The sequence below is a fragment of the Paenarthrobacter sp. RAF54_2 genome (assembly GCF_052113945.1).
Taxonomy (GTDB): Bacteria; Actinomycetota; Actinomycetes; order Actinomycetales; family Micrococcaceae; genus Arthrobacter.
In genome coordinates, this window is the sequence record NZ_JBFRDV010000031.1 from 1 (window position 1) to 51063 (window position 51063).

Sequence of the window (51063 nt, forward strand, 5' to 3'; positions counted from 1 at the left end):
CCGGTGCGGAAGATGACCCAGCAGTTTTCCGGGAAGGGGCCATGCTCCTGCTGCCACTGCTCGAAGTGTTCGGGCTCCAGCAGGAAGTCGGGGTCCTGGGCGGCTTCGGCGCTCTTGTCAATCACCACGGCCGGCCCCACCAGGCGGTGCGGCTCGATCTGGTCCACGGACTTCCCGTCCCTGCCTGTGATCCAGTGGACGGGAGCATCCAGGTGTGTCCCGGCGTGTTCGCCCACCGTGACGTCGTTCCACGCCCAGGCCGGTCCGGCGTCGTCGAAATTGCTGACGGGAGTCAGCGAAAGCCCAACCGTATTGGCCAGGGGTTGGGGAAGATTCAGAATCGGGGTATCACCGCTGAGCGGGGTGGTGAGGTCGACGACGTCGATGGCGCCGGATGACAAGGCTGCGGTGAGCTCATTTAGAACAGACATTGTTCTCCTGTCGGGTTGATGTGTGGTTCATTTCAGTTTCTGGGCAACTAAATGCCCCGATCCGCCGGATAGCCCGGGGCCGGGGTGGGTGGACGCGCCAATGTGCCACAAACCCCTGACGGGAGTTTTGTGGTTTGCGGCCTGGGGAAAGGGCCGCCAGAGGAGGTTTTGGAAGAGCTCCGCGGATCCACCGTACGGATCGCCGTTGACGGCATTGGGGTTTTCCCCAGCCAGATCGGTCGGTGCCAGGATGTCCCAGGCCAGGACGGACGCCTTGGTGCCCGGCGCGAATTGTTCGAGCCTGGTCAGGACGCGTTCCATATACTGTTCCTTGAGTTCCTGTGTCCAGCCGCCGTCAACGGCGAGCGCCCCTGCGGCATCCGCCACGGGTGAGAAGGGCACTTCCTGTAACTGCAGCCATAGTGTCGCTTTGCCTGCTGGGGCTCTGGAAGGATCCAGCACGCACTGTTGACCGACGACGACGGTAGGTTCGGTAGGCAAGAGTCCCGCCTCGGCTTGGGCGCAAGCAATTGCAGTACTGTCCGAACCGTTACTCAAGTGAACCAGCGGCACGGAATCCAACCGGGGATCGAGCCATTGGACCGGTTTGTCCAGGGCCAGGTGGATCTGCATGGCTCCGCGGCCGTTCTGGTAACGCGCGGCTGCTTCTGCCAACCCGGCTGGTGGCTGACGCAACAGCTTGGAATACAGCGCCTGGGGTGACACATTCGCCAGGACGGTCCGTGCGCTGATCAGTCCGTTGGAGGTTTTCACTCCCGTTGCACCTTTGGAATCGACCAGGATTTCCTCGGCTTCTGTGTCCAGCATGATCCGGACGCCTTTATCCCTCAGGAGGGTCTCAAAAGCAGCGATGAAGTTTGAGGCGCCGCCTTTCACCACAGGGAGACCAAAGCTGTGCATACTCAAGGCCATGACTGGAAGCATGACGCCGCCGGTCGCTTGGTCGGGACCGAGGCCCGCGTGAAGGAGCCAAGGGGACCACAGCTGGTCGGTTTGCCATCCGTTGAAGCGGCTGCGGACGTAGTTGCGGCCACTCATGACTGAATCCCGCACGAAAGCCTCAGTACCCTTGGCTTTTCCCCGCCGCAAAGCGCCGGCGGCGATCGTCAGCACCTCCCTGAAAGAGCGGAGTTCAGCACCGAACGCACCGAAAATGGTCCCTGCGTTGCGGCCGAGGTCCTCCAGCATGGCAAGGTAGGCGCCTTCATCTCCGTTCTCCAGCAAAGCCGAAGCAGTGAGTGCCGGGTCGCGATGGGCCAAGACCACCCTGTGTTGCCCTGTCTTTGGATCGGCTGCCACGCTGGCCGTCACCGCGCCGGAGGAATTGCAGTATTCCAATCCCCTCGCATGCAGCTCGCTTCCCAAAGCCTGGTAAGCGCCCCCGGAAACGAACAGGGGATGCCAGGAAGAGAAGGAATCGTGGATGAACCCGGGGAGTGTGCGTTCCCCTGAATGGATGAAGCCGCCCAGCCTGCCGGCCCGTTCAATGAGACAGACACGCTTTCCGGCCATGGCAAGTTCGGCGGCGGCTACCAGCGAGTTGATTCCCGAACCAATGATGGCAATATCGGTCGAGTCCGTCATGGAGGGCACCGTCATCTCAGAAGTCCGGGTGGTTGGTCGCGGCGTGGTATTTGCCGCTATGGAACAGGAGTGGTTCCCCTCCAGCATTCTCGTACTTCTCCACCTCGCCTACGTAGATGACATGGTCGCCGGCATCGTGTCGTGAGACCGTCCGGCACTGGAACGTGGCAACGGCGCCGTCCAGCAACGGAATTCCGGCGAGTCCCTCGGTGGTTTCCGCGCCGGCGAATTTGTCTGTGGCGGGCGTTGCGAACTGGCGCGAGAGGACGTGCTGGTCACTGGCAAGGATGTTGATGGCGAAGTGCGTGGCGTCCTCAAAGTCCACAAGGCTCGGAGCCCGTTTGCTGGGGCACCACAACACCAGCGGAGGTTCCATGGAAACGGACGTGAAGGAGTTGGCGGTCATGCCCACCTTCCGCCCGTCGACTCCAAGGGTGGTGACCACCGTGACGCCCGTGGCGAATTGTCCGAGGGCGCCCCGGAAGTCCCTCAGATCAAAAGCTGACGAATCTTCGTCCTTGCGTGCCTGCACGAACTCGGCGGTAGCTGCGGGATCGAACCACCATGGGTAGAACGTGCGGGGATCATCGAATCCTCCAGCGATGCTTGCGGCCAGAGCCGGGTGGTCAGCTGCTTCGGCCAGGACGGCCTGTTGGTGTTCCCGCCGGGGTTTGAGCATGTCATTTGTCCACGCCACGGCCCACTGACCCCAGCCCCGCCAGAACTCGTCAAAGGTGCGTTCCATCCACTGCTTGTCGAAAGGCTGCTGCCCCCGCCTGATGATGGAATCCAGATAGTACTTGGCGGCCAGCGTCGCGTTGTTGGACCCCTGACCGGTGAGGGGATCGTTGAGCAGGACGGCATCGCCCAGGCCGAAGGCAAGGTTGCCATTGCCCAGTTCACCGACTGCTGAGCGAACTGTCGGGGTAATCCGCCCAAGGAGCGTCGCGCCCTCATCGGTGAGTGTTGCGTTGGCGAAGTTCTTCGCCTCGTGGGGAAAATGCTCTTCCAGGATTTCCAGTGATCGACTCAGCTGTTCCTCCGGACTTGTTACATCGGTCCACTTATCCATTGGGCCGCCCACGACGCCTTCAAAGACCATCATCTGGCAAGGCCCGGACACCGTGAGTCCGGGAAAGGTGAAGAATTCCCCGACGCCGGGGACTACGGACATGCGAATGCTGTCACTGGGCTCATCTGCCGGCTCGGCGGCGGATGCATCGGTTGAGACGGAGTCGAATGACACCGTATCGAGTGAGACATAATTCAGGGCGAGCACTCTTTGTGGCCGGTCGAACGGCGACTTGGACCTGTCCTTGGGGAAGATCTGGGCGATCTCGCCCTTTCCGGTGCTAACGATCGCCAGCTCGTAGACCCGAGCGAGCTCCTCCAGCATGCGCGGCGTGACTTTCTCTATACGGAAATCGCCGCCGCCAGCCACAAAGGTCTCGATCCAGGCCGCACTCTTGATCCGCTGATCCACGGAGCGGGCGGTCCCCTCAAGGGGCGCCTCCCACTCGATGGCGCCTGAGCCGGATTCGCCTTCCACACGCAATCGGATGGCACTGATCCCCGGCACGACTTCATCGTCATAGAGGTTGGTGAGAGCTGAACTTAGCTGCGCTTCGGCGGCCAGCGCGGTGGGGAACATGCATTGGCTGGACATGACCTTGCCGGTACGGATTTGAGCAGCCGAACGGTCCGAGAACAGGGTGACTTCATACCCCTCCCGCTGCAGGCCCAAGGCCAGTTGGGCGCCGGATTCGCCGGCTCCGATGATTGCGATTTTTCGCATGTCTGGTTTTCCTTCGAGGAACGTTGTTGCCAGGAGTAGTGGAGCGACTGTCAGGTCGCGGGTACGGCGGAGCCCACGCTTGCAAGATATGCAGCGGCCTTATCCGGATCCATGAACCATTCCTGGAAGTCCGGCGGGTTGTTGAATCCGTTGGCGAACCGGTGCGCGATCTCGGCCGACTGACCGGCCGCTCCCAGAAGCGAAAGGACATGCGGGGGCGGCGGAGCCAGCAGCGCGTTCGTCCACTGTGCTACGTGCTGTGCATAGTTCCAATACGTTTCGAAAGTGGCTTGCATGAACGCTGCGTCGAAGGCACCTTCGCCGTGCGCCGCGATGCTCTGCAAGTAGGAAGCCGCGCATTTGCTGGCGTTGTTGGAGCCCTGGCCAGTGATGGGGTCGTTCAGCACCACGACGTCGGCGAGTCCCAGGACCTTCTTGCCGCTGGGAAGCGTGGCGATGGGATGGCGGACAGTGGGCGCGAACCGGCCCTGCAGGAACCCGTTGGGATCGGTCAGCTCGACGTCGGCTGCCCGGCTGGCTTCCCACGGCAAGTACTGCATCAGGATGTTTTTGGACGTCTCCAGGTGTTCCCCGGGAGTCAGGCCTTTCCAGCAATCCATGGGTCCGCCCGGGATGCCCTCAAAAACCATGATTTCGCAAGGACCGGTGGTGGTGAGCGCCGGGAAAGCAAAATACTCGCCCACCCCTGGAATCAAGTTGAAGGAAACGGCCGAGTGTTCTGCCCTGGGCTCCATTCCCGTGACGTACGTCAACGCCAAAGCGCGTTGCGGTGCGTCATAGGCGCTGCGCTGCGCATCCCGCGTGAAGAGCTGCGCAATTTCTCCCTTGCCGGCAGCCACAATCACCAGATCGGAGTTCAGGGAGTACCGCTCGAGTTCATCAACACCGGCGTCCTCGAACACGAGCTCGCCGTCCTGCGCCACGAACTCTTCCATGAACCTCGGGAATTTGACCCGCTGGTCAATGGACTTGGCCGGGTTATCCAGGCGGGAGGCCCAGCTGATGGCCCTCTCACCAGCAACCTCAGGATGGGGGATCGTAAACGATATTCCGTCCACGGTGGGAGCGTCAGGCCAGAAGTCCAGGCCGAGCGCCCTCTCGTGCTCAAGGGCATCGTGGAAGATGCACTGGCTGGAGGAGACTTTTCCCTCATGGATTTCTTCGGCCGTGCGGTTGGAGATCGTGGTGACCGCAAAACCGGCCTTAAGCAAACCGATGCCAAGTTGCAGGCCCGATTGCCCTGCTCCGACGATGGTGATGTGGCGCTGTGTCATAGTGTTGACCTTGTCTTTCTGCTGTCTCTGCATCCGTAAATGATGGGGGAGGATATTTGGCCTGGCCTCGGCGTTGGCTCGGGATGGGTTTGTTCCCAGCCGGGGAGACCAATGTGTACGAGCTTGATGTCATTCATGTGTCGTCACCTCTTTTCGGCGGCGAGTAGTGGGATGGCTTCTTCGGCGCGTTCGGGCCCCAAAGCGGAGTAGCCGCCGTCGACGGCCCAATCAGCTCCTGTGACGAAGCTGGCAGCGTCGCTGGCGAGGAAGGCGACCACGGCTCCGATCTCCTCTGGCCGTCCCACCCGCTTCAGCGCGTGGAACGGGGCTGCCACCGAGTCCGTTTTGTCTATGTCGCCGCCGGACAGGGTGTCCATGATGTTGCTCCACACCCATCCAGGGCTGACCGAATTGACGCGGATGCCGTCGTCGGCGAGATCTACTGCCATGCTCCGGGTCAGCTGGACCAGTGCGGCCTTGCCCGCGGGGTAGAGCCAGCGGCCTGTCTGGGCAACGGAACTCGAAATCGAGGTGAAGTTGACGATGGCTCCGTGCCGGGATGCCTTCAGGTAGGGGCGCGCCGCGTTGCTTGCCATGACGGCGCTCACCACGTTGACGTTCAGTGCCTGAAGCCAATCGTTCCTGTCCGAAGCCGCACCGTCGTCCTTGTAGGTGCAGGCCAGGTTGACGAGGATGTCGATGCCTCCGTGGGATGCTGCCGTATCGTCCATGAGCCGCGCCACCGCTGCGTCATCTGTGATGTCAGTGAGGGAAAAGCTGATGTCACTTCCCAGCGTGTGGAGCTCGGCGCCGCCGTCGGCGTCGATGTCGGCGACCACAACGGTGGCACCGGCATCGCGCAGCGCCTTCGCGACGCCTTGGCCGATCTTGGTGACGCCGCCTGTGACGACTGCGGTCCTGCCCGAGAGTGCTGACATGGCCAAACCTTTCGTAGTGAATCCATGGGGTGGGAAGTCGTGCCTACTTGACGGTGGGCCCGGGCGCGGGCTTCGGATGAGTCCGTTCCCACTCGATTCGGCGGTCATGGACCAGCTTGACGTTCTTCATCTCTGCTCACCCCTTCCGTCGGGTTTCGTTGCTGCGTTTCTATGACGTGCGTCATACTTGTTCTAAGAGCGACTCTATTCACAGGCGAAAAACGGGTCTATCCGCTTGGCGCAGGGCTCATCCGAAAAACGAAAACCGGGGAAGGAACGCGCAATGGTGAGGATCCTTCCCCGTGACGTCCTCAGGGGCCTCCCCACAGTGACCACGACCGACGTGGATGATGCGCACCAGAAAATCGCCGATTTGTTCTGCGGTCACGATCTCGTTCCGCAGACCCGGGGGACGTCCGTGGACATGAAGCTGCGCTCGTTGCACCGGGGTGATGTTGGCATCGAATTCCTGGACTATGGCGCCGACGTCCGGATCAGTCCGGAAGGCCTGGAGAACTTCCATCTGATCCAGATTCCCCTCGCGGGCCACGCCCACATGGAAGTGGGCTCATCCTCCGTGGAGTCCAGCCCCAAAACCGCCACAGTACCGCCGATCGACCGCCCATTCACCATGACGTGGGATCGCGGAACCCCGCATTTGATTGTCTACGTGAGCCGCCTCGCTCTTGCTTCCGTAGCGGCGCAACTCTATGGCGAGGATCCGGGCGGCAAGGACCTGCGCGGCGGCGATCCGGAGAAGAGCGTGAAACTCGGCTACGCGATGGACCTCACCGGCTCTGCCGGCCGGGCATTCCTGAGGTCTGTCGTCGAACTCCACGACGACATGATCAGCCAACAGCAAAGAACAGCCCCAGGCTTCGTCCAGAAGCTTCTCGCGGACACGATGGTTTCCCGGCTGCTCCTGGCAATGAATCCTGTGACGGAGGGTGACCACTCCAGTCCGGCTTCCGAAAGCCGGTTGATACGACAATTCCGGGAACTGCTGGAACGGCATGCCTCTGAGGAGTTGGCGGTTCCGGACATCGCAGAGAATCTGGGCGTGTCCGTACGAACCCTGCAACTGGCGCTTCGCTCCGAAGTGGGGGCAACGCCGTCGGAGTTGTTGAGGAGGGTGCGCCTGGACCGGGCCCGGGAATTGCTTCTTGCTGCTTCCCCCGGACAAGAGACCATTGTGTCGATCGCAGAGCGCTGCGGTTTCTCCCACCAAGGGCGCTTCTCGGCCCTCTACCTTGACACGTTCGGCGAGCTCCCATCGGAGAGCCTTCGCCGCTAGCCTCGCTCCCCGAAGGTGTTCAACCTTCGCCTAGGACGTCGGACGACGACAGGGCCCGTTCGGCAAGTTCGCGCGCCATCTCGTCTCCGACTTCCCTGAGCTTTTCTGCCAGGAGTGCTGCACTCGGGGCCAAGGGCCTATCCGGATGGAGCAATAGCCCGACTTGTTGAGCCAGCCCGTTCAGATGAAGGCTGAGGATCTTTACATCCGGTTCAGCCAAGGCCATGGACTCCGGCATGAGGGCCAGGAACCCGGCCTCCACCACGAGCGTACGTACGGTGGCCGGAGCGCCGGATTCGACCTGTTGCGCAGGAGGGGCAAGTCCAGCATTCCGGAAGTTCTGTTCGAGCTCATCCCGAAGGGGCGTGTTGGCAAGTGGTACCACCCATCGGTAATCTGCCAGGTCCTGCAGGGAGACTTCGGGTATGGCGTGGGCGGGGTGCCACGGAGCGGCGACGATACGGAAGTCCTCGCGATACAGCGGGACAAGCCGCAGCCGGGCGGTACTCGGATGGTCGGTCACCCGGCCTACCAACAGGTCCAGGTCACCGTTACCCAGTTCCTGGATCAGCGTCTCCGGGGGTGCTTCGCGCAGACGGACTTCCACCCGTGGCTTTTCGGCGGTGAGCCGGGCGACAGCGCGCGGCAACAGGAGATTGGCTCCGGTGACATGAGCGCCCACCTTGACAAGGCCCGACGCCGGGTCGGCCAGTTCCTCTACCCGTCGCCGCAGGGTGCTGAGATGGCCGACGATCGCTTTTGCATGCTCAAGGCATGCCTCCCCGGCCAGCGTAGGCACCATCCCACGCGCTGTTCTCTCGAAAAGAGGCGCGCCGATGGCATGCTCGGCTTCCCGTAAAGCCCGGCTCAACGCCGGCTGTGTCAGATAGAGTTCTTCGGCGGCCCGGACAAGGCTGCCTTGCTCCGCGACGGCGAGCACTATGACAAGGTGGCGCAGCTTTACGTGGGTTGTCAGCAGCGCCCGCAGGTCCATGTCTTCATCCTACGGGTCCTACTCCTGTGGGCTGCTGCACCCGACAGCGGGCCGTGATCAATCAGCGGGCAGCAACAGCAGCCGCCCGGCGCGGGGAGGCGATATCCCGGTCCCACTGTGCTGCCTCCCGGCCAGCGGCTTTGAGCACCTGCTTGCGCACTTTGCCGTTCTCGGTCTGGGGCAGTTCATCCACCACCCGCAGGAAGCGGGGTATGGCGAAGGAAGCGAGCCGGGGAACACAGAACTGGCACAACTCGGCAAAATCCACAGGCTCACGGAGGACCAACGCGGCCATGACCTCGTCTTCACCGAGTTCGGAATCCACTGCGTACACGGCAGCCTCCTGGACGGCGGGATGCTGCCGCAGAACCTGCTCAACCTCCACTGAGGAGATGTTTTCCCCGCGGCGCCGGATGACGTCCTTGATGCGGTCAACAAACCGGACCCACCCGTCCTCTTCCAGGACGACCCTGTCCCCGGAATGGAACCAGAGATCCTGCCACGCCTTCGTTGTCGCCTCGGGCATGGCATGATATCCGGTGGCCATTGCATGGGGCTGGTCACTGCGGATGAGCAACTCACCCGGGTGCCCGTTGGGAACGGGCACTCCGTGGGCGTCCACAACGCGGATGGAGAATCCGGGCCGCACCCGGCCGACGTACCCTGGGCGCCACTGATGGGGCGTGGACCCGATCACCGAGTTCGTTTCGGTGGATCCGTAGCCGTCCAGGAGGAGCACTCCGAACCGCTCCTGGAAGGGTTCGACCAGCCGGGCAGGTGTGGCCGGGGAAAGGGCCAGGCGAATGTGGTGGTTCCGATCACCCGCTCCCGGCTCCTTGCCAGCGAGTATTCCGACCATCGCGCCGAGAAGGTATGTAACCGTCGCTCCCGCCGAGGACGCATCTGCCCAGAATCGCGAGGCCGAAAACCGTGGGCCGAGTACGTACTCGCCTCCGCAAGCGACGGCCTGCATGAAGGCATTGAGGGCGTTCGTGTGAAATAGCGGTAGACAGGTGTAGAGCACGTCATCGGGCCTCAGGCCCAGCTGGTCTGACATGTTTTCAGCCCACCAATAGAACTGCCCTTGGGGGCACAGCACACCCTTGGATACCCCGGTGGTGCCGGAGGTGTAAAGGATGGCAGCCGTGTCTGCTGGTTCTGCTTCCACAGGTTCCACCCCGGGAACAGGTTCAGGGAGAGGGCTGACCTCAAAAGCGGGACTGGCCTCAAAAGCGGTGGTGACCCCAAAAGCGGTGGTGGGGTCCGCCGTCGGACCATCAAGTACCCACACCTGCTGTAGGTCCGGTATGGGACCAGCTGCGGCGATATGTGGCAGCAGTTCAGCTTCAGCCACCATCAGTGCCGGCCGGGAGTTGGTCAGGACATGGCGCAACTGTTCGCCCCTGCTCGCCGTATTCACGGGGACAGCGACGGCACCGATCCACGCGCAGCCCAGGATGAAGTCCAGCAGCTCTGTCCTGTTGGATGACATCAGTGCCACTGTTTGACCAGCCTCGATCCCGGCACTGCGCAGCAGCCCGCCAGCGCGGGCAGCGGCATCGGCCATCATTTGGCTGTCCCGACGAATTTCACCACAGCGGAACAGTGGCGCTGCAGGAGCTTTCCGGACCCGTTCAAGGAGCATTTCCGGGATGGTCAGGGGACGGAGGTTTGGGTCTGTTACCTGAGGGTTCATGGCTGATTCTCATTTACGTTTGAGGGGACAGGGATGAAGGCGTGGACGCCGGGGCCGGCGTTTGGGTTGTTGGTGAGCGGCAGGCTTTCACCGGGCACCGTCGTGCCGCCGGTCACRCGGGCAATGACATGAGGCCCGTTCGGGATGGTCAACGTGGCCAGAAGCGTGCCGTCGGTCAGCTGCGTTGTCTGCCGGACGTCTGCGTGCTCGGCCTGAACCGTTGAAAAGTCATCCTGTCCGCAGCGGGGACAGATGAGACGTGCCGGAAAGAGGAGGCTCCCGCATCCAAGGCAGGCTTGGATGGCGGCGCTCATTGGGCTGCCTCCAGCACCGACATCGTGGCGCAGGCCCCGTAACGGTAGAGGACCATCCCGTAACCGCTCACGACTGCGTGGCGTGCCGTGACCTGGCGGGCCCCAGCCCGCCCCATCAGCTGGGCGGCGGCTTCAACCAGTCCGTGCATTCCGCCCGCAGCCCCAGCCTGCCCGGCCGAAAGCTGGCCTCCGGAGGTGTTGATCGGCAACAGGCGCGTGGCAATGCGGTGTTCGATGAAATCGGCCGGGTGGTCCTGATTTGAAAGAATGCCCAGATCCGCCAATTGCGCCACCACCATGGCCGGGTAGTCGTCATAGACGCAGGCGAGTCCTATGTCGCTGGGACCGATCCCGGCCTGCTCCCAGCCGTTGGTTGCGCAGGCTTGCAGGCCCGTTGCCAGGCCGTCGTCGGACTGTTGGTCGGAGTTATACGAGGCCTTTACGGAAAGCACTTTGGCACGGGGAGTTCCCTTGCTCCGATCTGCCACCAGGACAACGGCGTCCGCCCCGGTAACGGGAGGTACGCAGTCGTACCGCCCCAAGGGGGTGGCAACCATCGGGGCGTTAAGGTATTCGTCCATGCTCAGCGATTTGCGGTAGACAGCAGCTGGGTTATCCATGGCCCATTGGCGCTGCGCCACGGCGATGCGGCCGTAATCTTCACGGCAGAGTCCGAGCTGCTCCATCTGGCGGGAAGTGAGCATCGCAAAGAGTGCATTCGGTCCGTTCATCGGCAGGGGCGCCAGATGGTCTTCAGTCGCCTTGTTGTAACTGGCAACAAGACGGGAGAACGCGGCCTGGTCCATGAGGTCGCCTGCGGCCAGAACGATGACGTTTGCGTCGCCTGCTTCAATGGCACGGACGGCATGCTGGAGCATTCCGCCTGCGCTGGCGCCCCCGTTGGTGTCCTGCATTAGCCAGGAGAGTCGAAGGCCCATGCGCCAGGCCAGATCGATGGCGTGATCGGGTGCGAGCGTGAAGCTGGATACCGCAAACCCATCCACGTCGCTCGTTTGGAGGCCAGCATCATGCAAGGCCTTGCTCACAGCCCGGGCAATAATCTGGGACGTCGTTGTCCCTGCTGAAGGGTGCCGGGTGTAGGGGGACTGTCCAGTCCCGATGATGGAGACCGTCATGGCCATCCTTTCTAAAAAACGACAGCAGAGCAGAAGAACTTGGGTGCCTACGAGAGAACTTCTGCCTCGTGGCCGGCCTCTTCCTTCTGGTCGGCTTTGATGCCATGGCGGGAGAAACCCAGTGCTATGAGCGTGACCAAGACCAGGCCAATCACATAAAGGGATACCGGGATGGAGGAACCGTATTGCAGCAGCAAGGCTGTGGCGATCAACGGGGCGAATCCGCCGGCAAAGACCGCTGCGAGCTCGTGGGCGATCGCCATCGCGGAATAACGAACCTCGGCGGAGAACAGTTCGTGGAAGAATGCCGGCTGCGTTCCAATCATTGCGCCGTGGCAGAGGCCATTGCCCAGGAGGAAGGCCAGGATGACGATGGCGGGAGTGTTGGAATCAATCATGGAAAAGAACGGGAAAGCCATGGCGCCCATGCCAACTGCACCAAGGGCGTAGACAGGACGCCGTCCAATCCTGTCTGAGAGATGGCCGAAGAAGATGTAGGTGCCAAACGAGACAAGCATGGATACTGCCACTGCCATCAGCAGCAGGCCCTTGTCCACGCCCACGTGAACTCCATAGGCAATGGAGAAGGAGAGGAAAATGTACGAGCCGCCGTTCTCGGCCACACGAAGTCCCATGGCGACGAGGATTTCGCGGGGGTGGGTTTTGATGGCTGCAAGTACGGGGAGGCGGTGTTGCTTGCTGTGACTGGCGGCGGTGAACTCCTTGCTTTCCGGTAGCCGGAAGCGGATGTAGGCACCTACTGCCAGCAGCACCACGCTCAGGAGGAACGGGACGCGCCAGCCCCACGCCAGGAACTGGGCGTCCGGCATCAACTGGACCACAAAGAAGACCAAGGAGGACAACACAAAACCGAGCGAAATTCCTCCCTGGCTGAAGGCGGAGAGCATGCCCCTGCGGGTAGTGGAGGAGTTCTCGCTGATCAGCAGGACGCCTCCGCCCCATTCACCACCGGCCGCGATGCCCTGGATGACCCTGAGCAGGATCAACAAGGCAGGGGCCCACAGCCCTACTTGCGCATAAGTGGGCAGCAAGCCCATGAGAGCTGTGCTGATTCCCATGATGGATAGCGTCATGACCAATGCGCGCTTGCGCCCCAGCCTGTCTCCGATGTGACCGAAAATGATTCCGCCCAGTGGACGGGCTGCGAACCCGACGGCGAAACCGGCGAAGGCGGCCATGGTACCAACCAGGGGGTCGACGTTGGAGGGGAAAAACAACCGACCAAAGACGACTGCCGATGCAGTGGCGTAGAGGAAGAAGTCATACCACTCCAGCGCATTGCCCACGAGCGAGGCAACAACGTACCGACGTACTCCGGGACGTTGTCCCTGCAAGGTGTGCTGTTGATGGGACATTGTTGCTCCTTAGTGCGAAAAACTCTGCGATCAGGTTGTCCGCTTCATGATCGAAACGGTCAATTGTGATGGGCGTTACAGCTGCTGATTTCAGTTTCCCCCGCGGTCAGGGCAACGTCGAATGCCGGTTTTGCCAGGGGCTATGCCTTTCCGGGTAACCCTTGCGATTTGCACAAAAACGCTGTTCCGGTGCGTATGAATGTGCTGCTAATGTCGCAGCCACAAGTCCTGTTGCGCACCGCCACGGGACCCTCAACGCCCTCATCGACGGCGAACCCATCCCCAAGGAACTCTTATGGATACCAGCAGCAATATTGACGTGCGCCAGGGCAGCGTAGCCCAGGTGCTTGCCGGCCTCGCCACGGGCCGGATTGATGTCATTGACCTGACCACCAGGCTCTCGATCAACACTCCAACTCTCGAACTGCCGGAGCCCTTCGCAAACCTCATTGACTTCAGCCTCGAAGAGGTCTCCGCCTACAACCGCCCCGGACCCTTCTGGAAGCATCACAACATCCACACCGGCGAACACATAGGCACCCATCTGGACGCGCCCGTCCACTGGATCACCGGGCGTGACGGCAAAGACGTCGCCCAGATCGAACCCGCCCGGCTCGTGGGCCCGGCCATCGTCCTTGACGCGACCGAGGAGGCTACTGCGGACCCGGACTTTCTCCTCGACCGTCACCACATCCTCCGATGGGAGGAAACCTACGGAGCACTGCCCGACGGCGGCTGGCTCCTCATTCGAACGGGGTGGGACAAGCGCTCCCAAGACCGACAACGATTCCTGAACAAGGACGAGCACGGCCCACATTCTCCCGGGCTCACGGTCGAATGCGCCCGATGGATTGCCGAGGAGTCTGCATTGTCCGGCATTGGCGTGGAAACCGTTGGTATCGATGCCGGGGCCGCCGGTGGACAGGAACCTCCATTTCCGGCCCATCACTTCCTGCTGGGGAACGACAAGTACGGAATCACCTCATTGCAAAACCTGGACCAACTGCCCCCAACCGGAGCAGCCCTCATCGTTGCGCCCTTGCCAATCGTTGGCGGAACCGGGAGCCCAGCTCGCGTGTTCGCGCTCAAAGAAGGAGAAACACGATGACCGTCACCACCAGCGGCCCGGTACTCAAGGAGGACTCCACCGCACTGGCCCCCGCATCCCGCTCTGACAATGTTGCCGAACGAGTGGGGAACACCCTCGCCCGGCTTGGCATCGGCCACGTCTTCGGAGTGGTGGGCAGCGGAAATTTCGTCGTGACAAACGCACTGCGCCGGGCGGGAGTTCCCTATACCGCAGCACGGCATGAAGGCGGCGCAGCCACCATGGCTGATGCCTACGGAAGGATGTCGGGCAAGGTCGGAGTCGTCACTACGCATCAGGGTTGTGGGTTGACCAATGCGGTAACAGGAATCGGCGAGGCAGCGAAAAGCCGAACCCCGATGATCGTCCTAACCGCGGACACACCTGCATCCGCCGTCAGGTCCAACTTCACCATCGATCAGGATGCACTTGTCCGAAGCGTCGGTGCAGTGGCTGAGCGGATCCACTCGCCGCAAAGCGCAGTAGCAGACACCCTCCGCGCCTACCGGACGGCAGTAAACGAACGCCGCACGGTGGTCCTTTCCCTCCCAACAGACATCCAAAGTGGGGAGGCGCCGGCAGGAATCGGCCTCGTGGAGCCGTTGGAACCCCGCCAGCGGATCAGGCCATCAGCGGCGGCAGTCACCAAACTGGCACAACTCATCCAAGGTGCGAAGAAGCCCGTATTTGTGGCCGGCCGTGGAGGCCGCGAAGCAGGGCCGGAAATCGCGGCGCTCGCCGAAACCGCGGGCGCGCTCGTCGCGACGTCCGCAGTCGCCCACGGCCTCTTCAACGGCGACGCGTTCAACCTGGGTATTTCCGGTGGATTCTCCTCGCCCTTCACCGCGGACACTGTGCGGGAAGCGGACTTGATCATCGGGTGGGGCTGTGCGCTGAACATGTGGACGATGCGCCATGGTTCGCTCATTGGCCCGGCAACAAAAGTGGTGCAAGTGGACCTTGAGGACTCGGCACTGGGGGCAAACCGGCCCATCGATCTGGGCGTACTGGGGGATTGCAGCGAGACAGCCCTTGCTGTGCTCAATGAACTGCGTTCTGCCGGACACCAGGCGGTTGGTCTGCGTACCCCACAGATGGCTGACCGGATAGCTTTGCACGCACGCTGGAACTCGGTGGACACGGAAGACCTGTCCACTGCGGGGACCATCGATCCCCGGGTGCTCAGCCGCGAGCTTGACCGGATCCTGCCCGACAATCGCATTGTTTCCGTTGATTCCGGCAATTTCATGGGGTACCCGAGCGCCTACCTGTCCGTTCCTGATGAGTATGGCTTTTGCTTCACGCAGGCTTTTCAGTCGATTGGGCTGGGGTTGTCCACTGCGATCGGCGCGGCGAAAGCCCAACCGGAACGCGTGCCGGTCCTGGGCACCGGCGATGGTGGCTTCCTCATGGCCATTTCGGAATTGGAGACGCTGGTCCGTGAGCGGATTCCCATGGCGGTGATTGTCTACAACGATTCCGCGTACGGCGCCGAGGTCCATCACTTAGATGCAGATGATGAAGACCTGGAAGTGGTTCGATTCCCCACCACAGATATCGCCTCCATCGCCGCAGGCTACGGTGCTGCCACCGTAACGGTCCGGTGCGTCGCGGATCTGGCGCCCGTGGAGGAGTGGGTTGCGGGTCCTCGGAATATCCCGCTGGTCATTGACGCCCGGATCGCTTCCGATGGTGGCGCGTGGTGGCTGGCCGAGGCCTTTAAGGGCCATTGAGGGCCATTGAGGGCCATTGAGGGCCATTGAGGGCCATTGAGGCTGAACGGCGGAGTCGCTAGTCTGGCTCGCAGTGATGTCGATTCCGGGTCATCCCGATCGGCGTACGGTTGGAGGCGGCATCCGGGTTGCCTCCCATGCGAAGGAGTACATTATGGGAATCCTCTCCGTCGATCTTTTCATCACCCTTGATGGCGTGTATCAAGGCCCGGGTGGACCTGACGAGGACCGTGAGGGCGGCTTCGAATTCGGCGGCTGGCAGGCGGCCTATTCCGATGAGGAAACCGGCCAGGCCATCGTCGCAGGAATCAACCGCATGGATGCGCTGCTCTTGGGGCGCAAGACCTACGACATCTTCGCGGGATACTGGCCCAACCGGGCCGATGACCCGATTGCCGATACGTTCAACGCCCTGCCGAAGTTCGTCGTCTCCCGTTCGCTGACCGACCCTGGATGGGCGGGCACTACGGCGTTGTCCGAGGTGGCGGAAGTGGCTTCCCTGAAGGATCGGTTCGAGGACATCCACGTCATAGGCAGCGGCGAGCTGGTGCGGTCCTTGCTGAAGGCCGACGTCGTTGATCGACTGAACCTCTTCCTCTACCCCATCACGCTTGGAGCCGGAAAGAAGTTGTTCCCCGACGGTGCCGGTGTGCCGGCAGCGTTCCGGTTCGCGCAACCACCGCAGGGGTTCCCGACGGGCGCGGTGGCCCTTGCCTACGAGCGCGCGGGTGTGCCGGTTACTGGCATTGACATCGCAGAAGGGTAGTCAGGATCCTGGACGGCCGGGCCATTCCTTGCCGGCCCAGGGGTCGTAGTCGGCGATGAGCTCCTCCTGGGGCGGGCGCTTTGCTTCGGGAATGTGCTGAAGGTTCACCCGGACCCTGTACCAGAGCGAACTCGAACCGCGCATCCCGTCGATGAGTACATCCGCCGGGTGCAGCTCCGGGACCACGTCAGTATGCCGGGCTTTCCATTCATCGAGGGCTGCCACCGCTTCGGGCTTTGTCTTGGTGCGGGCCACCTCAATGAGTGGCATCGTTGAGACCCGGCGGCCTGACCCGTCGCCGGCGCGCGGTGCCTTCTCTGCGGGACCAAGTTCCTTGGCCAAGGCCAGCAGGCCCTCAAGGGACCCCACGGCATCATCGATCCCAGCATGGGGATCGCCCAGCTCCGCGAAGCGTTCGGGCACTGAGCGGACGGTGAATTGTTCGGGCCTCGTGGACGTGACCTCGGCCCACGTCAGGGGAGTGGAAACCCGGGCGTCGGGCCGGGGCCGGACAGAGTATGCCGAGGCAACAGTCCGGTCCTTTGCATTCTGGTTGAAGTCGACGAAGACGCTCTCGCCGCGTTCTTCCTTCCACCACCGCGCCGTGGCGAGCCCGGGGGCGCGGTTCTCGACCTCCCGGGCAAGGGTCTCTGCGGCGAGCCGCAGCTCGCTGTAAGACCACTCCGGGGCGATTCGCACCAAAATGTGCAGTCCCCGGGACCCGCTCGTCTTGGGCCACCCCACCAACCCGACGTCGTCAAGCACCTCGCGCGCCACATAGGCGACGTCGACGATTTGCGACCAATCCACACCGGGCATGGGATCGAGGTCGATTCGGAGCTCATCGGGATGATCAAGATCCTCGGCACGTACGGGGTGGGGGTTCAGGTCGAGGCAGCCAAGATTCACTACCCACGCCAAACCGGCAGCGTCCCGGATGACAGTTTCTTCTGCTGAGGTCCCCGATGAGTAGTGCAACGTCGCCGTATCAATGAACTCCGGATGGTTTTCGGGAACGCGTTTCTGAAAGAACGGCTCAGCGTCGATGCCCTTGGGGAAGCGCTTGAGCACCATGGGGCGGCCACCGGCGCCCCGCAACGCACCCTCCGCAACTGAAAGGTAGTAGCGGACCAAATCCAGCTTGGTTAGTCCGGGTTCGGGGAAAACCACCTTGTCCGGATTGGAGACGCGAACTTCGGCGTCGCCTATGTCCAGAATCTCTGCCGGAGTCTTCGACGGGTTCATGCCGCCACGCTAGCAACGATCCGCGGTCACAGCCAGACCAAGGGCAAGGGCGACTATATTGACCATGTCAGCCCACCACCACAATCGCGGGAGTCTGCACACTATGGCCAAGGAACTTGCTACCCAGCTCATCGAACAACTCCAGGCTGCCGGCGTGCAGCGGATTTATGGAATCGTCGGAGACAGTCTGAATCCAATAGTGGACGCTGTCCGTCAAACGGGAGGTTCGGCCAAAGGCGGCATCGACTGGATTCATGTCCGCCACGAGGAGGCCGCCGCTTTTGCCGCAGCGGCCGAGGCGCAACTTACTGGGAAGCTTGCTGTCTGTGCCGGCTCTTGTGGCCCTGGCAACCTCCATTTGATCAACGGACTCTACGACGCGAACCGCACTGGGGCGCCGGTCCTTGCCATCGCTTCGCACATCCCCAGCAAGCAGATCGGCAGCGGATTCTTCCAGGAAACCCATCCCGACCGGATCTTCACTGAATGCTCGGTCTATTCGGAACTGATCAGCACCGCCGAGCAGGCGCCCCGCGTGATGCACAGCGCTATCCAGAACGCTGTAGCCCTTGGAGGGGTCGCCGTCGTGACTCTTCCCGCGATATCGCCGGGCTTGAAGCCACCGCGCCGACGCCGTTGCCCGCCATCTTCCGGCCTGCGCGCCTGATCCCGGACCAGTCGAGCGTCCAGGAACTGGCTGACGCCATCAACGACGCCGGTAAGGTCGCCATTTTCGCGGGGGCGGGCGTCGAGGGAGCCCACGACGAACTCATTGCTTTGGCGGAGTTGGTCAATGCTCCGATTGGCCACTCACTGCGCGGCAAGGACTTCGTCCAGTACGACAACCCGTTCGACATCGGTATGACCGGTCTTCTCGGCTACGGTGCGGCGGCGGAGGGCATCGAGGACGCTGATCTGCTGATCCTCCTGGGTACCGATTTTCCCTACGACCAATTCCTGCCGGACACACGGACGGCACAGGTTGACCGCGCGGCGCAGCGGCTGGGGAGGAGGACCGACGTCGACATTGCCGTTCACGGCGACGTCCTGCCTACTCTGACCGCCCTTCTGCCGTTGGTAAATCCGAAGAAGAACCGCCGCTTCCTGGACCAAATGCTGAAGAAACACGACCGCCTGATGAACAAGGCAGTGGGCGCGTACACACGGAAAGTCGAAAAGAAACAGCCCATTCATCCTGAGTATGCTGCTTCCCTGCTGGACCAAGTGGCGGCGGATGACGCCATCTTCACTGCCGATACCGGAATGTGCAACGTCTGGACGGCTCGCTATATCAACCCGCTGGGCACGCGCCGGCTGATCGGTTCCTTCCTTCACGGGTCCATGGCCAACGCCCTTCCGCACGCGATCGGTGCACAGGTGGCCTATCCCGGGCGCCAGGTGGTTTCTGTCTCGGGCGACGGTGGCTTGTCCATGCTGCTTGGTGAGCTCATTACCGTGGCCGCACATCAACTGCCGGTAAACGTAGTCGTCTTCAACAACTCAACCCTGGGCATGGTCAAGCTCGAAATGTTGGTGGACGGGCTGCCCGATTTCGGCGTTGATGTGCCTGACGCCAACTACGCCGCCGTTGCGAAGGCCTTGGGCTTCCATGCTGTCCGGGTGACAGATCCTGCGAATATCGAGGAAGCGTATCGGGAGGCGTTCGCCCACCCGGGTCCTTCGCTGGTGGAGCTCATCACTGATCCGAATGCGCTCTCCATCCCGCCGAAGATTTCCGGGCAACAAGTCATCGGTTTCGCGACGGCCATGTCCAAAGTGGTCTTGAACCGGGGCGCCGGTGAAGCTGTGAGCATGGCCCGGAGCAACCTCCGCAATATTCCTCGGCGCTGAGAGGAGTCTTTGCCGGCAACAGCTTCAAAGCGACGACAGGCAACAATCTCCTGGTTTACGGATGCTCGTCGAGTAGGGCTCCAAGGATGGTGAGGGCTTTGGACAACTGGAGGTCGGACACTGCGCCATACCCGATGACCAATCCGTTCACCGGTGGGCGCTCGGCGTAATATCCGGCCAAAGGGATGACCCGCACGCCGCGTTCCAGCGCCTTCGCAGCCAGGTCCGCTGCGTCAGGCTGTTCGAAGCGGATCACTGCATGCAATCCGCCGTCGAGGCCTGCAAGCTCCACATCTGTCCGCGCGCCTAAGCGCTCAATGAGCAGGGAACGGCGGTGCGAATATTCCCTCCGGGCGCGGGCAATGTGACGGGAGAGTCCACCGCCCTGAAGGTAATAGGCGAGGGCCGACTGCAGGACCCCGGCAACCGGAGTGTCCAACGCTTCACGCATTGCCTTGAGGCGTTGTCCGGCTGCGCCCCGGACCACCAGATATCCGCAGCGCAGCCAAGGACTCAGGTTCTTTGAGAACGTTCCGAGAAGTACGACGTCGGCAGCTGCGGGCAAGGATGCGACGGCCGGCAGGGGCATTCTGCTGTGACGGAATTCGCTGTCGTAATCGTCCTCCAGCACCAGCACGCCATGGCGGTCCGCCCACTTCAGCAGGCCGAGCCGTTCCTGGACTGCCATCCTGCCACCAAGAGGGTACTGGTGGCTGGGGGTGATGAGGACGGCGTCGGGAATGGCGTTGAGTCCTGCGAGTTGGGAGCTCTTCAGGCCGTCTTGGTCCACGGGAAGCAGCTGAAGTTGGGCACCAGCCGCGCTCATCACGCGTCGCGCCGTGGGGTAGCCCGGGTCCTCAACCAGGATGCGCGGATTGTTCGTCTTGCCGCGAAGCATGGCCACTACGAGGTGCAGCGCATCACTGGTGCCGGCCGTAATGATGACGTCCTCCGGGTCTACGGCCAGGCCCCTGGACACCGCCAGGTGACCGGCCACGGCTTCCCGAAGGTCCAGCGTTCCAAGGGCCGGCGGTAGATGCGTGTTTCCTTGCTCCGCTAAGGCCTTTCTCCACGCGTTGCGCCACTCCCTGTCCTGGAACGGCGATCCCGAGGGGCGGCCCGGGGTCAGGTCAATCACCTCGGCGCTGGCAGGGCTGCTGCTCTGCGCTTTCTCTTCAGTGGGACGCTGTTGGATGTCCGGCCGGACCGCTACTTTGGTCCCGCCAGTACCGCTGCTTTCCAGGAACCCTTCCCCGGAGAGTTGCTCGAAGGCCCGCACCACCACACCACGGGAAACCCCTAAGTCCGTGGCCAGCCGGCGGGTGGCGGGGAGCGTGTGCTCAGGCTGCAGGAGTCCGCTGAGGATGGCGGTACGGAGCTGGCTTGCAACCTGGGCGGACAAGGAGGCCGGACGCTTCCTGTCGAGCTCGATGGGTATTTCCGATTCGCTCATTGGACCTCCAGAGTTGTTCTTTCTTGGACCTAGTGTAGGACCAAGACCTTTGGCAGCATGAGACGCGTAGTCACCCATTTGCTGTGTTCGCGCCCGGCCACAGCCACAAGAAAGCAGGACTCCAGTGTTCAACGGCCTCAGCGCATTCCCCCTCACACCCATGAGCGATGAAAGTGTCGATCTGGACGCCGTTGCCCGGCTGGTGGCGCGCGCGGCGCAGTCCGGTGTGGATTCACTCGGTGTTCTTGGCTCGACTGGAAACTACGCTTATCTCTCCCGTGAAGAACGCCGCATGGTCCTTGAAACGTCCGTAGAAGCTGCGGGTGGCGTGCCAGTTTTGGCTGGTGTTGGGGCTTTGCGTACCAGCGACGTCCTCACGCTTGCCGGCGATGCACATACCGCAGGCGCCTCGGCATTGCTCTTGGCCCCGGTGTCCTATCAACGCCTGTCGGAAGCGGAGGTTTTCGGTCTGTTTGAGGACGTTGCGTCGGAGTCAGACCTTCCGATCGTTGTGTATGACAACCCCGGCACAACGGGCTTTACCTTCACCGACGAGCTGCACGCCCGGATCGCCCGTATCCCGGGAATCGCATCCATCAAGATTCCGCCGCCGGCTGCACCCGACATTGCCACCAGGCTCGGCAAGCTCCGCGCAGCTTTGCCCGAGCAAACATTTGTGGGTATCAGCGGAGATTGGATTGCCGCCGAAGCACTGCTTGCTGGCTGCGACCTCTGGTACTCGGTGATCGGCGGGATCCTTCCCCGTCAGGCCCGCGAAATAGTCGATCACGCGTTGGCTGGTCGGCGCGATGATGCGATGGCAGCCTCCGCGGCGCTGGAACCCCTCTGGTCCCTGTTCCGAACCTACGGGAGCCTCCGGGTCACCGCGGCACTGGCCGAAGACCTCGGGCTCATTCCATCCTCAGCCTTGCCCTTGCCGCTGCGTGGCCTGGATCCCGAAGGACGCAACAGAGTTGCCGCTGCCATCCGCCAGTGTGGATTGGAGGGGACATGAGCCTCATCGACGGGCGCAAAACCAGCAGCGCAACTACGGGTGAGCAGACATCGCCGGGTGGGTTGGCCCGCTATGTCGTTGCAGCCACCCTGGCCCGCAGCGCCGATGGGGGTGCGGTTGTCGCTATTGTCCTGCTTGTGACAACCAGCGGGGCACCGGGTTGGCTGGCCGGAATATTGGGCGCCTGCATCACGGCACCGCACCTTTTCGGTCCGTTCGTTGCCAGGACACTCGACACCGCCCGGGACGGCAGGACAGTGATCGCTTGGGCGTGCCTGATGCACGGCGTTACCTTGGCAGCAGCTGTCCTGCTGTACCCGCTGACTCCTCCAATCGTTCCGGCTCTACTGCTCATTGCGTCCGGATTGGTGGGTCCATTACTGACAGGCGGCATCAGCAGCAGGCTCTCTGCGATCGCCGGGAGGAACAGAACCAGCCAGCGGCGCGCACACGGATGGGATGTAGCGACATATGGCATCAGCGGTACCATCGGTCCCTCGTTGGTCGCAGCTGTCTCGGCCTGGGCGAATCCGGCACTGGCGGCATTGATCCTTGCCGGATTAACGTTTGTCGCCGCCGCTCTCGTCAGGCTTTTGCCTTCTTCTCCTCGAGCATCGGTTCCCTCGGAGGTACCGCGCCCGGGCCGCACATTGCTGATGATGCTATCCACCGGACCCTTGCGGCGCACGCTCTACCTGACGGTCAGCATCGCGCTGTCGGTCGCCGCGTTGCCGATCACAGCGGTGGCTTCGACTGCAGAACTCGGAGTCGAGCCAGCTGCTGCAGGAGTCCTGACGGCCGCATATGGTCTCGGCGGACTTCTCGGATCCGCCGGCCTCATGATCCGCCCCCTGCGAAGCGAAGCGGACCACCTCATGTCCTGGCTGGGAGCTGCTGTTGGAATTGCGCTGTGTGGGGCAGCCTTCGCCGGGATGTTTCCGGCAGCGGTAGTGGTCTACTCCTTGGCCGGAGTGCTCAACTCCTGCTTTTTCGCTGCGACACTGGCCGCGCGCAGCGAATATGCACCAGCTGGCGCGCGCGGCCAGGTCTTCGTGTGGATCGGTGCCCTGAAGATCACTGCAGGTTCTGCCGGCACAGCATTGGCAGGGGCCATGGTTGTACCCATGACACACCTGCCCTTGCTTTTGGCGTCCGCACTCATCGCGGTGGCCGTGAGCGCTTCCCTGGTTGACCGGCGTCGTGAGCGTGCCCAAACGGCAGGACCGGCTCCTCTCAGCTGATCTGACGTGGTTGATGCGACAGAGGCCAGTGCTGGAGTGTGCCGGCGTCAATCAGCCGCTGGGCGGATACGACCTCCGGTCCCAGGAGGCACAGGTGCGTGGTGAGGTCCTCGCCGGCGGCAAGGAGATCCTCGGTGGTCACGGGTGCGAGGGCATCAAGAATGAACAACGCCGAGGTTGTATCGTCCCGCAGTTGTGTGCGGCGGCCCTGGCGCCAGTTCCAGCGTCGGCAAGTGACGCCGTCGTCGTCGCACCATACAACTTCCCCTTCATCGGGGTGTTCGACCGTGGGCTCTCCGCTGGAAACCGTGTCGAACGGCTCCTGGCCCGTTGCACGGATCAGCCGTGGCGCCCCACTGTAACTGGAAAGGTCTTCGCCGCCGAGCGGAATCTGGTGCACTACGGATACGGCGTTGTAGAGGTCCGTGAGCCTGTTGACCCTGGGCAGGCCGGCATCAGCCCGTCGAAGCAGTGCCTCAAGGCTGTTGCGGGTGCGGTTGGGCTTTGCTCCGAAGGATTGGTAGGCCTTCCGCCACGCGGCAACATGCGGGAGGTGTTCGACCTTCTGGTCGCTGAGCGCCGTCCGGGCTGCCGTTTCCGCGTGATTTAGCAGGGCATCGCTGGCATCATCGCTGGGACCCGGCACGAGACCATCGACGGCGATCAAGAGGGCCTGGTAGTCCGATTGAAGTTCGAAGACGGCGGGTTCAACGTGGGCTGCGTGGAGAATTTCCTGGAGGGATTCAACGCTAAGCATTATTCGCCTCCCGATGCGCCGATCCCACTCCACGTTCAAAAACAGCGAGTGAGAACCTTGCTGCGTCAGGACCGTTGTTGCCGTAGGAATGGGCTACGTCTCCCGGGAAAGACAGCGAGTCGCCGGTCTCCAGGACGACCGTCTGCTCTGCGGCGACGACGGTAACGGTGCCTTGCAGAACCTGCAGGAGTTCCTTGGTACCAGGCGTATGAGGCTCACTGGCGTGCTGGTCTCCGGGCCCGAGGGTCCAATCCCAAAGTTCCATCACTTCCGGCGGTTCCGTTCCCGCAACGAGTACTCCGCGTCCGCCTGCTGCACTGCTCCACAGCAGGGCACCTTCACCCTTTCGTGTCACCTTGACTCCCTTGGGCTCGGGGGACTGGACCAGGTCCGGCAGACCTACACCGAGCGCGGCGCTGATCCTCAGAAGAGTGCCGACGCTGGGGTTCATGGTTGCTTGTTCCACATTGATGAGCATGCGTCGGCTGACGCCGGCAGCTTCGGCCAGTTGATCCAGGGTCCAGTGACGTGCCTGGCGCTCCTGTTTAACCCGTCCGCCAATAGCTGAGGCGAGCGATGCGATGTTTTCTTCCATCAATGCAGCATAATGCACTTAGAGGGCAGTGGGCAATATCCCTGCCAACCAGTCCAAGAAGCAATACACCAATGGGATATGTTTGTACCGGCCAATTTGCTGGACACGCTTGCCGCGGCGGCATTCCTGCATCGAAGGACGCCCAAACACATGTTCACATCCCTCAGACAGGAGCGTCCGTGCCGAAGAGTCCACGTGACGAGATAGACGCGCAGATTCTGGCCGAGCTGCGGCGCAATGCCCGTATCAGCCTTGCCCAGCTGGGGGAGAAGGTGCTGCTCTCCCGCAACGCGGTGCGGCAACGGATTGAGCGGCTTGAACGGGACGGGTATATCCACGGATACACCATCAAGGAATCGGCCGGAGAAGGTACGCCCACGGTCAATGCCGTGCTTCTGATCCAACGGCATGACAGGATGCGGGGCGGGGACGTGATTGCCGGGCTCAAGGCAATTCCTGAAATCGCAACTTGCGATGTTGTCAGCGGCGAACTGGATATCGTGGTCAGGGTTGAGGCCCCGGACGCCGCACGAATCCAGGAAATCTGGAGGCAGGTCTCAGAGTTTCCTGGAGTCCGCGACATCACCACCGCCTTGTCCCTCTCCACAGTCATCGACAGGCAGGCGCCTCGTTAAGGCAGCGTGCTGAGACGGCGTGAACCATGCTGGGCTTAACTGGTTCCGGCGCTGCGGAACCAAGGTGGTTAGGCAACGCCGGATCGGCACAGCCTGATTGATTGACGGTAACGTCAGACGATCGTCATGAAGTGATCGCTATGACCTTGGGCTGCGTCATTTCCTCGTAGGCGAAGCGGACGCCTTCCCTGCCCATGCTGCCGTATTTCGAACCGCCAAAAGGCATGGCATCTAGCCGGTAGTCCGAAGAATCGTTGATCATCACTCCGCCTGCGTCGATTGCCTTGGCGGTGGCCAGCGCACGGGCCAGGTCCTTGGTGAAAACCCCGGCCTGCAAGGCGTATTCGCTGTCGTTGGCCAGTTCGATGGCTTCCTCGGCGGAGTCGAACGGTTCCACCAGGACCACGGGTGCGAACAATTCTTCGCTCCACGCCGCGCAGTTGCGCGGGACTCCGGTCAGGACAGCAGGCGTCAGGAGCGCGCCATCCAAAATGCCGCCGGTGAGCAGTCGCGCACCGGCCGACACTGCCTCGTCGATCTTACGCTTCGCTTCAGCGGCAGACGCGACGCTGATCATGGGTCCGACGTCGGTCTGCTCGCTGCGGGGATCGCCTGCAGTCAGGGCGGCCGTTTGGGCAACAAAGGCGTGAAGGAAGGCGTCGAAGACTGACCGCTGAACGAGGATCCGCTGGGCGCCGATGCAGTTCTGTCCAGCGGCCCAGAAGGAACCGGAAACACTGGCCTCGACGGCGGCGGGAAGGTCCGCGTCGTCGAACACGATGACGGGCGCGTTGCCGCCAAGTTCCATGGACAGGCGCTTGATGCCGGCGTTGGCGGCGATGGCGCGGCCCGTGGAAAAGCCGCCCGTGAAGGACACCATGCGAACCAGTTTGGAGGAGATGATGGTTTGCGCGATGCTGCGGTCGCCCAGGACAACAGTGACGAACTCCGCCGGCAGGCCTGCCTCGCGCAACAGGTCCACGAGGAGAATGGCCGTCAAGGGTGTCAGCTGGGACGGCTTGAGGATGACGGTGTTCCCCCCGGCAATCGCCGGCCCCAGCTTGTGCGCCACCAGGTTCAGGGCGTCATTGTAAGGGGTGATGGCAGCGATAAGCCCCAACGGCTCACGGGTGAACCATCCCTGGCGGTTTTCCGAGCCAGCGAAGGAGTCGAAGGGAACTACTTCGCCAACGTTACGGCGGGTTTCCGCGGCGGACAGCTTGAGCGTGTTGACTGCACGGGAGACCTCTTTGAGTGCCTGCGTGATGGTCTTCCCGGCCTCGGCGACGATTAGCCCAGCCACTTTCTCCGCCCGTTGCTGGAGCAGGTCAGCAGCGGTATCCAGAATCCGCCCGCGCTCATGGCGGGGCATGGCTGCCGCTGCCGGAGCGGACGCAGCGGCGTGGATGAGTTCGACGCGTACGTCTGCCTCGGTGCACTGGGGAAGGGTTGCCAGGACGGAACCGTCAAATTTGTCGTACACCACCAGGTCACTGGTAGCGACTGCCGTTGTGGAGTGGGCAATGGCTGTTTCAGGCACGGACCGCTCCTTTGGCGAATTCGTCGACGGAGATGATGTCGGAGATGAGGGCATAGGCAGTTTCCACGCGCCCGGCTCCAGGGCCCGATACCGTGACGGCCCCCAGCAAATCCGTACTGAAGGATACGGCGTTGGTGGCACCGGAAATCCCAGCCAGCGGGTGGTCTGCCGGGAGGGCGGTGGGCTGGACAGTAGCAACGATGCTGCCATCGCTCTCGCGGCGGGCTTCGCCGATGAGCTTCCAGCGGAGGCCATTGGCCAGGGCTTGGGCGACGTCATCACCCTTGATGTCCTGAATGCCTGTGGTTTGAACATCATTGGGGTGGATGGTGGCACCGAGCAGCTCATTGGCCAGGATGGCGACCTTCAACCGGACATCCGAGCCGCCGATGTCTGCAGTGGGATCCGCTTCGGCGTATCCACGCTCCTGGGCTTCGGCAATGGCTTCGTCCAGGGCCAGCCCGGCCTCCATCCGACCCAGGACGTAATTGCTGGTTCCGTTCAGGATGCCTTGAACGGAGTTCAATTCGAGGCCGCCCAGCATTTTGTGTGCGAGTCGAATGACGGGCGTGCCGCTCATGACTGAGCCCTCGTATTCGAAACGGACACCATTGTTTGCTGCAAGCTGGCCCAGTTCCCGGCCGTGCAACGCCACAGGACCCTTGTTGGTGGTCACCACATGCTTGCCGGACTCGATGGCCCATTTGACGTGCGAAACTGCCGGTTCGCCGTCGATCGGACTGGTGAAGGTAGCCTCAACGACGATGTCGGCCGGGCTGTTCTTGATGACGTCTTCGTTGCGGGGATCCGGGCTGCCACCTGGCAGTCCCTCGAACGAGGCCCCGCGGGGCATCGCGAGCACGGCCGTAAGGTCGATCCCGTCTCCTTGGACGAGCGAGCCGAAGGCAAGATCGGTGATGGCCACGACGCGAAGCTCGAATCCGAGCGAGGCAAATCGCTGGGGTTCGTCACGGATGAGTTCGGCCAAAGCGCGGTTGACGCCTCCGAAACCGATGAGGGCCAGATTGTAGGTAGTCACGTGATCTCCTTGGTAGGGCGGTGGTGCTGTCCTTTAAGCCTCGGTTCCAGGAGTGTCAGTTCCCTAGAAGCGAATCGCCCGCCAAGGATGACGAAACGCCCAAAAATGCTGACAACCATGTTCAAACGCCCGCGGTACGTCCCCTCTTTGGAAGAGGAGCCGGTACGACGGGTTGCTGTTGGCGGCGTCCGCCGCGCTGGGCCGCGGCACCTGCGACAATGACGAGCAAGAGGCCTGCGAGTTGCAGCATCGATGGCAACTGACGCAGGACGATCGCGCCGAGCAGCACGCCGATGGCTGGTTCCATAGCCAGAAGAGTCCCGAATGCTGTGTGTGTCATGCGGCGGAGGGCAAACATTTCCAGAATGTAGGGCAGAACCGGTATCAGCACTGCCAAGGCCGCGGCAACGGCCACGGTTTCCCACGTGATGTGGCCTATGGCTTGCGGCAGTCCAAACGGTGCCGCGGCTACAGCTGCAATCGGAATGGTCAGGGCGAGGGCCCCGATTCCATTGAAGCGATCACCCACCCGCTGGGTCAAAAGGATGTAGATGGCCCACCCCACTGCGCCCATCGCCGCAAAACCAACTCCCAGCAGGTCCACGTGGCCTGCCCACGGTTCGGTGAGTAGCACGACGCCTGCCAGTGCCGTTGCCGGCAGGATCAAGGAACGGACCCCGCGGCCCCGCAAGGCTGCAACCGTAAGCGGTCCGAGGAATTCAATGGCAACCGCTGTTCCCATGGGAATGCGTTCCATGGCGGCAAGAAACGTCACCGACATTACTGCGGTGGCGACGCCGAGGCCAACAACCACCGGAGCGTCACGAAGTCGCAGGGTCTTCAGGGGTGGACGGGCCAGTGCCAGCAGGATGAGGGCTCCCATACTCAGGCGCAGCCATGCTGTCCCGAGGGGACCCAACGTTGGCATCAACCCCAGTGAGAGGGCGGAGCCGAGCTGGATGGAGAACATTGCTGCGACGGTCAGGAGCCACGGGGGGATTCGGCCTTTGATTGTGGTCATAAGGCATAATACTGCACTTTGAGTGCAGTCTTGTTCTTACCGCTCGACGGCGGCTACCGCACTGATCTCCACCAGCGCCCCGGGAACGCCCAAACGGGACACAAACGCTGCTGTCACTAGGGGCGGCTCGTCGGCGGCGAGGTCTGCCGCGATGGCCCCATACCCTGCCGCGAGGTCGGCACCGTCCACGAAGAGAACCGTCCACTGCACAACATCGCTGAGGGTTGCCCCGGCAGCCGCCAGCGCGGTCTTTGCGTTCGCCAAGGCGCGGGCAGATTGCACTCCAACATCACCTTCGCCGATAAGCGAACCGCCACTGTCGACCGAGTTCTGGCCGCCGACGTAGATGGTGGTGGCGTTTGGAGGCACGATGGCTACGTGGCTGAATGCGGGGCTGGAGACAAGCCCCTCGGGCCTGATGCGCTGGATGGATGACATGACTGTATGCTGCCATCCCCGACCAATTGCCAAAAGAGGTGAGCCCAAGCGCCCGGGCTGGACCGGCTTCATCACACAGTCGCGCGCGTCACTCAGGCACTCGTCATTCCAGTGCTCGTCACTCAGGCGAGGGCCGCCGTCGTTGCTGTTTGGTTGCCGCCCTCTGTACTTTTGCCGCGCGATGCCGCTGGGCAGACCCGCGTGTGGGTTTCGTTGCCCTGCGCACAGTCCTTGGGGCAAGGCCGGCCACCACAATGTCAGCGAGCTTGGCCAGGGCGCTCTCGCGGTTGCGTAACTGCGAGCGCTGCTCGGAGGCTGTAACTGTGATGACTCCGTCGACGAGTCGCTTCTCCAGTCGACGCAGCAGGATCTCCCTTTGGCTTTCTGTCAACGCTTCCGACATGGCTACGTTCCAGAAAAGCTCAGCCCTGCTGTCGGTCGTGTTGACGTGTTGACCGCCCGGTCCTGATGAACGCGAGAACCGCCAGCCGAGTTCCGAGGCCGGAATCGTGAGGGAGGGCGAGATTTCCAGGTCCATGGGACAAGCGTTGCACGTCAGGGGCGGGTCTTCCCAGCCGGGCGGTCCTTCGACGTGACGTGTCAGAGTAGCTTTGCAGGTCAGAGCAGGTTTGCAGTCAGCGTTGAGGCGACAAACCGGCCATACTGCTCTGCGCTCCACCCTCGTTTCAGGACGAGGCTCTCGAACAGTTCGGGGGTGGTGCACGCGAACATGACGTCGGYGGCCTCTTCCGGGGACAAGCCCGGACGAAGCAGGCCGCGGGCAATCAGTTGGCGCGCGTTGTGCAGCATCCGGCGATGGCGGGCGTCGTCGACGTCCTTCAGGAGGTTGGCCATGTCGGCATCCCCTGTTGCGGCGGCGTCGCGGATGAGCAGGATGATCGGCGTCGAAAGTGGACTGACTTCTGCAGTGAACCGGCCGAACTGCTCCATCAGTTCCCGCGGGTCATCTGCCCTTACTTGTGCGAGGTCTGAGCGCTGTTCGGCAGGCGCGCCGCCCTTGCCGAGGAGGCTCTGCTCGTGGAGGGCCCGGACGAGGCCGGCTTTGCCACCGAAGTTCTTGTAGATGGACTCCGTCGACACCCCGGACGCACCGGCAATTTCGGCGATGGTGGTTGCGCCGAAACCGTGCAGGAGAAACAGTTCCCGGGCGCACGCAAGGATAGTGAGCCGGGATGCCTCGGCTGCTTGGCGGCGACGGCTTGCATCGTAGCTGCGTTGAGTCCCGGATGTTCCGCCGGGACTCTTGATTCCGGTTGTCATGACTTCTAGACTCCAATCAATACAGAGAACTGTATTGAATTCAAGATACCAGCCCTGCCCGCCCGTGAGGGGAAAATTGCGGGGCACCAAGGAGTCACCATGGCAACCGTGGAGGGACTTGAGCGCCTTCCGGAAGGACCCGTTCGCCGGATGTTCGCAGCTTCCGGACGCCACGACCTTGACGCTTTGGTCGCCGAATTCGCCGACGACTACGTCAACATCACGCCGATTCATCCCGAACGGAATTTCACCGGCAGCGCCCAGGTCCGCGCCAACTGGACCAGCCTTTTTGCCGGCATCCCCGATCTCACACCGGCAATCGCCGACGCCGCAGAAGGCAAGCACGGAACCATTTGGGTGGAATGGCGCGCCCGGGGCACCAGGCGCGATGCCATGCCGGTGGAACTTACCGGCGTCGCGATCTTTACAGTGCGCCAGGAGCGAATCGCCTCCGTGCGTTTCTATCTCGAACCTGTGGAACGTACTTCAGGTGACATCGACGACGCCGTCCAGGCCACTGCGGGCGCGGGTCTTCAGGCTGGGGCCGTACTTCCGACATCGCAGGGGTCATGATCCTCGTAGTAGGCGGCACAGGCCGCCTGGGTTCACGCCTTACAGGGGAGCTGGTTGGGCGGGGGGCCTCGGTGCGGGTCATGGCCAGGGGCGAATCCCAGCCGTTCCCCGGGAAGACGATCGACGGCGTCGAGCTTGTACGTGGGTCCCTCGCCTCAGGCACGGACTGCGGGCGGGCCGTTGCCGGGTGCAGCCAGGTGGTGTTCGCGGCGTCGGGCTTTGGGCTTAAAAGGGGCGGCAGCCCGCGCAGTGTGGACCGCGACGGCGCACTGCGGCTCATCGATGCCGCATCCCGGGCGGGCGTGGAGCATGTGGTCATGATGTCGATGCATGGGGCAGCTCCGGATGCCCCTCTGGATTTCCTGCGCATGAAATACGCAGCGGAGGAAGCGCTGAAGGCCTCGGGCATGGCGTGGACGGCGATCCGAATGGGAGCGAACCTTGAGCAGTTCCTCGATTCAATGAGCCAGCCCCTTCACACGAAGGGCAGGGTGCTTGTCTTCGGTTCGGGACGGGCACCTGTGACATTTACGTCGACGCCGGACGCTGCTGCCGCTGTTTTGTTGGCGCTTTCGGATCCCTCCTTGCGTGGAAGGACCGTTGAGTGGGGGTCCGAAACGCACCCCTTCAACACGCTCGCGGAAGCTATCCTCGCGCACGCCGGAAAGGGTTCGGTCCAACGGATACCAGTGGCAGCCTTACGGGTGATGGCCGCCGTCGCACCTCCGATTTCGCCGTTTATGGCCCGGATGGCGAGGGCGGCCCTGTGGATGGAATCGGGAGAGGCGTCCTTCAATCCAGCGGTGGAACGTGCCGCCTTCCCTGAAATTCCGGTGATCGGACTGCGTGAGAGTTTGGACCAGATCAGGAGCACGTGAGTCGTGGTGCAAACCGTCTTTCGGGAGGACAATGCTAGGCACACCCGAAATCCCGTAAGGAGCAGCCATGGGCGAGCCAACTACAGAAGCGACATCAGCGCAGTTGACGGTGGACTTGATCATATCCCTGGACGGGTATGCCTCCGCCGAGGGCTGGCCCGGCTGGTGGGGACTGGAATCCCCGGAATACCTTGCCTGGCTCGAGGAGGAAGGGAAGAAGGAGTTCACCACACTTATGGGCGCCAACACCTACCGGGTGATGTCAAGCATGTCGGAGCAGGCCGCGGGCGAAGACTCCGGGTTCTCCGAGGAAGAGGGAGCGGCATTGACCGGCCTGGCGGCCRTGCCAAAGATTATCTTCTCGTCCACTCTTCAGGAACCGCTGGCCTGGCCGAATTCTGAACTGGTGAGCGGTGATGCGGTGGAAGCTGTCAAGGAGCTGAAGCGGACCCGGACCGGCGCCYTGACCACTCTGGGAAGCCTCAGCCTCTGCCGCTCCTTGTTGACGGCCGGACTCGTGGACCGATACAGGATTGTTGTTTTCCCCGTGATCACAGGCCGCACCGGCAGGGAGCGGATTTATGACGGGTATCCTGACGTCTCCCTTGAAATGGTGAACAGCAGGACTTTCGATGGTCAACTACAGCTGCTGGAGTACATACCCACGTTGATCAGCGGTCCGCCTGCCCGGCAGCCGTGAACAACGGCTCCAGCGAATCCGAATAGCTGGACAGTATTTCGGCAAACGTGAGTAGTTGGAATCCTTCAGTGCGGCAGAGGAGTGGCTCGCAGCTGGCTCCTTTCGCGGAAAGCGTCGCAATTCCCCATGGATGCGTTGGCTCGCCGACCGTGATGCCTGCTGCGTCGAACGTGTCACGGAGCACGTAACGCGTGACGGTCCGCCAGGACTGCAGGAACGGTGACCGCAACTGCTCAATGAGTTCTTCGTCGTTGGCGTCGTAGGCCGCCCACAGGTTCATGGACAGCTCGTCCCACTCCTTGGCGTCGCGGACCATGAGGTGGGCCGCCCGGAGGCGGGCAATCGTTTCGTTCAACCTCATGGTCAGTCCCCAAACTTCCTGTCGTTTTTGATCTTCCGCCACCCACCTGCGCGATTGTTGGCGGCAATCTGTCGCAGCATCTCAATCAGGGGCTTCGTAGGTACTTCGTCATCGACGTAAAAGCTGATCATTCGGCCAGTCTTGTTATCGTGCCCGGCTGTAATGATCCCGGCAGGGTCAGGAACAATAGCGCCGTCGTAGAGAAAGAGGTTGACGTGGTTCTTGGCCGCGAGCAACGCGCAGACGTTTCCCTCCAGGACAAAGTACGGCTGAACCCGTCTCTTGATCGTCTCCACGATGTCCGGTTCTGCCTCGTGGATCACGTCCCGCAGTTCCTCACAAACTGCTTTTTGCCAGTCCGGGAGGGCGTCCATGTAACTATCGACTCCGGGATGGCGCGCGTAGTTCCCCATGACGTTATTAGGGCATCACACCCCACGGCTTGTCCAGAGCAGGGGATTGTCCAGCCAGGGCCTTGTTCATACCACGAGGTTGAAGGTGATGAGTAGGCTTGCTCACATGCACGACGTCGAGCGGTTCCGGGTTCTCCTGGAGGAGGAACGCGCCCGGAAGCTTGCGCTGCTGAAGGCGCTGCGCAGCGACATCACGGGAGTCAGCCTTGCCCGCCAGGACTCGAACGTCGACGACGAGCATGATCCTGAAGGCACAACCATCGCCTTCGAGCTCTCACAGGCCTCGGCGCTGCTGGACCAGAGCCGTATCAGCCTGGAGCAGATTGAAGCCGCATTGCAGCGGATTTCGGATGGAACGTACGGTATATGCGCGATTTGTGGTGTCGCCATTCCCGAAGGGCGGCTCGAAGCCAGGCCATGGACGCCCTTTTGCGTCAGTCACGCCTCAGGTAACCGGTAAAACCCGGTAAACAGTAAAACCCAGGCAGATATGAACCCGCCCCAGCGCAATTTACGCCATGTCAGGGCTGATGGGCACGAACTCGATACCCTGCTGGACCTTCTTTTTTGGTCCCCGATCGAAGCCCTTGCCGTCGAGGTTATTTCCTGCCCGGAACGCGGCCAAGGCGTCGTCGAAGATTTCGTTGAGCCGCTGGCCCTGGAAAACCTTCTGGGTGCCGTCGGCAAAGGTGATGGACACGGAGGCGCTGGCGGGAAAATGCCGGCTCATTCGGATGAAGCCTTGGGAATCCTGCCGGAGGGAGATCATTACTTGTCCACGCTTTCAGTATTGGGTTCCACCACAATTCACGGTGAAGTCCCACTCTGTCATTCCGATGGACTTTCCGCCTCATTTACATTCCCTTGACCGGGGGCCACAATAGCGCCCATGTCCATACTCAAGGTGCCATCCGAGTCCGAGGCCACAGGCCTCACCGCCGAAATCTACCAAGCCGATCTGCAGTCGATGGGCTATGTTCCGAGCCACACGAAGGCTATGAGCATCAACCCGGAGGCGTACAAGGCATGGCAGGCGCTGGTTAAGGCAATCGTCTCATCGCTGGGTTTGCGACGATACGAACTTGTGACACTCGCCGCCGCCCAGGCTATCGGTTCCTCCCACTGCCGGTTGGCCCATGGGAAGAAGACGTTGGCCATCATTGATGAGGAGCAACTACTCGCTGTCGCCCGGGACTACAGGGATGCCGGGCTGCCCCCGGAGGAAGTCGCGATGATGGACTACGCGGTCAGGCTCAGCACCGATGCGGCCGCAATGAACGACGACGACACGCAGCACCTTCGCGATGTGGGCTTCAGCGACCGGGAGATCGCCGACATCACTCTCGCTGCCACGGCCAGGAACTACTTCAGCCGCGCACTTCTTGCCCTGGCCGTGGACCTCGATGTACCTCCAGGCGTGACCGCCGAGCTTCAGGACGCCTTGTTGACGCCGCTCCCGGCTCAAGGTGACTGAACGGCTTCGGTGTTCGCACGGTCTGCGGATGCCCCCTGCCTACGGCTGGCCAGCAGGAACGGCACCGAAATGAGCTCAATAATGCCCGCCATGGCCAACGAGGCCGGGTAGCCGTAGAGGTCAGCGCCACGGCCAAGGAGTGGCTGAACCACCACTCCGCCGCTGGATCCCATGAGCGAATCGAAGCTCAGGACCGTGGCCCGCTGCTTCGAGGGGATCATGTCATTGACGTACGCCTGCCGGACTGGAGTTGCTGCGGACCCCACCACGGCCCAGAGTGCCAGCAGCACCAGTGCCAACCAAAAGATCCGGGTGAAGCCGAGGACGACCAGGATCACGAATCCAGCCAGACCGCCAAGGATCAGCACCGAGGTTCGTTTATGGAACAAACGCCGGGCATGGGGCGCAAGCCAGCCGCCCAGGATTTGCGAGCCCGCCACAATTGCGGCGGCTAGACCAGCAATGGAATAGGCCCGCGGGTCGCCATACAGGTCAAGGAGGAATGGTTGCAGGGCGTAGAAGACATAAATCCCGACGCCGGCACTAAAGGGAGCGGCCAGCATGACGTACCGGACGGGCGGGTTTTTCAAGCCGTTCTCGATCGAGGCAGAAAGTACTGCGCGGGTGGCTCGGAGGGGGTGAGTGGACCGCTCAGGTGAGAACCCGACGTCGTGCATTAACCCAAACGCTACGGCGAACATGGCAACCAGAACGAAAACCCGAATGAGGAACGGGACGCCAAGGTTGGTGACTTGGGCGATCACGCCACCTGCCACCGAGCCCAGCAGCATCGCCACGCCCTGCACCATCTGGCCGCGGCCCAGAACGGTTTCAAGGCCGCCTTCATAGCCGGAGAAGCGCAAAGCATCCACCAGCCAGGCCTCCACCGCTCCGGAGAAGAACGTGAAGCCGAGGCCGAGGAGCACTGACACCACCGCCCACATCCAAAACGGTGCGGAAATCTGCCAGAGCACGTAGTACAAGTACGTAGACGCCGCCAACGTGATCGTTCCAAGCAGGAACGACGTGCGGCGGCCCCAGCCATCGGCGACAACGCCTGTGGGTATCTCGAAAAGGACCATTCCGGCTGTGAAGAAAGCGTTGGCCGCGAAGGCTTCAAGGTTGCTCAAGCCTGCGTCAAGGAGGAAAAGCGTGTTGATACCCCAGATGAAGGAAGCAGCCACCGTGTTGCCCAGCGTCAGCGTGAGATAGACACGTTGAATCTTTCTGGCGGCGTCGTTCATGGTGTCGTCGCCAGCGCTGGGAGGGGTGACCACAAGCCCATTCTCGTCCCGTTGCCCTGCGTCCGCCAGAGCCCGTGGGCACAGTTTGCTACCTCAGAGTTTGCTACGTCCCGTGTGTGGTTGGGATGCCTTGGGACGCTGCCCACTCGCTGACGTCCCGGCGCTCAATTGCCGCCGCCATCATCTCCGGAAACAGGTCCGGCGTGCAGGCAAAAGCCGGGACACCAATCCCGGCGAGCGCTGCGGCGTGGCTGGAGTCAAAGGAAGGATGACCACTGTCACTCAAGGCCAGCAGGGCGATCACGGTAGTTCCCGCGCCAACAATCGAAGCGGCACGGCGCAGCATCTCCTCGGCTATCCCACCTTCGTAAAGGTCACTGATCAGCACCAGGATGGTCTCAGCTGGCTTGGTGATCTGATCCTGGCAATAGGCCAGGGCGCGGTTGATGTCGGTACCACCACCGAGCTGCACCCCAAACAGCACATCCACAGGATCATCCAGGTCCTCAGTCAGATCAACGACTTCAGTATCGAAGACCACCAGACGGGTGCTCACGGAACGCAGTGAACTGAGCACCGCACCGAAGACGCTGGAGTACACCACGGATTCCGCCATGGATCCTGACTGATCGATGCACAGGATGATCTCGCGCTGGATCTCCGTGCTGCGCCGGGCATGGCCATGGAGTTGTTCGGGCACAACCGTCCGGTATTCGGGCTGGTAATGCTTGAGGTTGGCCGCAATGGTCCTGTTCCAGTCAATATCCCTGTGCCGTGGCCGCCTGGTCCGGGCGGACCGGTTCAGCGCCCCCGAGACGGCCTGAACCGTTTTGGCCCGCAGGCGGTCTTCAAGCTCCTTGGTCACTTGGCGAACCACAGACCTTGCTGTCTCGCGCGACTGCTCGGGGATAACCCTGCCCAGGCCAACAAGCGTGCTTACCAAGGCGATATCCGCTTGGACCGTTCGCAACATCTCGGGTTCAAGGAGCAATTGCCGCAGCCCCAGACGGTCCATTGCGTCAGCCTGCATCACCTGGACCACGGAAGAGGGGAAATATCCGCGGATATCTCCGAGCCACCGAGCCACGCGTGGACTCGAGGCCCCGAGCCCGCCTCGGCGAGTGGAGCCCTCGCCATACAGCTCCTCAAGGGCTTGGTCACGCCGAGCATCATCGGCCGAGAGTTGGACGCGCTCGCCGTCGGCTTTTGAAATGCCGTCTGCCTCGTTACCGCCCAGCATCAGACGCCAGCGGTCCAGCCGGTTGCGCACCTTGGCGTCCTCGGGGTTGACGTCTGTCATGCGATCTCCTCCCACCCCAGAATGCGGGCCATCGTCCTGATGGCCGGGCCTGCCGCAGCCAGGTTAAAGCTTGTGCCTGCCGTGGTGTCCCGCGAGGCGCCGGAACGGCTCAGCTGCTCACCGATCTCTCGCCGCTCAGGGCGGCTGAAGGCCGAGAATGTCCTGCGCAGGAGCGGCAGCACGTCCTCGAAAACCTCGTCCTGCACGCCATCCACCCACTCATCCACAATCTGAAGGAGGCGGCGATCGTGGATCAACAGTGTGGCATCGCCGGACAGAAGTCCATCCAACCAGGCCGCGGCTTCCGGTGCCGGGGCCGCGACAGACAAGCGGCGGCTCAGGTTGGCCGCAACGTCGTCGGCGTCCACCAGGCCGGCGTCCAGCAGGAGCCGTAGAGCGCGACCTGCCACAGAGCCGTGGATCCGGTCAGAATGGGCCACCGCAGCGAGCGCGGTATGCCAGTCGTCCACGGGCAAGTCCGGTAACAGGGACATTCCGTCCTGGGCTGAATCGATCGCCCGGCGCATGACGGTGGCAGCGTCGTCGTCCAAACCTGCGCAGGCTGTCGGCAGGCCCACGCAGGCGCGCACGACAGTGGCCTCCAGGATCTTTCGGACATCGCTCACGTCCACCCCGCGCACGTTTCCGTACCGGCATGTGCGGGCAAGAGGAGCGACGGTTTCCAGGAGCGGGGGAACGTCCTGCTGGAGCGCTGTTCGTTCAGCAAGAGCGGAGACGACGCCGGCAATTCCGTCCGGGAGGTCCGCGAGCAGGCAGTTTGCCAGCAGTTCGGACAGGACAGGAAGGCCGTCGGCGGCCTGGGCTTCTTCGGTCACAAACGCCGCTGCGGCGGAGGCAACTGTTGTGCCGTACCGGCTGGCTTCCACCAAGGACAGGGCGAGTTCAGGCTTCCAGAGAAGGGTCCACGCCTCCTTGAACGTGCCGGTGGTACGGCCGGTGTCAGTGGGCACGCCCCAGTCCACACCCAGCAGTGCCAGGCGATGGAGCAACACGGAACGCGCCAGTTGGTTGGGTTTGCGGAGGTCCAGGACCATGACCTCTTCCAAGGCGCTGGCTTTCATCCTCAGTTTGCGTTGTGCCGCGGCGAGGTCAGCAGCCAGCGGAAGCGTGGGCACGGAGTCCGGCACGCTGCCGAAATCCCGTCCGACACTTAGTTCGCGATGTACCAATGCCAACGGCAGGGGAGAGCCATCGCAAAGGACGGCCTGCGCAGCGTCGTCCAGTTCGGGTAACCCCGGGCTTGGCCGACCCCGAACGGCAGCGAGGGTCTTTGCCATCCGGCTCGCCTCCACCACGGAGGCCGTCGAGGCGTCGAGGTTTTCCTTGCGCAAAGCCCGGGCAACTCGAACAAGCCACGTCGTAGACACATCCACGCCTGGATCCTGGGCCATCCAGTGCGCGAACAGATGCTGATACCAGCCCGGTGCCGTAACACCTGCCCCGTATCCGCTCCGCAGGCTGAGCCGGTCCGATGTCCACGGGACCCATGTCACGGCCACCCTGGCCTTGGGCAAGCCGGCGAGTACTTTGTTGTCCGCGGAAACGGAGGGGAAGCCGGCGGGCACGAGGGCCGGCGCATGGTAGGCGCCGCAGACCACAGCGATACGATCATGGCCTTCCCGAATGGCTGCCCTCAGGATGCGCCGCATTGCCGCTTCCCGGCGGTGGTTCTCCACGATGTCCGGATGATCGGGGGATCTGTCATCCAGTGCCCGGATTTCGGCAATGGCATCGATCAAGGCCTCGAAGCGCTCCACGGGGTTTGAGTTGCGGTGCTCGACGGCGTCCTCCCACCAGCGCTCGGCATCGCTGTACCCGGCAGCTTCTGCCAGGATGCCGATTGCATCCGGGCGGTACGGCTGATCCGGGGTGGAAATCGACTCAACGGCTTCGGCAGCTACCCTCAGTCCGAATGTATGTGCCGCTGGCAGATCGATGGCCTGCACGGGGGTCCCAGTAGACAGCGCCCAGCGGATGGCTACCCATTCAGGTGAAAAACTGGCCATGGGATAAAAGGAAGCCAACCGCGGCTCGTCCACTGCGTAGATCAGGCCTGCGACCGGAGGAACCATCCCTGGATCGGTGATGAGCGGAATGACTTGATCGAGCTCAGGTGGGCCCTCGACCAGTACCAGATCCGGGCGAAGGGTGGCCAATGCTTCGGCCACCGAGTGCGCCGAGCCGGGTCCGTGGTGCCGGATCCCCAGAATGTGGACCTCAGTCATCGCCTAGGTCGTCGACTCGAGGTCACGGCAGGCCCGGTAGAGGTCCTTCCACTCGGGCCGGTTCCGCACTACGGTCTCCAGATACTCCTGCCAAATCACCCTGTCCTGTACAGGATCCTTGATCACAGCGCCCACCAAGCTCGCCGCAACGTCGTCGGCCCGGACCGTTCCGTCGCCGAAGTGGGCTGCGAGGGACAGCCCGTTGGTCATCACGGAAATGGCCTCCGCCGTGGACAGAGGGGCCGACGGGGATTTGATGGTGGTGCGTTGATCTTGGGTGAGCCCGGAACGCAGTTCGCGCATGACGGTGACTACCCTGCGGATTTCGGAGAGTGCCGCCAAGTCAGCCGGAAGCTCCAGCGCCTCGCCCAGGCTGCGCACGCGTGTTGTCACGATCTCCACCTCCTGATCGATGGTGTCCGGAAGCGGCAGGACAACTGTATTGAACCGCCGGCGGAGTGCCGAGGAGAGCTCGTTGACGCCTTTGTCGCGGTTGTTCGCAGTGGCGATCACGTTGAATCCCTTGCGGGCCTGGACTTCCTCGTTGAGTTCGGGGATGGGCAGCGTCTTCTCGCTGAGAATAGTGATGAGGGAATCCTGGACATCGGAGGGGATGCGCGTTAGTTCTTCCACCCGCACCAAGCTTCCGGCTTCCATTGCACGCATCACGGGACCCGGAACCATGGCCGCCCGGGAGGGACCTTCGGCGAGTAGCCGTGCGTAATTCCACCCGTAGCGCAGTGCTTCTTCGGGGGTTCCCGCTGTTCCCTGGACCACCAGGGTGGACGCGCCCGAAATAGCCGCGGCCAGGTGCTCGCCAAGCCAGGTCTTCGCAGTTCCCGGCACGCCCAGGAGCAGCAGGGCCCGGTCCGTAGCGAGGGAAGCCACAGCGATTTCCACCAGGCGCTCCTGGCCCAGGTATTTCGGCGTGATCACGGCACCATTGGGTAGGGTTCCGCCCAGGATGTACGTGGTGACGGCCCATGGAGAGAGCCGCCAACTGGGTGGCCGGGGCCGGTCGTCAACCGCGGCCAACACACTGAGTTCATCGGCGTACGCATTTTCGGCGTGGGCCCGGAGAACATCGGTTCCGTTTGGGGCATCTGTCATTGGAAGGCCTCCGTGAGGGATTGTCGGAATGCTTGGTATTGAACAGCGTCGCGGAGCACCCGACGCCGGGCAGGGTCCTCGTCTGAACGCTCCAGAAGGCGTCGGCATTGCTCGGCGGCCTCCGGCGGCAGCGCGGTTGGCAGCACCTGCGCCAGCATGGCCGCCATTTGGCCACCGTTCTTGCCGGCAATCAGCCCGAGCAGCGCATCAGCCAACCCCAACCCCCACGGCTGGGGCAGATCCCGTAACAACGGAACCAACGTCAGGGGCTGGTCAATACCATTGCGGATGTATCGTTCCAGCCACTGCTCACGCTCACCAACGGGCAAGCTACCCAACAACCGCACGTCGGTCCGGACGGTCAGCAGCGCGCGGATCCACTCAAGGTCTTTCCGGCTCACAGCAGCTGTGATGAGGCCATCCAGGACCCGGGGCTCGGGTTTCAGGAGTTCCACAGTTGAGGCCGGGCCGCGGCCGGACACGGATGTCCAGACCTCAAGCGGTGCACCCCTGATGATGATGTCCAATCGCGCCAGTCTGTCAGGTTCACCACTGCGTTGGTTGGACGGGATGCCGTCGCGTAAAGCTTGCTCATCCGGGTCTGGCGGAAGGTCGATGTCGATCCGCTTGTTCAACAGCCCCTTCAAATGCAGCAGGGGAAGCAGCCGGGCAGCCATGCGCCCGGCTCGGAGACTGCCAGGGAGTCGGTCCAACAATCCGGTTGCCACCTCGCGCACACCCTTCGCTTTGTCGTCCAAGGCGCGTTCCAACAGCTCTTCGTCGTCGCTGCCCAGGTTCGTGGCCAACAGGGCCAGTTGATTTGAGCGTTCCCGGGCGCTTAGGTCATCCCAGTGCGTCGCCAGCCTCTCACGTGCAGCTGCAGGGTCAGTGCTTCGGAGGCGTTCAAGGTCCGCCCTAGCGTCTTCGCTCCCCAGCTCTGCCCCTTCATCGGCCGGCTTCGGAACCGATGTTCTTGAGAGACTTTGAAGCCACCGGCCGCGGGTTCCGATGGCTGGCTCCAAGCGCCTGAAGACAGCTGCTTTAGTTTGGGCCAACGCGAACAGCGCCGGAAGCAGCCGGTGCGGAACCCGGCGTCGGGAGTGTTCTGCCAGCCGGAGCCAGTCCACGACCAGCTGGTTCCTCAACTCCAGTCCGACGGGCGGCTGGGTAAGCAAGAGTTCCAGCAGCCGGGCCGCTTCTCCGGTGGCCTCCGGCTCGGGATCAGGCGACGCCGCCAGCGGCACAGTGGCGGCGGGCGCCTCGCCGGGAGTGCGCGATGCTCGGGTTACGACGTCGGCCATGGCAGCCTGGTCCAGCACCTCTTCCTCGCGGGACAAGCCTTCGGGAGGGCGCACGCCCAGCCCCGCTGGCGGAGACGGTGGGGAATGCCGCCCGGTGCCTACGAGCGCAGCAGTGCGCAGCTCGTCCAACCACGTCATGGAGTCACCACCGCATCACCGACGACGACGGTCAGCGGACGCACGTGACCATCCTCCAGTTCGCCGAAAACATCCACGGGGTTCCCGCCCGTCAGCGCCAGCAGCGAATCGAGGGGAGCATCCATCAGGGGAAGAGCGTTGCCGTTCTCCTCTACGAGCCAACCATGGACCTCCGGCAGGATGGTGACGCCAGCCAACAGCACGGGCTGGCGGTCGCGCCACGGTGAGCGGGCAACAGCGGCTGACTCCTGCTCGAGGGCTTGGGCGATGGTGCAGCCAGGACCGAGGCTGGTGGCCAGTCCTTGTGATGCAACGGCACTGGTGAACATCGCGCGTTGCGGCGTGGATCCGGGGTAGCGGGTAACTGTGACGTCCAACAGGGCGCCCGCGAGTTGAGGTGTCGCGAGCCCTTGGCCCTGCCCGGCAAAATCCAGGATGACCACCACCGTGCCATCGGGACCCCGCAGCCAGGTCCGCTGCTGTTGGAGCCGGCCGTCGTCGCTTCGATGGGCTCCCAGTACCAGCCATGGGCCCGGCAGCGCTTCGGTGTCCTTGACGTCTGCTGATGCCGTGGCCCAACCCACAGCAGCTTTGACGTCTGCAAACTCCTCGGCAGACAGCGTGTCCCGTGCGGCCCAGGCTTTGGTCAGGGCCCACCACCGGCCCGCATGGAGCAACAGATGGTCTGCCCAGTCGGTCCTGCCGTGGACCTCTGAAGCCATGCTCCGCACTTGTTCGGCAAGGCCCGGCAACTGCGAGTCGACCAGTCGGGCCGCCACGCCGTCCCACCACGAATAGGGCTGGTTGCGGGCTGCGGCAAGCCCGGTCCGGATCAGGTCGGTGAGCCAGCGGGCGAAGTCTGCGATTCCTGCATCCATGAGTGCTTGGCGCTCGGCGAGCCGCTTGGCCTGCGCTTCGGGGTCCGATGCCTCCCCTGACTGCCGGCGATCCTTGGCGGTGGCACGTTCAGCGCGCTGCCCGGCCCATTCCTGTGCAAAATCCGCCGTTTCGGCCGAAGCCTCTGCTGCCTCGCCCCGGGCCCACAGAAGAAGCAGTGCCAAGGCGTGTTTGCAGGGAAATTTCCGGCTGGGACAAGAACACCGGTATGCAGGGGCAACGATGTCCACGCTTACTTGATAGGGCGTTTTTCCACTGCCTTGGCATTTGCCCCAGACCAGGACGTCGTTGCTCCCCGAGTCCGACCAAGGGCCGGGGTGTGCCAGCTTCCGGGCCGCTGCCAAGGACGATGCATCGGGGGCGGCGTTGATGACTCTCTCTTCGCTCCAACGCCCCATGAGGGCTATTCTGCCTGACACCTGCGACGCTTTGGGAGAGGACCGCGACAGGGCGGCGATTTGCTGCCGGGAGCCTTGCCCGGCTCCCGGCAGCTGCCTCCGTCGTTACGCCTGGTGGCTGACCAGATCCGCGTCTGTTGCGGTCGACTTTTCCCGCTGCCCGGAATGCAGAGTAGCAAAGAACGAGCCAAGTTCCGCGGTGGCGGTCAGTGGGAGCACGTTCGCGACGTACTGGTCCGGGCGGACCACCACCACAACGCCGTCGCGGCTGAGTCCGCGCAGCTCAAAGATGTCTGCTTTCGGGTCCGTCCCGAAGACCTTCTCCAGGTAGGTGAGCTTGAACGGTCCAGCGGTCGGCTTGAACGCCGTGGGGACGGCGTTGATGTCTACGTTGGTGTGGTCCTGTTGGTAGATCACCTTCACGTCGAACCAGGCGTCACGGTCAGCGTCCGACGGCGTCGCGGCCAGGGGTGAGTCCGGCGAGTTCGCAATCCACTCAGCGAGGTCCGCGACGGGTCCCGGGGCGCCTGCAGGGGCGGCGTCGGCAAAGACGTAGATGCGCCAGCGCCCGTCTGCCTTGGCATGGTGGCCGAGGTGCATCGGATTCGTGTCGCAGACCCGCAGGACCGGGGCCGACTTGAAGCGCTTGCCGATCGGGAAGCCCGTTGCCAACTCCTGGTGCTGCGCTTCGGCCACGAGCATGGACGGAGCGTACTGGGTCATGAAACCTGCAGGGAACTCCGCGGTGCTGGTGTAGAAGGTCTCCAGCTCCGCCGGGTCTTCGAACTCTTCGGGCTTCTTGGCCATGAGCGTTGACCATTGCTTGTCGAAGTCGATCAGGTTCTTCGCCACCACCTGGCGTTCAGCCGAGTAGGTGTCCAGCAGGGACTCGGGGCTGCGGCCTTCCAGGACGTGTCCCAGTTTCCAACCGATGTTGAAGCCGTCCTGCATGGAAACGTTCATTCCCTGTCCGGCCTTCGCACTGTGCGTGTGGCAGGCATCGCCGGTAATGAACACCCTCGGCGTCCGCGTCCCGCGTTCCTCCGGCAGGACGTCGTCGAACCTGTCCGTGAGCCGGTGACCTACCTCGTAAACGCTGTGCCAGGCGACGTTGCGAACGTCCAGGGTGTACGGATGCAGGATGTCGTTGGCCTTCTGGATGATCTGCTCTATGGTCGTCTTCCGCACGGCGCCGTGATCCTCCGGTTTCACCTCGCCCAGGTCCACATACATGCGGAACAGGTGGCCACCCTCGCGGGGGATCAGCAGGATGCTGCCGCCGGCACCGGACTGGATTGCACATTTGGTGCGGATATCCGGGAAGTCCGTGACGGCCAGGACGTCCATAACACCCCAGGCATGGTTGGCCTGGTCACCTGCGAGATGGCACCCGATGGACTCGCGGACCTTGCTGCGCGCCCCATCGGCACCGACGACGTACTTGGCACGGATAACCCGTTCCTGGCCTTCATTGGGTCCGGTCGTGTGACCGAGCGTGACGGTCACGGGGTATTCGCCCTCGCCTGTGACGCTAAGTCCGTGGAATTCGTAGCCGTAGTCCGGTGTCATGCGCGTGGGGGAGTTGGCCATGAACTCCGCGAAGTAGTCCAGCACGCGTGCCTGGTTGACGATCAGGTGCGGGAATTCGCTGATTCCTGTGGGGTCATCCACGGCGCGGGCCGCGCGTACGATGCGCGAATGGTCAGCGGGGTCCGGCTTCCAGAACGCCATTTCGGTGATGCGGTAGGCCTCGGCGGTGATGCGTTCGGCGAACCCGAACGCCTGGAAGGTCTCGACGCTGCGGGCCTGGATGCCGTCGGCCTGACCAATGGCGAGGCGCCCGGGGCGGCGCTCGATAATACGTGTGGTGATATCCGGGAACTGGGCCAGTTGCGCCGCGGTCAGCATCCCTGCGGGGCCAGTGCCCACGATGAGAACGTCAACTTCGTCGGGAAGCTCGGCCGGGCGGTCGATGCCGACGCCGGCAGCCGGCTCGACTCGCGGGTCACCGGATACGTAACCGTGGTGGTGGAACTGCACGGGCTTTCCTCACTTCTTTGTGGGCCTAAATTGTCTGTTGTTCTATAGTTGAACACGTTGTTCTATTATCGCTCACATCATCGTAATGCGGCTCACAGTGYGGATCAAGTCTTTGCCCTTCTCGCCGACGAGGTTTAGCTCAGGTTCACGGTGATTCCGGGCAAGACGTGTCAGGATCAGGTATGCCTCGACTCATGCTCCTGGACACTGCCTCCTTGTATTTCCGCGCCTTCTACGGCATTCCGGACTCCATCCGCCGCTCCGACGGCACGCCCGTCAACGCCGTCCGTGGCCTGATGGACATGATTGCCCGCCTCACCACCGAGTACGAAGCGACCCACGTGGTCGCTTGCTGGGACAATGACTGGCGCCCGAAATGGCGGGTTGAGCTGATCCCCAGCTACAAGGCGCACAGGGTGGCCGAAATCGTGCCGGTGGGCCCCGACGTCGAAATCGTTCCCGATCCTCTCGAAGCGCAGATCCCGCTGATCCGCCACGTGCTGGACCTTGCGGGAATTGCTGTGGTGGGCGTCGATGAGCATGAAGCCGACGATGTTGTGGGCACGTATGCCAGCCAGGCGAAGCTGCCCACTGATGTGGTCACGGGTGACCGGGACCTTTTCCAGCTCGTCGATGACGATCGGGACGTCCGCGTCATCTACACCGCCCGTGGCATGAGGAACCTCGAAGTGGTCACCGACGTCGTCGTCGTTGGAAAGTATCGCGTGCTGCCGCAACAGTACGCCGACTACGCCACGCTGCGCGGCGATTCCTCCGACGGCCTTCCGGGCGTTGCCGGCATCGGCGAAAAAACGGCCGCGTCTTTGCTCGCGGAATACGGCTCCCTTGAGGGCCTCCTGGAGGCAGCAGAGAATCCCGACGGCGGATTGTCCAGTTCCGTACGCGCCAAACTTGCCGCAGCGGCCGGGTACCTCAAGGTGGCGCCCGCCGTCGTCAATGTGGTTCGCGACTTGAAGGTGCCCACCCTTGAGGAGGCAGGCGCCCAGCTGCGCCCCGTGACAGGCGAGGCGCGCGCTGAGCTTGAGCGTTTGGCTACCGAGTGGAACCTGGGTGGTTCAGTCAAGCGATTACTTGCGGCCTTGGACACCCAACCGCACCTTCACAGCTGATTGACAGCTTCACAACAGCGCGGGCTTGGGTGATCGACTCATTGTAGTAACAGGACGATGTTACAGATCGTCTGGAAGTTAGAAGCTGTCTGGAAGTTACAGGCCGCTCGGACGGCTCAGCAGCCGTTACAGCGGCGCCGGATTGAGGAGAGGCACCATGTCAAAGACCAAGAGAATCACGCTGGGCATTACAGCCGGAGCGTTGGCGCTGGGTGCAGGGCTGGGTGTCACCAGCATTGCTTCAGCCACCACGACGCCGACGCCGAGCGCAACGTCGTCCGCCGATGCCACCATGCCCCCGGAGGGCCACGGAAGGCCCGGAGGCCACGGCCCCGACCGCGGTCAGCTCGCAGCGGACCTTGCCGCCAAGTTGGGAGTGGACGAAGCCAAAGTCACCGACGCGTTGAAGGCCTTCAGAGAAGCGAATAAGCCCACCACTCCACCAACTCAAGGCACCGAGGGAACCAAGCCCGACCGGACGGCGCAGGAAGCCGCCATGGCCAAGTCCCTGGCCGCTGCACTGGGCATTGATGAATCCAAGGTCACTGCCGCCTTGCAAGAAATCCGCACTGCGGCCCAAGAGGAGCGCGCGGCTGCCCTTAAGACCAGGCTGGACAAGGCCGTCACGGACGGCAAGCTCACCCAGGCCGAAGCTGACGCCGTCACCAAGGCTGTTGAAGCCGGAGTCATCGGAGGCGGCGGCCGCTAAGGCCCCTGCCCGCGAGCCGCTGACGCTCTGCTAGCGAAGAGAAGAAACCACGACGCCGACACTTGGCAGCGAAGGATCCCCCGGACAGTTCCAGTAACAGTTCCGGGGATCCTTCGTGTGGTCGCCTTGTCAGTAGTGGCCACCTTATCCGGGCCTGAACCTGTCCACGACAGGACACTCAAAGGGTTCGCCAGCGAAGAGACCCACGTTGTTCAAGTACCTGACGACGATTGCGTAGGAAGCCGCCAGCGAGGTCTCCGTATAAGGGATGTCGAGTTCCCGGCAACATTCTTTTACTATTCCGGAGGCGCGCTGCAGGTACGGCCTCGGCATGTCCGGGAAGAGATGGTGTTCGATCTGCCGGTTCAGTCCACCCATAAGTGCGTCAAGGAACCGTCCCCCGGAAATGTTCCGGGCAGTAAGGACCTGCCGGTTCAGGAAATCCGTCCTGCTGGATGCTGGCAGGATGGGCATGCCTTTGTGATTGGGGGCGAATGCAGCGCCCATATAAAAGCCGAAGACGCCCAATTGGACGCCAAGGAAGGCAAAGGCCATTCCCAGCGGCAACAAGGAGAACACCAAAACCGGCACCATAAGCAGGCGCAGCATAAGGACAGGGATTTCCACCCAGCGATGATCTGCCTTTCGTTGGCGTAACAAGTACTTCAACGAATCAACATGCAGGCTCGCACCGAGGAAGAACAACAGGGGGAACAGCAGCCATCCCTGCTTCCGGGTGACACTCACCATTGGGCCGCGACGCGATGCGGCGGCCTCGGGATGGAAGGCGATGGCGCCTGTGTGGATATCCGGGTCCTTATCGATGACATTGGGGAAGTTGTGGTGCCGGGTATGCTTTTGGGCCCACATCGCATAACTGATTCCCACCAACCCCGTGCCAATCAGGCGTGCGGACCATTCGTTCATGCTCTGGGATTTGAACACCTGGCGATGGGCGGCCTCATGCGCGAGAAACGCGAATTGAGTAAGGACAACGCCCATGCCCGCCGCGATCAAGAGCTGGAACCACGTGTCCCGCAAGAGAAGAAAGCCACTCCATGTTCCGGCCCACGCCAGCATCAGAATCACGAAAACCGTGATGTAGAAACCCCGGCGGCGCTTCAGCAAGCCCGCACTGCGGACGGACTTCAGGAGGGCTGCATAGGAGTTAACCATCCGGGCGGCGGCACCGCGTTCCGGAAAAAAGTCTTCGGGAGAGCGTGATGATGCCATGATGCCTCGAACCAGTTACCGGCGGGAAAACACATCGTTTACCCACTGTTCCTCAGGATACGCCCGGCAGCCCTGGATGGAACGGGAAAATTCTTTTGAGAGGTTGTCGATTTCGCCTCGCACTGTTCGACCCATGAATGAGAAGGTCGAAGGGCGACCTTCCACAACACAGGAGATTGAGTGCAATGGCCAAGTACATGCTGATCATGCGGGCAACCGACGAATCGTTCGCCAAGTTCGAGAACATCGACTTCAACGAAATCCTCGAAGCGATGGGCAAGTTCAACGACGAACTGATCCGGGCTGGAGTACTGCTCGCTGCTGAAGGACTGGACGATGCAAAGAAAAGCGTCGTGGTCGACTTCACCGGTGACACCCCGGTGGTCACTGATGGCCCGTACGGTGAAACGAAGGAACTGTTTGCCGGTTACTACATTCTGGATGTTGCCTCCAAGCAGGAAGCAATCGAGTGGGCCAAGCGTGCTCCGATGACCGCAGGCAGCAAGACCGAGATCCGCCGGGTCACCAGCATCGACGAATTCCCCCAAGACAACGAATGGATCCAAAAGGAGCGGGCTTGGCGCGAGCGGACCGGACAGCTGTAGACGGGACGGCCACTGCTTTGGGGAGCACCTGCAGTGAGCAGCACCAGACGTGAGCAGCAACTGACGTGAGCAGCAACGAGGCAAGGGCCGCCGTCGAAGCGGTGTGGCGCAGCGAATCCGCCCGCATCGTCGGCGCCCTTGCCCGCTATACAGGGGACTTTCCACTGGCAGAGGACCTCGCACAGGAAGCACTCGCAGAGGCCCTCGTGTCGTGGTCTGTCAATGGCGCACCTGCCGAGCCGGTGGGATGGCTCCTCACAGCGGGTCGTCGTCGTGCCATCGATGCTTTCCGGCGGCGGGCAGCCCTGGACGAGAAATACGCGCTTCTGGCACGCGATCTCACAGAGGAAGAAGCGGGTGTGGATACGCTGTTCAACCCCCAAGCCATTGATGACGATGTCCTGGCCCTGATGTTCATTTCCTGCCACCCCGTGGTGTCCAGGGAGGCCCGGATTGCCATGACACTTCGCGTTGTGGGCGGCATGACCACGGATGAGATCGCCAAGGCATTCCTGGTCCCGGTGCCAACCATCCAGGCGCGCATCACCAGGGCAAAGAAGACTCTCGCCGMTGCCCGCATCCCGTTTGCAGTGCCCGAGGCCGATCAGGTTCCTGAGCGGCTTGGTTCGGTGCTGAATGTCCTCTACCTGATCTTCACGGAGGGGGCCTACGCCTCCGGAGGAGAAAACTGGATGCGCACCGAGTTGGCGAGTGAAGCACGTCGACTTGCCCGGGTGTTGGTCCGCGTGGCGCCGGAACCCGAAGCATTCGGATTGCTGGCACTGATGGAACTCACAGCCGCGCGATTCCCGGCAAGGCTCGACGCAGCTGGCCAACCGGTACTGCTGGAAGACCAGGATCGACGTCGGTGGGATCAGTCAGCAATCCGGCGCGGACGCGCAGCACTTTCGACGGCGGTGGATGCGGGCCGTGGGCTCGGCGCCCACGGGCTCCAGGCTTCCATTGCCGAATGCCATGCTGTGGCACGCACGGTGGAGGACACAGACTGGGAGCGAATCGTGGTCCTGTACGAGGCACTTGGGCGACTCACGCCGTCGCCAATCATTGATTTGAACCATGCCGTCGCCGTCTCCATGGCCTCTGGCCCTGCAGCCGGACTGGACCTCGTTGACGAATTGGCGGCCCGGGGTGAACTCAAGGGATCGCATCTCTTGCCGGCGGTCAAGGGCGAGCTGCTGTCGCGGGTTGGGCGCCCTGAAGAAGCGAACGAGGCTTTTCACCAGGCTCTTGAACTGTGCTCAAACGGCGCGGAACGCTTGGCCCTTGAGCGAAAGATTAAGGACTTGCAACTCATGTAGCGCCAACAACGGGCCGCGCGAATGGGTACACCTCAGCTGCACTCCGCGTCTGGTCGTCGTGAGGCGCAATTTAACGCGATGGCACTCTTATGTTCTCTGGGGTGTGTGGTGGTGGTTGCGTCGGGGGGTTTGTTTGGGGTCGATGTGTGGTGGTGGGGTGAACCAGGGCACGCCGGTGTTCATGTCGATCCGCCATTGTTCTTTGTGGATGACGTGGTGGTGGTGGCTGCAGAGCAGGGTGCCGTTCTCGGTTCCTGTGGTGCCGCCGTGTGACCAGTAGGTGATGTGGTGGGCTTCGCACCAGGGGGCGGGCATGGTGCAGTCGGGGAAGGCGCAGCCGCCGTCGCGGGCGGTGATGGCTTTGCGGATGTGGGGTGGGAAGATCCGGGTGGTGCGGCCGATGTCCAGGACGCGGGAGTCGGT

At 62.6% G+C, this 51063-nt stretch carries 48 protein-coding genes and 1 pseudogene; 17 read left to right on the plus strand and 32 right to left on the minus strand.

All coding sequences use genetic code 11. The features are described 5' to 3' along the window. The 5 genes from AB4Y87_RS22860 to AB4Y87_RS22880 all read right to left on the minus strand — a co-directional run. Positions 1–431, minus strand: a 431-nt coding sequence (locus AB4Y87_RS22860; RefSeq protein ID WP_442006537.1) for a cyclase family protein, incomplete at its 3' end; no start/stop codon positions are given. A gap of 27 nt (positions 432–458) precedes the next feature. Beyond that, entirely contained in the window at positions 459–2036 is a 1578-nt protein-coding gene (locus AB4Y87_RS22865; protein WP_442006538.1) for a phytoene desaturase family protein, read from the minus strand. A 16-nt stretch (positions 2037–2052) separates the two neighbouring features. Further along, positions 2053–3831 carry a flavin reductase gene (locus AB4Y87_RS22870; protein ID WP_442006539.1) on the minus strand — a complete coding sequence of 593 codons (1779 nt, stop codon included), beginning with the start codon at positions 3829–3831 and terminating at the stop codon, positions 2053–2055. A gap of 50 nt (positions 3832–3881) precedes the next feature. After that, positions 3882–5159, minus strand: a complete 1278-nt coding sequence (locus AB4Y87_RS22875) for a styrene monooxygenase/indole monooxygenase family protein (RefSeq protein ID WP_442006540.1) — start codon at positions 5157–5159, stop codon at positions 3882–3884. 110 nt (positions 5160–5269) lie between these two features. Then, on the minus strand, positions 5270–6064 hold the full coding sequence (locus AB4Y87_RS22880; RefSeq protein ID WP_442006541.1) for an SDR family oxidoreductase: 795 nt from the start codon (positions 6062–6064) through the stop codon (positions 5270–5272). 283 nt (positions 6065–6347) lie between these two features. On the opposite strand from AB4Y87_RS22880, the gene AB4Y87_RS22885 reads away from it, so the two are divergent. Then, positions 6348–7358 (plus strand): AraC family transcriptional regulator, encoded by a 1011-nt coding sequence (locus tag AB4Y87_RS22885; RefSeq protein ID WP_442006542.1) that lies wholly within the window; start codon positions 6348–6350, stop codon positions 7356–7358. A 19-nt stretch (positions 7359–7377) separates the two neighbouring features. On the opposite strand, the gene AB4Y87_RS22890 is transcribed toward AB4Y87_RS22885, so the two are convergent. The 5 genes from AB4Y87_RS22890 to AB4Y87_RS22910 all read right to left on the minus strand — a co-directional run bounded on the left by AB4Y87_RS22890 (position 7378) and on the right by AB4Y87_RS22910 (position 12874). Beyond that, positions 7378–8352, minus strand: a complete 975-nt coding sequence (locus tag AB4Y87_RS22890; protein WP_442006543.1) for a LysR substrate-binding domain-containing protein — start codon at positions 8350–8352, stop codon at positions 7378–7380. 61 nt (positions 8353–8413) lie between these two features. After that, positions 8414–10048 carry an ATP-dependent acyl-CoA ligase gene (locus AB4Y87_RS22895; protein WP_442006544.1) on the minus strand — a complete coding sequence of 545 codons (1635 nt, stop codon included), beginning with the start codon at positions 10046–10048 and terminating at the stop codon, positions 8414–8416. Then, positions 10045–10362, minus strand: a complete 318-nt coding sequence (locus AB4Y87_RS22900) for a zinc ribbon domain-containing protein (protein ID WP_442006545.1) — start codon at positions 10360–10362, stop codon at positions 10045–10047. Before AB4Y87_RS22900 ends, AB4Y87_RS22895 begins: the two co-directional genes overlap by 4 nt. Continuing rightward, complete coding sequence (locus tag AB4Y87_RS22905; RefSeq protein ID WP_442006546.1) at positions 10359–11498, minus strand: thiolase family protein; 1140 nt, start codon at positions 11496–11498, stop codon at positions 10359–10361. Before AB4Y87_RS22905 ends, AB4Y87_RS22900 begins: the two co-directional genes overlap by 4 nt. Before the next feature lie 47 nt (positions 11499–11545). After that, a complete protein-coding gene (locus AB4Y87_RS22910; RefSeq protein WP_442006547.1) occupies positions 11546–12874 on the minus strand; it encodes an MFS transporter in 1329 nt (442 codons plus the stop codon). 295 nt (positions 12875–13169) lie between these two features. Here AB4Y87_RS22910 and AB4Y87_RS22915 point away from each other — a divergent pair, with 295 nt between their 5' ends. From AB4Y87_RS22915 to AB4Y87_RS22925, 3 genes are all read left to right on the plus strand, one after another. Continuing rightward, on the plus strand, positions 13170–13982 hold the full coding sequence (locus AB4Y87_RS22915; protein WP_442006548.1) for a cyclase family protein: 813 nt from the start codon (positions 13170–13172) through the stop codon (positions 13980–13982). Continuing rightward, positions 13979–15694, plus strand: coding sequence for a thiamine pyrophosphate-binding protein (locus AB4Y87_RS22920; RefSeq protein ID WP_442006549.1), 1716 nt, complete (start codon positions 13979–13981; stop codon positions 15692–15694). The genes AB4Y87_RS22915 and AB4Y87_RS22920 overlap by 4 nt, the downstream gene beginning before the upstream one ends. Before the next feature lie 154 nt (positions 15695–15848). After that, entirely contained in the window at positions 15849–16460 is a 612-nt protein-coding gene (locus tag AB4Y87_RS22925; protein ID WP_442006550.1) for a dihydrofolate reductase family protein, read from the plus strand. Here the strand turns inward: AB4Y87_RS22925 and ligD are convergent, their stop codons facing one another. Further along, positions 16461–17705: a non-homologous end-joining DNA ligase gene (gene ligD / locus AB4Y87_RS22930; RefSeq protein ID WP_442006551.1), complete on the minus strand. Its 1245-nt coding sequence runs from the start codon at positions 17703–17705 to the stop codon at positions 16461–16463. It abuts the gene before it with no gap. 103 nt (positions 17706–17808) lie between these two features. Between ligD and AB4Y87_RS22935 the strand changes: the two are divergent. Continuing rightward, positions 17809–19556: pseudogene (locus AB4Y87_RS22935) on the plus strand (pyruvate dehydrogenase). A 55-nt stretch (positions 19557–19611) separates the two neighbouring features. On the opposite strand, the gene pdxR reads toward AB4Y87_RS22935, so the two are convergent. Further along, on the minus strand, positions 19612–21009 hold the full coding sequence (gene pdxR / locus AB4Y87_RS22940; RefSeq protein WP_442006552.1) for a MocR-like pyridoxine biosynthesis transcription factor PdxR: 1398 nt from the start codon (positions 21007–21009) through the stop codon (positions 19612–19614). Between the two features lie 124 nt (positions 21010–21133). Between pdxR and AB4Y87_RS22945 the strand changes: the two genes are divergently transcribed. Together AB4Y87_RS22945 and AB4Y87_RS22950 are read left to right on the plus strand one after the other, a co-directional pair. Next, entirely contained in the window at positions 21134–22024 is an 891-nt protein-coding gene (locus AB4Y87_RS22945) for a dihydrodipicolinate synthase family protein (RefSeq protein WP_442006553.1), read from the plus strand. Beyond that, entirely contained in the window at positions 22021–23265 is a 1245-nt protein-coding gene (locus AB4Y87_RS22950; protein WP_442006554.1) for an MFS transporter, read from the plus strand. Before AB4Y87_RS22945 ends, AB4Y87_RS22950 begins: the two co-directional genes overlap by 4 nt. Here AB4Y87_RS22950 and AB4Y87_RS22955 read toward each other — a convergent pair. Next, positions 23258–24022: a B3/B4 domain-containing protein gene (locus AB4Y87_RS22955; RefSeq protein WP_442006555.1), complete on the minus strand. Its 765-nt coding sequence runs from the start codon at positions 24020–24022 to the stop codon at positions 23258–23260. The two genes, AB4Y87_RS22950 and AB4Y87_RS22955, sit on opposite strands and share 8 nt — an antisense overlap. Further along, complete coding sequence (locus AB4Y87_RS22960; protein WP_442006556.1) at positions 24015–24617, minus strand: helix-turn-helix domain-containing protein; 603 nt, start codon at positions 24615–24617, stop codon at positions 24015–24017. The genes AB4Y87_RS22955 and AB4Y87_RS22960 overlap by 8 nt, the downstream gene beginning before the upstream one ends. 179 nt (positions 24618–24796) lie before the next feature. Here AB4Y87_RS22960 and AB4Y87_RS22965 point away from each other — a divergent pair, with 179 nt between their 5' ends. Then, a complete protein-coding gene (locus AB4Y87_RS22965; protein WP_442006557.1) occupies positions 24797–25252 on the plus strand; it encodes an Lrp/AsnC family transcriptional regulator in 456 nt (151 codons plus the stop codon). 124 nt (positions 25253–25376) lie between these two features. Here the strand turns inward: AB4Y87_RS22965 and AB4Y87_RS22970 are convergent, their stop codons facing one another. The 6 genes from AB4Y87_RS22970 to AB4Y87_RS22995 form a co-directional block, all read right to left on the minus strand. Next, a complete protein-coding gene (locus AB4Y87_RS22970; protein ID WP_442006558.1) occupies positions 25377–26792 on the minus strand; it encodes an aldehyde dehydrogenase family protein in 1416 nt (471 codons plus the stop codon). Beyond that, entirely contained in the window at positions 26785–27831 is a 1047-nt protein-coding gene (locus tag AB4Y87_RS22975; RefSeq protein WP_442006559.1) for a homoserine dehydrogenase, read from the minus strand. Before AB4Y87_RS22975 ends, AB4Y87_RS22970 begins: the two co-directional genes overlap by 8 nt. Before the next feature lie 121 nt (positions 27832–27952). Continuing rightward, a complete protein-coding gene (locus AB4Y87_RS22980; protein ID WP_442006560.1) occupies positions 27953–28852 on the minus strand; it encodes an EamA family transporter in 900 nt (299 codons plus the stop codon). A 36-nt stretch (positions 28853–28888) separates the two neighbouring features. Next, positions 28889–29290, minus strand: coding sequence for a RidA family protein (locus AB4Y87_RS22985; RefSeq protein WP_442006561.1), 402 nt, complete (start codon positions 29288–29290; stop codon positions 28889–28891). A gap of 118 nt (positions 29291–29408) precedes the next feature. Beyond that, positions 29409–29828 (minus strand): alternative ribosome rescue aminoacyl-tRNA hydrolase ArfB, encoded by a 420-nt coding sequence (arfB, locus tag AB4Y87_RS22990; protein WP_442006562.1) that lies wholly within the window; start codon positions 29826–29828, stop codon positions 29409–29411. Positions 29829–29908: 80 nt separating this feature from the next. Further along, a complete protein-coding gene (locus AB4Y87_RS22995; protein WP_442006563.1) occupies positions 29909–30571 on the minus strand; it encodes a TetR/AcrR family transcriptional regulator in 663 nt (220 codons plus the stop codon). Between the two features lie 99 nt (positions 30572–30670). On the opposite strand from AB4Y87_RS22995, the gene AB4Y87_RS23000 reads away from it, so the two are divergent. The 3 genes from AB4Y87_RS23000 to AB4Y87_RS23010 all read left to right on the plus strand — a co-directional run bounded on the left by AB4Y87_RS23000 (position 30671) and on the right by AB4Y87_RS23010 (position 32722). Further along, positions 30671–31144 (plus strand): nuclear transport factor 2 family protein, encoded by a 474-nt coding sequence (locus AB4Y87_RS23000; protein WP_442006564.1) that lies wholly within the window; start codon positions 30671–30673, stop codon positions 31142–31144. Then, positions 31141–32022, plus strand: a complete 882-nt coding sequence (locus AB4Y87_RS23005; protein WP_442006565.1) for an NAD(P)H-binding protein — start codon at positions 31141–31143, stop codon at positions 32020–32022. Before AB4Y87_RS23000 ends, AB4Y87_RS23005 begins: the two co-directional genes overlap by 4 nt. Positions 32023–32089: 67 nt before the next feature. Further along, on the plus strand, positions 32090–32722 hold the full coding sequence (locus tag AB4Y87_RS23010; protein ID WP_442006566.1) for a dihydrofolate reductase family protein: 633 nt from the start codon (positions 32090–32092) through the stop codon (positions 32720–32722). Here AB4Y87_RS23010 and AB4Y87_RS23015 read toward each other — a convergent pair. Together AB4Y87_RS23015 and AB4Y87_RS23020 are read right to left on the minus strand one after the other, a co-directional pair. Then, a complete protein-coding gene (locus AB4Y87_RS23015) occupies positions 32694–33083 on the minus strand; it encodes a hypothetical protein (protein WP_442006567.1) in 390 nt (129 codons plus the stop codon). The two genes, AB4Y87_RS23010 and AB4Y87_RS23015, sit on opposite strands and share 29 nt — an antisense overlap. A gap of 2 nt (positions 33084–33085) precedes the next feature. Then, the gene (locus AB4Y87_RS23020) at positions 33086–33496 is read right to left on the minus strand and encodes a DUF1801 domain-containing protein (RefSeq protein ID WP_442006568.1); all 411 of its coding nucleotides are present in this window, start codon (positions 33494–33496) and stop codon (positions 33086–33088) included. Positions 33497–33602: 106 nt separating this feature from the next. On the opposite strand from AB4Y87_RS23020, the gene AB4Y87_RS23025 reads away from it, so the two are divergent. Continuing rightward, positions 33603–33956, plus strand: a complete 354-nt coding sequence (locus AB4Y87_RS23025) for a TraR/DksA family transcriptional regulator (protein WP_442006583.1) — start codon at positions 33603–33605, stop codon at positions 33954–33956. A 51-nt stretch (positions 33957–34007) separates the two neighbouring features. On the opposite strand, the gene AB4Y87_RS23030 is transcribed toward AB4Y87_RS23025, so the two are convergent. Next, complete coding sequence (locus AB4Y87_RS23030; RefSeq protein WP_442006569.1) at positions 34008–34226, minus strand: hypothetical protein; 219 nt, start codon at positions 34224–34226, stop codon at positions 34008–34010. A gap of 159 nt (positions 34227–34385) precedes the next feature. Between AB4Y87_RS23030 and AB4Y87_RS23035 the strand changes: the two genes are divergently transcribed. After that, entirely contained in the window at positions 34386–34970 is a 585-nt protein-coding gene (locus tag AB4Y87_RS23035) for a carboxymuconolactone decarboxylase family protein (protein WP_442006570.1), read from the plus strand. On the opposite strand, the gene AB4Y87_RS23040 is transcribed toward AB4Y87_RS23035, so the two are convergent. The 7 genes from AB4Y87_RS23040 to AB4Y87_RS23070 all read right to left on the minus strand — a co-directional run bounded on the left by AB4Y87_RS23040 (position 34958) and on the right by AB4Y87_RS23070 (position 45644). Further along, complete coding sequence (locus AB4Y87_RS23040) at positions 34958–36214, minus strand: MFS transporter (protein ID WP_442006584.1); 1257 nt, start codon at positions 36212–36214, stop codon at positions 34958–34960. The genes AB4Y87_RS23035 and AB4Y87_RS23040 overlap by 13 nt on opposite strands. Positions 36215–36317: 103 nt before the next feature. Beyond that, entirely contained in the window at positions 36318–37514 is a 1197-nt protein-coding gene (locus tag AB4Y87_RS23045) for a VWA domain-containing protein (protein WP_442006571.1), read from the minus strand. Then, a complete protein-coding gene (locus AB4Y87_RS23050) occupies positions 37511–39760 on the minus strand; it encodes a DUF5682 family protein (RefSeq protein WP_442006572.1) in 2250 nt (749 codons plus the stop codon). The genes AB4Y87_RS23045 and AB4Y87_RS23050 overlap by 4 nt, the downstream gene beginning before the upstream one ends. 3 nt (positions 39761–39763) lie before the next feature. Further along, the gene (locus AB4Y87_RS23055; protein ID WP_442006573.1) at positions 39764–40870 is read right to left on the minus strand and encodes an ATP-binding protein; all 1107 of its coding nucleotides are present in this window, start codon (positions 40868–40870) and stop codon (positions 39764–39766) included. Beyond that, on the minus strand, positions 40867–42309 hold the full coding sequence (locus tag AB4Y87_RS23060; RefSeq protein ID WP_442006574.1) for a DUF5691 domain-containing protein: 1443 nt from the start codon (positions 42307–42309) through the stop codon (positions 40867–40869). Before AB4Y87_RS23060 ends, AB4Y87_RS23055 begins: the two co-directional genes overlap by 4 nt. After that, positions 42306–43604: an SWIM zinc finger family protein gene (locus tag AB4Y87_RS23065; protein ID WP_442006575.1), complete on the minus strand. Its 1299-nt coding sequence runs from the start codon at positions 43602–43604 to the stop codon at positions 42306–42308. Before AB4Y87_RS23065 ends, AB4Y87_RS23060 begins: the two co-directional genes overlap by 4 nt. 105 nt (positions 43605–43709) lie before the next feature. Further along, positions 43710–45644, minus strand: a complete 1935-nt coding sequence (locus AB4Y87_RS23070; protein ID WP_442006576.1) for an FAD-binding monooxygenase — start codon at positions 45642–45644, stop codon at positions 43710–43712. A 182-nt stretch (positions 45645–45826) separates the two neighbouring features. On the opposite strand from AB4Y87_RS23070, the gene AB4Y87_RS23075 reads away from it, so the two are divergent. Beyond that, a complete protein-coding gene (locus tag AB4Y87_RS23075; RefSeq protein ID WP_442006577.1) occupies positions 45827–46774 on the plus strand; it encodes a 5'-3' exonuclease in 948 nt (315 codons plus the stop codon). 157 nt (positions 46775–46931) lie between these two features. Further along, a complete protein-coding gene (locus AB4Y87_RS23080) occupies positions 46932–47483 on the plus strand; it encodes a hypothetical protein (protein ID WP_442006578.1) in 552 nt (183 codons plus the stop codon). Positions 47484–47627: 144 nt separating this feature from the next. Here the strand turns inward: AB4Y87_RS23080 and AB4Y87_RS23085 are convergent, their stop codons facing one another. Continuing rightward, positions 47628–48716, minus strand: coding sequence for a fatty acid desaturase family protein (locus AB4Y87_RS23085; RefSeq protein WP_442006579.1), 1089 nt, complete (start codon positions 48714–48716; stop codon positions 47628–47630). 185 nt (positions 48717–48901) lie between these two features. Here AB4Y87_RS23085 and AB4Y87_RS23090 point away from each other — a divergent pair, with 185 nt between their 5' ends. Then, positions 48902–49321, plus strand: coding sequence for a YciI family protein (locus AB4Y87_RS23090; RefSeq protein ID WP_442006580.1), 420 nt, complete (start codon positions 48902–48904; stop codon positions 49319–49321). 65 nt (positions 49322–49386) lie between these two features. Next, positions 49387–50640, plus strand: coding sequence for an RNA polymerase sigma factor (locus tag AB4Y87_RS23095; protein ID WP_442006581.1), 1254 nt, complete (start codon positions 49387–49389; stop codon positions 50638–50640). Positions 50641–50727: 87 nt separating this feature from the next. On the opposite strand, the gene AB4Y87_RS23100 is transcribed toward AB4Y87_RS23095, so the two are convergent. Then, a partial coding sequence (locus tag AB4Y87_RS23100) for an HNH endonuclease signature motif containing protein (RefSeq protein ID WP_442006582.1) occupies positions 50728–51063 on the minus strand: 336 nt, incomplete at its 5' end.

Bases quoted from the DNA above. Each gene is read 5' to 3' on its own strand.
- AB4Y87_RS22905 (WP_442006546.1), bottom strand. From the start codon at position 11,498: ATGACGGTCTCCATCATCGGGACTGGACAGTCCCCCTACACCCGGCAC.
- AB4Y87_RS22980 (WP_442006560.1), bottom strand. From the start codon at position 28,852: ATGACCACAATCAAAGGCCGAATCCCCCCGTGGCTCCTGACCGTCGCA.
- AB4Y87_RS22955 (WP_442006555.1), bottom strand. From the start codon at position 24,022: ATGCTTAGCGTTGAATCCCTCCAGGAAATTCTCCACGCAGCCCACGTT.
- AB4Y87_RS23020 (WP_442006568.1), bottom strand. From the start codon at position 33,496: ATGGGGAACTACGCGCGCCATCCCGGAGTCGATAGTTACATGGACGCC.
- AB4Y87_RS22910 (WP_442006547.1), bottom strand. From the start codon at position 12,874: ATGTCCCATCAACAGCACACCTTGCAGGGACAACGTCCCGGAGTACGT.
- AB4Y87_RS23015 (WP_442006567.1), bottom strand. From the start codon at position 33,083: ATGAGGTTGAACGAAACGATTGCCCGCCTCCGGGCGGCCCACCTCATG.
- AB4Y87_RS23005 (WP_442006565.1), top strand. From the start codon at position 31,141: ATGATCCTCGTAGTAGGCGGCACAGGCCGCCTGGGTTCACGCCTTACA.
- pdxR (WP_442006552.1), bottom strand. From the start codon at position 21,009: ATGAGCGAATCGGAAATACCCATCGAGCTCGACAGGAAGCGTCCGGCC.
- AB4Y87_RS23055 (WP_442006573.1), bottom strand. From the start codon at position 40,870: ATGACAGATGCCCCAAACGGAACCGATGTTCTCCGGGCCCACGCCGAA.
- AB4Y87_RS23090 (WP_442006580.1), top strand. From the start codon at position 48,902: ATGGCCAAGTACATGCTGATCATGCGGGCAACCGACGAATCGTTCGCC.
- AB4Y87_RS23040 (WP_442006584.1), bottom strand. From the start codon at position 36,214: ATGAACGACGCCGCCAGAAAGATTCAACGTGTCTATCTCACGCTGACG.
- AB4Y87_RS23035 (WP_442006570.1), top strand. From the start codon at position 34,386: ATGTCCATACTCAAGGTGCCATCCGAGTCCGAGGCCACAGGCCTCACC.
- AB4Y87_RS22865 (WP_442006538.1), bottom strand. From the start codon at position 2,036: ATGACGGACTCGACCGATATTGCCATCATTGGTTCGGGAATCAACTCG.
- ligD (WP_442006551.1), bottom strand. From the start codon at position 17,705: ATGAACCCGTCGAAGACTCCGGCAGAGATTCTGGACATAGGCGACGCC.
- AB4Y87_RS23075 (WP_442006577.1), top strand. From the start codon at position 45,827: ATGCCTCGACTCATGCTCCTGGACACTGCCTCCTTGTATTTCCGCGCC.
- AB4Y87_RS23085 (WP_442006579.1), bottom strand. From the start codon at position 48,716: ATGGCATCATCACGCTCTCCCGAAGACTTTTTTCCGGAACGCGGTGCC.
- AB4Y87_RS22915 (WP_442006548.1), top strand. From the start codon at position 13,170: ATGGATACCAGCAGCAATATTGACGTGCGCCAGGGCAGCGTAGCCCAG.
- AB4Y87_RS22950 (WP_442006554.1), top strand. From the start codon at position 22,021: ATGAGCCTCATCGACGGGCGCAAAACCAGCAGCGCAACTACGGGTGAG.
- AB4Y87_RS23030 (WP_442006569.1), bottom strand. From the start codon at position 34,226: ATGAGCCGGCATTTTCCCGCCAGCGCCTCCGTGTCCATCACCTTTGCC.
- AB4Y87_RS22895 (WP_442006544.1), bottom strand. From the start codon at position 10,048: ATGAACCCTCAGGTAACAGACCCAAACCTCCGTCCCCTGACCATCCCG.
- AB4Y87_RS23060 (WP_442006574.1), bottom strand. From the start codon at position 42,309: ATGACGTGGTTGGACGAGCTGCGCACTGCTGCGCTCGTAGGCACCGGG.
- AB4Y87_RS23000 (WP_442006564.1), top strand. From the start codon at position 30,671: ATGGCAACCGTGGAGGGACTTGAGCGCCTTCCGGAAGGACCCGTTCGC.
- AB4Y87_RS22875 (WP_442006540.1), bottom strand. From the start codon at position 5,159: ATGCAGAGACAGCAGAAAGACAAGGTCAACACTATGACACAGCGCCAC.
- AB4Y87_RS22925 (WP_442006550.1), top strand. From the start codon at position 15,849: ATGGGAATCCTCTCCGTCGATCTTTTCATCACCCTTGATGGCGTGTAT.
- AB4Y87_RS22880 (WP_442006541.1), bottom strand. From the start codon at position 6,064: ATGTCAGCACTCTCGGGCAGGACCGCAGTCGTCACAGGCGGCGTCACC.
- AB4Y87_RS23080 (WP_442006578.1), top strand. From the start codon at position 46,932: ATGTCAAAGACCAAGAGAATCACGCTGGGCATTACAGCCGGAGCGTTG.
- AB4Y87_RS23050 (WP_442006572.1), bottom strand. From the start codon at position 39,760: ATGACTGAGGTCCACATTCTGGGGATCCGGCACCACGGACCCGGCTCG.
- AB4Y87_RS22885 (WP_442006542.1), top strand. From the start codon at position 6,348: ATGGTGAGGATCCTTCCCCGTGACGTCCTCAGGGGCCTCCCCACAGTG.
- AB4Y87_RS22890 (WP_442006543.1), bottom strand. From the start codon at position 8,352: ATGGACCTGCGGGCGCTGCTGACAACCCACGTAAAGCTGCGCCACCTT.
- AB4Y87_RS23025 (WP_442006583.1), top strand. From the start codon at position 33,603: ATGCACGACGTCGAGCGGTTCCGGGTTCTCCTGGAGGAGGAACGCGCC.
- AB4Y87_RS22960 (WP_442006556.1), bottom strand. From the start codon at position 24,617: ATGGAAGAAAACATCGCATCGCTCGCCTCAGCTATTGGCGGACGGGTT.
- AB4Y87_RS23065 (WP_442006575.1), bottom strand. From the start codon at position 43,604: ATGGGGCGTTGGAGCGAAGAGAGAGTCATCAACGCCGCCCCCGATGCA.
- AB4Y87_RS22870 (WP_442006539.1), bottom strand. From the start codon at position 3,831: ATGCGAAAAATCGCAATCATCGGAGCCGGCGAATCCGGCGCCCAACTG.
- AB4Y87_RS22985 (WP_442006561.1), bottom strand. From the start codon at position 29,290: ATGTCATCCATCCAGCGCATCAGGCCCGAGGGGCTTGTCTCCAGCCCC.
- AB4Y87_RS23045 (WP_442006571.1), bottom strand. From the start codon at position 37,514: ATGACAGACGTCAACCCCGAGGACGCCAAGGTGCGCAACCGGCTGGAC.
- arfB (WP_442006562.1), bottom strand. From the start codon at position 29,828: ATGGACCTGGAAATCTCGCCCTCCCTCACGATTCCGGCCTCGGAACTC.
- AB4Y87_RS22920 (WP_442006549.1), top strand. From the start codon at position 13,979: ATGACCGTCACCACCAGCGGCCCGGTACTCAAGGAGGACTCCACCGCA.